Below are 55,579 nucleotides of genomic sequence, written 5' to 3'. Positions count from 1 at the left end.
TCGCGCGTGGACTGTTGTCCCTGCCGTCCCATTTGGCCCTGTTGTCGCATCTGCGACTGTCCCATCTGGGTTGGGGATTGCTGTCCGCCGGTCTGAGTCGGTTGGAACTGCGCATACAGTTCTCCGGACTCGATGACGTCTGTTTTGACTTCTTGTTCTTCTTCTTCGTCCTCGACTTGGACGGTAACCGTACTCGGAACGAGGTCGTCGTCGGAGAGTTCTTCTTTCGGTAGTTTCTCCTTGACGAAGACGATAATCGCCTCCTCGCCGGTCTTCCCATCGTCTGTGCGCTTCGGGCCGATGCCGAGCGCGACGACGTTTTGTTTCGATTCGAGTTCTTCTCGAAGGTCTTCTGGAATTTCGTTCTGCATGGAATCCCCCGAATGGACGTGGCAACTTCTCCTTCAATAGTTATTGGCCATCCAACTCTTTTCGTGGCGGTTGGAAATCTCTGTTACACCATTCGCGAGTCTCTCTAACACGACAATGAAGAGCCGAATCGTGGGTAATTAACACCCGATTACATTTCGTTAGCCTTCCACGGCAATGAGGTCGCTTTGTCGAACACACATCTCAACGAGAGGTGTACTGACGCTCGACACGACCAACCACGTTTCTCCTTCTTCTTCGTATCGGTTCGTTATCACGAATCCATCAGTTCTGGTGTGCCTACCGCTCGCGTTTCTAAAACCGACATCGTTTCTATCGTCGCTGTACCCGTTCACAGTAGGGCGAATGGACGGTTTCGGTTTAACCTTTCTCTGGGGTTGCCCGACAGGATGGGGATTGATAGCATACTATCCTCGAAATCGTTTCCAGAAACCTTCACTTTCAGCCGGGAAATTGCGGTATCGGTGCGTTAAACCCTCAAAACCGAACGTTACAAGGCAAACAGCCCGTGCTTAGCGCGGTATCGACTCGGTGAGAACTGACTGGTATCGTTCGCCCGTCTCGCCGCCGGAGTCGATAGCTCGTCGAATCCGGTCGGACAGCCATGTTTCATCATCGGAATCGTCGTCGAGGAATCGCCGGTACACCGGTAGACGCTCACGAAGCGGGACTCCCGCCTCCTCCGCGATGTCTTCCAGTTCCCGTAGCGCGGGCCACGCGTAGTCCGGATTGATGTAATCGTCCGTAACCGGTGAGACACCGCCCAAATCGTCCACCCCGCAGTCGAGCAGTTCGCGCGTCGGCGAGAGGTTCGGCGGCACCTGCACGGAAATTTCCTCCGGGAGCGCCGCCCGGGCCATCGAAACCACCCGTCGCATCGTTTCGACTGAGGGTTGCTCGAACTGCGACCGTTCGTTCGGCACGACATTCTGGACGATGATTTCTTGGATGTGCCCGTATCGCTCGTGCAACTTGCGAATCGCCAGCAGACTCTCGGCTCTGTCGCGCCAGTCCTCGCCGATGCCGACGAGCAGACCCGTCGTGAACGGAACGCCCAACTCGCCCGCGGTTCGAATCGTGGCGAGTCGCTGGCCGGGATTTTTCTGCCGCGGGCCAGCGTGCGCCGCTACGTCCGCCGTCGTCTCCAGCATCACGCCCATGCTGGCGTTTACGTCCGCGACGAGTTCCATCTGTTCCGGCGTCTGGTCGCCCGGATTCGAGTGTGGGAGTAAGCCCTCTTCCAGCGCGAGTTCGCACACCTCGCGGAGGTACGAATGGATGGAATCGTGGCCCCACTCCGCAAGTTGGTCGTGGACCTGCGTGTAGCGGCCGTCCGGGTCGTCGCCGAAGGTGAACAGGGCTTCCGTACAGCCCGCGTCAAAGCCCATTCGGACTATTTCGCGGACTTCCTCGGGCGACAGCAGGGAGGCCTCCCCCGGCGGGTCGAAGTAGGTGCAGTAGGTGCAGGTGTACCGACAAGCCGTGGTGAGGGGAATGAAGACGTTCTTCGCGTAGGTGAGCGAGTTTGCAGATTCCACGTCCCCGGGGGTGACGGCAAGCAGTCGGTCGATTTCCGCCTCGTCGAACGTGATGTCGATGTCGTACTCGTCGGCCCCCGAAATCATTGGGTGGGTGTTGGTGGTGTGGGTAAAAGTTCGTTTGGAAGTCGGATGTCAAGACTCATAGTGTAGCTTTATTCGTATTTTCTTGTGACGTTCTCTCGGCTATTGGTTTACTTCTGTATCGGTAGCAGTTGCCGACTCCACTGAAACCGCACCCCGTCCTCCCCAACCTCCTCGCTCCTTCGTCGCTCGTCCCTCGCGCGGGCGAACCGGAGGTTCGCCTTCGCGCGCCGTGTGGTTCGTTTGGTTTTCACGAGTTTTCACGAATGTGGCGCGTGCGTTGGCAGACCTGAGGACGTTCCGAAGGTCTGCCAACTATCACGCGAAGGACGACTGAACGAACGCAGTGAGTAAGGGAGTCGGTTGGGGAGGATGTAGGTGCGGTCATGTATTGTCGTGACTCCCTAGCGGCACCGACACCGAAATAATTCGCCCGTCGTTCGTCTCGTCGCGGTGGCGATTTCAGTGGAGTTGGCAGTACTCAACGACACGATTGAAAACGAATCGGTCGCTCGGTAGCGATTTTGTCGAACCCAAATCTTCAAGCCGCCTAGATTTCAACACAAAACAACGAATGTCTCCTCCCGACGACGCCTCTCCCCCGCGAACTACTCCACTGGCTCAGAACCACCGAGGACGAACCGGTCGCTATCGTCCGCGACGTCCTCACGACGGCGATGTGGGCGGTCGGAATCGGTCTACTCCTGTTCGCTATCAGCGGCGTCTGGCCGCCGATGGTCGCCGTGGAAAGCGGCAGTATGGAACCGCAGATGGAGCGCGGCGACCTCATCTTCGTGATGGAAGAAGGCCGACTCGCGGGTGACGGCTCCCACGGCGACACGGGCGTCGTGACCTACCGCGCCGGGCAGAACTCCGGCTATTCGGAGTTCAACCAACCGGGTGACGTGATAATCTTCGAGCCGAATGGCGACGGGCAGGCGGTGCCGATTATCCACCGCGCGATGTTCTGGGTGGACGAAGGCGAGAACTGGTACGACGAAGCCAACCCCGACTACGTTGGCACCGCGACCAACTGCGAGCAGTTGACCAACTGCCCGGCCCCGCACGCCGGATTCATCACGAAGGGCGACAACAACGGCGGGTACGACCAAGCCAGCTTCGGCGCACACACTGCCCCCGTCAAACCGTCGTGGGTCGTCGGCAAGGCAAAGCTCAAAATTCCGTGGCTCGGCCACGTTCGACTCCAGTTCGGCATCGCCACGCCGCCGGAACTGCTGGAAGCAGAAACCCATCCCGTAACGAATTCGGCTCCGAACTCGACCGATTCGACCATCAATTCGATAGCAGTCTCGGCGTAGCGTTCGGCTTACGGATTTCCTACTATCCTTTTCCGTCTCGACTCGCTTCCACCCTGCCTTCGGTCACCGAAAGCGAAAAGCCAGCCTCTCGAAGCCACTGGCACGCCGACCCGTCGCTATGTATCAGCACCTCCGCGAGGTCGCTCGATTCGTCCACGTCGGTCGCCAGTCGGTGTGAATCCACTTCGGTAACTGAGGCCCTCACATCGCCCGCGATTCGGAGATGGTCGAGGTAGGAGGTTCCGTGATAATCCACCCGAAAGTCGGGGTGGCGAGAGACGAGCGCGTTCGTCCCGCCGCCGCGACCCGGCGCAAGCACCACGTCGTCTGGGGTGGAAAAGAGTCGTTCCAGCGTGTCGGGTGTCGCCAGCGCGAGGTCGGCCATCACGATTGCGGTGTCTTTCTGCTCTGCCAGCACGTCGTTCACGGCGGGCGTCAGCGGTCTGGAATCGACTGTCTGGGGTGCATCAACGTCGATTGAACTGGTGGTGAGTACCCGTGGTTCCCGCCCTGTCGCACGAATCGCAGATAACACATCTTCGAGCATCGCCAGCGAAAACTCCCGGCGTTCGTCGGGCGCGAGGACGTCGGCCAATCGCGTCTTCGGGTCGGTCGCCGAGAACGGCACCACCACCTGCATGGCCGCATCTACTCGGTTGTCGTGTTAAGGGGTTGCGAAAACAGCGTCGCGGAAAATCGAAAAGTCAGTAACGTTACCGCAGTCGGTTCGTGTTCGTCTGCTGGGAACGGTACCAGAACCCAGCGCCGCCGATGACGACAAGGCCGACGACGGCGATGCCGCCGTACAGCAGCAGTTTGTTCGTCTGTGCCGACGCGTTGGCGTCTTCGGACGCCGAGTTGGCGCTTTCTTCCGCTTGCCCGGCGATGTCAACGGCGTTACCGAAGTTGCCCGCTTCGTAGGCGGAGATTGCGTTTTCGACGCGGTTTTCCGCGTCACTCGTGTCTGCACCGCCCGGTGCGCTGTCGATTGCATCCTCCGCGTCAGCGATTGCGGTTCGCGCTTTCGAACTGTCCTCCGTGTGGTGGTTCGCGCTCCACGTCTGGATTTCGTCGCTGTTGCCGCCATCTCGGGTCTGGCTCAGCGTGGCGAACGCGAACTCCTGTTGTGGGTCGTAGGTGAAGTTCTCGATTTCGGGCACGGTGCCGGACACCTTCACTACGGCCTCGCTCGCGTCACTGTCGAGCGCGAGCGAGTGGTTGAACGACTGGCCGTCGTAGGACTCCTTTGCCTTCTGATTTCCGGCTTGGTCGTAGGTCGTCACCGTCCACGTGACGTCCGTGAGTTCGGTTTCACCGTTGAGCGTCCATTCCTCGTAATCGCTGTAGAGGTCGGTCAGCGTCAGTTCCGCGCTCACTTCGTCTCCCACTTTCGCGTCGTCCGGCACACCCTGTGCGTCGGTCGAAATCGCCGCGGCAGGGGCGACTGCCGAAAGTGCCAGCGTGACGACGAGGAGGAGTGCTGTCAGCTTAGAACAGCGGGTCGAGTTCATCCTCATCATCCTCGACGAGACTTTCGAGATTCGTCTCGCTCTCCTGTCGAATGTCGTCTATGTTGTCCTGTGCCTCGATGGCGACCTGTTGGAGTTCCTTGATTCGTGGCACGTTCGTCACTCCCGAGAGGAGGACGACGCTGGCCACGTTGGGTTCCTTGACGGGGTAGTCGCCACCGCGAACTTCCATACTGCCGGTCTGCTCCTCCAGCCATTTCCGCCCGCGCTCTATCCCTTTGCGGTTCAGATGCTCCGAGGGACCGCTCATGACGAGCAGTGCGCGTTCGGTTCCCTGAATCTCACACGGGAGCGTCAGGCGGCCGAGCGCCGCCTTCCGCACGAGGTTGGTGATTCGATTCGTCGTGTGTGCGGTGTCCTCACCCGTCCCACCGCCGCCGTTTCCGGTGAATCGGGACAGCAGACCGCCGGAGTTCTGCATCTCGACTTCCTCGGCGGCGTAGCCGATTGTCGAGACGCCGCCACCGGCGAGCGTGTTGATGATTTCGCTGGAGTCAACGACGCTCTCTGCAACGTCGTCGCCGCCACCGATTTCACCTGCTCCGAAGAGGATGCCGAATCGCGTGACGATTTCCTCGTTGATTTCGGAGTAGCCGCTCTGGACGCTCTCGCCCGACTGGCGCCACGAGTCGTTGTCGAACACCATCAGGTTGTCCACTTCACGGACGAACGTCTGGAACGAGCGCGCCGCGTTGAGGGTGTAGATGCCACCCTCGTCGCCGCCGGGGAGGATGCCGAGTCCGTAGACGGGTTCGGTGTAGATGCGTTTCAGGTGTTTTGCGATGACTGGTGCGCCGCCGCTTCCTGAACCGCCGCCCATTCCGGCGATGATGAGGAAGGCATCGACCTCGTGAACAGGGATGTTGTCGATAGCTCCCTGCACTTCGTCGATGTCCTCTTCGGCGATTTCCGCGCCGAGTTCGTTGTCCGCACCCACGCCGTGACCTTTGACGCGGGACTGTCCGATGAGCACCCGGTTTTCCTCCGGAACGTGCTGTAGGCCCATGAGGTCAGCGCGGGCGGTGTTGACCGCGACGGCGGCGCGCACGATGCCGCTCTGTGTTCGCTGGTCGTATTCCAGGAACTTGTCAACGATTTTTCCGCCTGCCTGACCGAATCCGATCATCGCGAGTTTCATTTTTCGGTACCGTTCTCCGTTGAGAGAACACCAGAACCAAATACCGTATAAACCTTGTGGTGTTTGGTGTCTTACTTATAAGAGAGTCCCAGCAGTAAACGCCTTGAGGCGGTATTTTATCAGATCTTTGGTAATCTAATAGACAGTATGCAGACATCCCCTCTTTAAGTCTGGATATGTCCATCACTCCGGGGTTATTAAGTGTGGATATGTGCAAAAATGATGCCCGTCTATCATGAATGCGCGCGCCTCACCCGCGTTCAAATCAGCGTCGTTTCATTTCGTTTTCACGCCGAGATACTCTGCCAGTGTCGTCAGCGAACTGGACTCCACACCGAACGCCGTCACATCGTTTTCCCGAACCGTGTTGTCGAACTGTAACGACCGGTACTGGTCGCCACCCATCGGCACGCCCGGAATCGTCCCGCCGATTTTCAGTCCGACTCCCGCGAGTGCCATCGGAACTGAAACGACCGTCACGGGTTGGCCTTCCGCCCGACGGACGAGTTTCGCTACCTCCGCCAGCGTCAACACCTCCGGCCCGCCGATTTCGTAGAGTTCGCCGTCGTGCGACTCGTCCAACCCGTCGGCCAGCATCGGGGCAAAGTCGCCTATCCAAATCGGTTGGAAACGCGTCTTTCCGCCACCGGGAAGCGGCGCGAGATACGGCGGCGTGAGTTTTTTCGTAAACGAGAGAAACTCGCTTTCGTCGCCGAACACGATCGACGGCCGGAAAATCGTCCATCGGAGGTCGGAACTTTTCACTAGTTCTTCCGCTTGCCCTTTCGCTCGAATGTACTCCGTCGGCCCGGTCGGGTCTGCACCCAACGCGCTCATCTGCACGATTTTTTCGACGCCGTGTTTCTCGGCGGCCTGCACGATGTTCTGGGTTCCCCCAAGGTGGACGCTCATGTGCGTCACCCCTCGTGGGGGCTTGAACAGAGGCGAGAGCGCGACGAGATTGACGACCGCGTCCTGATTCTCGAACGCGCTCTCGATGGACGCGAGCGCGGTGACGTCGCCCATCGCTCGGTTGACGCCGTCCGGAAAATTCGCCTCGTCCGGACTTCGCGCGAGTGCGGTCACCTCGTGGCCTCGGTCGTGTAGTTCGCGGATGAGATTCCGTCCGATGAATCCGGTACCACCGGTCACGAGAACATTCATACTCCAGATATGTACGCGATTGTAGGTAAGCCTATCTGCCACGAAATCCGTCTGCTACGAAACCTGCAACGTTTTACCCACCAACCCGAACGTCCTCCTATGCTGATAACGCTGGAGGGACTGGACGGAAGCGGCAAAACGACCGTCTGGGAGGTTCTCCACGAGGAATTTTCCGACGCGGTGTTCACCCGCGAACCGACGAACTCGTGGTACGGTGAAGCCGTCAATCGCTCTATCGAGGACGACGACGCGGATTCTATCGCCGAACTGTTCTTGTACACCGCAGACCACGCGGCCCACCTCTCGAACACGATTCGTCCCGCGCTCGCAGAGGACGAACTCGTCATCTCCGACCGATATTCGGACTCCCGCTACGCCTACCAAGCAGTCGCGTTGGAGGGCCACGTCACCCGACCCATGGAGTACATCATCGGCGTCCACAAACCGTGGACGCGCCCGCCGGACTGCACCATCTATCTCGACGTTGACCCCGAAACCGGCGCGGCGCGAAGCGGCGCGACGAACAAGTTCGAACAGGCCGGTTTCCTCGCGCAAGTCCAGTCGAACTACGAACGCCTGATGGACGCGGAACCCGGTCGATTCGTTCGCGTGGACGCCACGCAGTCGCCGGAAGCGGTCATCGACAGCGTCGTCTCCACTATCGAGCGTGTCACGAACAACGCGGACGAATCGGGCCTCCACTCGGACGAGTAGTTTTCAGCCCCGGGGTCGTATAGCGACCATGGCAGACCGGGACGACGATTCGGGATTCAGCTTCACGCTTCCCCCGATGCGCCTTCCACCGGTGACGTTCCCCGACCGGGTTCGACTCATCGTGCCCGTTTTCGAGCGCCCGAAGGAGCCAGACAAATCGACGCGACTCCGCGTCCGCCTCCGGACACTCGTCGCCTTTCTGCTCCTCTTCGATGTCGTCGATGCCCTGCTGGTTCTGCAAGGGTCGCCAGCGCCGTGGTTCCGCGCCGTCGTCGGAACTGTGCTGATGACAATCGTGGCTGGCCCCATCGGTTCGGTTTATCTCTGGGAAGGATTTGCGGTGTTCGCAGGAATAGGGTGGCTGGCAGTCGCGCCGTCAGCGACTCTGTTGTTGTTCGCGCGACTCCTTCGGTAGGTCGATTTCCTCGGGCGGAGGCATCCAGAACAGGTCGATGGACAGGCCGAGCGTGAACGGAAGCACCCAGATGAGGATGAGGGCCGTATTCGTGTCTTGCAGGCCGCTCCCCCCGAGTCCGACTGCGCCGCTCAACAGGAGCGTCGTGGCGACGTAGACGAGGGGAACCAGCAAGAGGGAGTACACCACCGCCCCCCACTTCGTCGAGAGACGAAGGCGGAAAAAGCGGATGACAACCGCTGTGATGACGGTGTTGATGATGATGATGACGAGGAAACCGAGCGCCGTGGCGGCCGAAACCATATCGGCAATAGGATGTCAGTGCTCTTTTGCGTACCGGATATCGTCCAAGGTTGGTTTCTCGATTGTCAAGGTTGTTACTGTACGGAGGACGGTACGCTTTCGTTTCAACAGCATTGTTTGTGGAAACGAAACGGTTGCAAATCACGACCTCAAACCATGCCCTCACCCAGTCAGTCGCTCGTGGCAAAGCCACTCGCTCTTCCTGCGTTCGCCCGTTGCCACAGGAAGAAACGAGTTCTTCCCTGCTGGTTACGAACGCTCCGCGTTCGTCACATCCGAAAAATCTCTGATTTTTCAGGACATCGAAATCGCTCTGCGATTTCGAGACACCAGGAACCGCAAAGGGCCGAGGGCGACTGCCCTCGGCCCTCAAGAGATTTCGCGACTTTCCACCGTAACTCGACAGGACGAGTTTCCGGGAAAAACGGCCGACGAATTTGGGTTGGCCGGGCGCGCGAACGCGCCCGGCCCTCGGCGGCCTTGGAGGCAACGGGCGAGCGAGGAGTGAGCGACTGCAAGGAGCGAATGACGAGCGAGGGCGTGGCGTATCGCCGTGACCTCTGTGGTTGTTTCATCGTTACAAGCGATTGTATTGCAGGAAGGGCGTGACCTACAGACGTGATTTGGAATCAGCGCAATCCAGTTTCTCTCTTCTGACCCTCCGAAATCTCGTTTCTCTCTTCTGACTTTTCTCAAAACGAATCTTTCACGTCGCAACAAGGTTTACGCCGGAATACTCCCTTCCATCCAGTATGGCAATCACTGCCCGCGACCTCATGACGACCGAAGTGGAAACGGTCGCCCCGGACGACGAAATTAGCGAGGTGTTGACCCGTCTCGCCCGCGCGGAGTTCAACGGCTTTCCGGTCGCGGAGGATGGAAAACTGGTCGGAATCGTCACCCAACACGACCTCGTTCACATCTTTCAACCGAGCGACCGAACGTTGTGGATTCCGATTGGCCTGCCGCCGTTTCTCGAAAGCATCGAATACGGATTCGACCTCTCGTGGGACGGTCTCGACACCAGTCTCGGACTCGTGAAGAACGCGCGAAAGCCAATCAGCGAAATCATGACCGAGAACGTGGTGACGGTCACGCCGGACGACGAGTTAGACCACATCCTCGACCTGTTGGCCGATGCCGAGTCGGACATCAATCGACTGCCGGTGCTCGAAAACGACGTTCTCGTCGGAATCATCGCGCGGCAGGACGTGATTCGGGCGATTCGTGACCAGCGTCGTGCCACAAACTGACACCGAAAGACGCCCCCCGATATAGTCTACCGAACCCGGCACTGAACGGGGGTTTTCGAAAGCTACTCCCCGGCAGGAAAGAGATGTCGTACAGTGACCCGGTACAGAAATGCAGTGCTATTCGTTCTTCTCGCCGCAGTTTGGGGCTCTGCGTTCATGGCCATCAAGGTCGGTCTGGAGTACTTCCCGCCTGTCCTGTTCGCGGCTATCCGCTACGACGTGGCGGGCGTGCTGATGCTCGCCTACGCCATCTACGCGACCGACCGATGGCTTCCGCGCACCTCCGGCGAATGGAAACTCGTCTTCGTCGGCGGCGCGCTAATGATTGCGGGCTATCACGCCTTCCTCTTCGTCGGTGAACTGGAGACGACGAGCGCCGTCGCCGCGATTATCGTCAGCCTTTCCCCAGTTCTGACGACCGGTTTCGCGCGCGTGTTCCTTCCCAGCGAGCGACTCGAACCGTCCGGAATCGCTGGGCTCCTCCTCGGACTCGTCGGCGTTGCGATACTGAGCCAACCGAATCCGAACGACCTGCTCGCGGACGATTTCGTCGGTAAAATCCTCGTCCTGTTGGCGGCCCTGTCGTTCGCCCTCGGAAGCGTCCTCTCGCGGCGAATCGACGCCGACCTCCCCATCGAGACGATGGAAGCGTGGTCGATGGTACTCGGCGCGCTCATGATGCACGGAATCAGTATCGCCCGCCCGAGCGAATCATTCACCATGGTTCGGTGGACGCCAGAGGCAATCCTCGCACTGGTCTACCTCTCGATTGCCGCCAGCGCGATTGGATTTCTGGTGTACTTCGACCTGCTGGAGCGACTCGGCCCAATCGAAATCAACCTCGTCTCCTACGTCGCGCCGATTTTCGCGGCAATCTCCGGATTTTTCTTCCTCGACGAGACCATCACACCGATTACCGCGCTCGGCTTTCTCGTCATCTTCGCGGGATTCTGTCTACTGAAGCGCCGCGCGATTTCCCGGGAACTCCCGCGGATTACCGGCGTGTTCTCGTCGGGTCGGTGAGAGCATCAACGAAGAAGTCCGAAAGTCTACAGCGGAAATTCCCCGCGTGCGATGCTCTCCGCAATCATCAGCATATAGTCGATATGCGGTTCCCAGTCGGATTCCTCACCGGCCTCTATCTGCTCTCGGTGAAAATCTTCCCAAACTACTGCGAGTGAAAAAGCGGCGTGCGCTCTGTAGAAGCGTTCGTTCTCGAACTGGATGCCCGTCTCGTCCTCGTAGCGCGCGACTAACTCCCGTCGGCTGGGACTGCCGGATTTCGCCGTAAACGGCGAAATCCCGTTTTCGTTCCGTTCTCGTAGTTGCTCTATCGCGTCTTCGTTCGAATACCGTGCTTCGAGTTCGTCGAGCGACGGCGTCGGGTCGTCTCTATCTCGCCACCGAAGCAGAAGGTATCCGAGGTCGGTTCGTGGCTCGCCGAGCGTTGCGGTCTCCCAGTCGAGGACGCCGACTATCTCCGGATGGTCCGTTTCCGCGAACAGCACGTTTCCGGGCCTGAAATCCCCGTGGACGAGGGTCGTCTCCGCCTTCGATGGGGCGTTTCGTCGGAGCCACTTTGCGACGAACTGAAGTTCAGGTGGTTCATGGCCCGTCACACTCGTTGCCTCATCGAATTGTTTGGTAACGCGAGCGACGAGTTCTCGCGGCGTTTTCCGTTCACAGACTCCTTCGAACGGTTCGACAGCCAGCGAGTGCAGTTCGGCGAGCGTGTCTATCAGGTTGTTCGCCAGCCTCTCGCGTGATTTCGCATTTCGAAATCGCTCGGGGAGGTCGGAACCGAGCGGAACCGCTTCCCCGTCGAGATGCGTCATGACGAAAAACGAATCACCGAGAACCGACTCGTCGTCGCAAAACAAAACCGGCGCTGGCGTTCGCATTGTCGTCTCTCGAAGTTGTTGCATCACCTCGTACTCCTGTTCCAACTCGTTGATGTAGCTCGTGTGCCGCAACATGTTCGGGCGTCGGAGGACGTACGCTTTCGTGTCTCTCTCGGTCGAAATTGCAAGACTGAGGTTGAGTCCATCTCGAAGCACCTCGCTTCCGGTCACGACTTCGACCAGCTCCGCCGAAAGATATGATTCGAGAGTGGCGAAATCGATATTCGCTCCGCATGTAGTCATAAATTGACAAAAACTGTTGCCTTCTATAAAACCTCGGTGAGTAAACAGTAAATCGAACTCGAATTCGGTTCGGTGTAGTCGGAGTTCGAGGAGAAATCAGGGTGTCGCAAACCCGTACAGCACGCCTTCGCCGTCCGTGCCGCCAATATCCGGAAGCGTTGCTCGCTCCGGATGCGGCATCATGACCGCGACGGTTTCGGAGTCGCCGATAATTCCAGCGACGTTTCCTTTCGACCCGTTCGGGTTCGTCTCGTCGCTCACGACGCCGTTTTCGTCGCAGTATCGGAACAGCACTCGGTCGTCAGTATCGAGTTCGTCGTACTGCTCGTCCGTGATTTCGAATCGGCCTTCGCCATGGGCAATCGGCACCTCGATGACCTCACCTTCCTCGTAGGCAGAAGTCCACGGCGTGTCGGCGTTTTCGACGCGTAGGTAGACGTGTTCGCACTGGAAGCGCGCGCTTCGATTGGTCGTGAACGCGCCGGGAGTCAATCCCGACTCACAGCCGATTTGTGCGCCGTTGCAGACGCCGAGGACGGGAACGCCGGACGCTGCGGCTTCGCGCACTTCGGCTACAATCGGGGAGTTCGCGGCGATTGCACCCGCGCGGAGGTAGTCGCCGTAGGAGAACCCGCCGGGGAGCATCACGCCGCTCACGTCAGTAGGGAGGCCGTCCTCGTGCCAGACGAGTTCGGCGTCGATGTCGAGGTGGGAGAGCGCGCGCTTCGCGTCTCGGTCGCAGTTGCTCCCGCCGAACTGGACGATAGCGACCGTCATCGTTCCTCGATTGCCACCGTGTAGTCGTGAATGGTCGGATTGGCGAGCAGGCGTTCGGCCATCTCTTCAGCGCGTTCCTCGGCGGTGGACGCGGATTCCGCGTCGAGGTCGATTTCGAACTGGTCTGCCGAACGGAGCGATTCCAGTTCGAAACCGAGTCGTCCCAGTGCTTGCCGGGTAGTTTCCGCTTCGGGGTCGAGGACGCCCCGTTTCAAGCGAACCGTCACCGTCGCGGTGTAAGCAGTCATCACCTGAAACTGCGCGTCTATGTTCAAAAACTCTTTTGGAACGATTTTGTTGTACACGTTTGTGTATCTTGACCCACAGTGTGTTTCGGATACGTCTGCAAATCGCGGATACGTCGGTTGGCAGTCCCTACCGGATTGTTCACCTCTCCTCGCCCTCGTTCAGGTGCTCTCCAACTTCTGCAACCGATTGTGAAAATGTTGCACGGTCGGCAACGTTTTTGTCCCCTCCAGTGCTTACACGCATTCCATGGCTGTGCCCCGTATTCAGCAGGTGAGACGATGAGTTCCCGCGAACTGACCGAGATTACCGTCGTCGGCAACGACGACACCGGACTCGTCGCCCGCGTGACGACCCTCCTCTTCGAGCGCGACATCAACATCGAGGACGTCGACCAAGCGGTTCGCGACGGCATCTTCCGGATGACGATGCTCGTCGAAACGAGCGAGATGACGGTGGACGAGCATCGACTTCGGCGCGACCTCTCCGCTCTCGGCGACGATTTGAGCGTAGACGTTCGGGTGCGATTTCCCTCGGAGCGAGACACCCGGCAGGTCGCCGTCCTCGTCACGAAGGAATCGCACTGTCTCCAACGACTGCTCTCCGCCCGCAGCGAATTAGACGCCGAAATCGGCGTCGTCATCGGTAATCACGACGACCTCGAATCGGTCGCCGAACGACACGGTATCCCTTTCCACGACGTTGGCGACGAAAACGGGAGCCACGACGAGGAGCAACTGCTCTCCGTACTGGACGACTACGACATCGACCTGCTCGCCCTCGCGCGATTCATGCGAATCCTCAGTCCGGAAGTCGTCTTCCGGTACGAAGGTCGCATCATCAACATCCACCCAAGCCTGCTCCCCGCCTTCCCCGGCGCGAAAGCCTACCGGCAGGCGAAGGAGGCGGGCGTCCGCGTGGCTGGCGTCACGGCTCACTACGTGACGACCGATTTAGACCAAGGCCCAATCGTGACCCAGCGCGTCTTCAACGTTCCCGACGACGCAACCGTCGAGGAGATGCGCGAACGCGGCCAACCCCTCGAAGCGGACGCACTGCTCGAAGCAGTGCGTCTGCACCTCAACGACGACGTGTCGATTCGACGCGGACGCACGGAACTCGGCGATTCCGAGGAATCGTACAGCCTCGGTATGCCGACGGAACTCGATGAAGTAACTCCTGATGGGCCGGTAGATGGTGACACTGTCGGCGATTTGGTCGCGGATTCCGTCGCCGAGTCGGACGATTAGCAAACCGGTGAGTTAGCGAGTCAAAATTCGATTCGCCAACAGAAACGACACAGTCGTCCTAAAACCCACTTCCGTCGTTCGTTTGGTCGCCCGGAACCGGTTCGTATGCCGAACCGACCGGAAGTTCCAACGCGCGTGGCATCACGCCGAGCGTCAGGTCGTCCCACTCGCCCATCTCGCCGTCGAGGCTGAACTGAACGGGTTGGTCGCGGTGGATGTCGATGTCCACCGTCGGCGCGTGGAGGTGTGTTACATTGTCCGATTCTGCGTCGAACAGGCGTTGGAGGAGGGCTTCCCCAACGAGGTTCGGGGCGGGCATCTCCTCGATGATTGTGACGTTGAGCAGGCCGTCTTCCATGTTGGCCTGTGTGCGCCCCTTCGCCGGAAATCGTCGTCCGTTTCCGACGAGGACGAAGACGGCGTCGCCCGACCACGAGACTTCGCCTTCCGAGGAGGCTTTGACCGTCAGCGGAACGCCGTCGAAATCGGCCATCAACTGAAGCGTGTTCACGACGTAGGCGAGGATTCCGAGGCGTTCTTTCTGCTCGGAGTCGGTTTCGACGCTCGCGTCGGCAGTAAGGCCGCCGACGCAGGAGTTTATGAAATCTCGGTCGTTCGCCGTTCCGAGGTCGATTCGTCTCCGTTCGCCGCGTTCGAGCACCTCAAAGGCATGTTCGATGCTCGTCACGCCGATGTTTCCGGCGAAGTTGTTGCCGGTTCCGGCGGGAATCACGCCGAACGTCACCGAATCCAGCGCGTCCGCCGAGACGAGTCCGCGGACGACTTCGTTCAGCGTTCCGTCGCCGCCCGCTGCAGCGACCATCGACGCCCCGTTTTCGGCGGCCTGCTCTGCGAACTCGATGGCATCGCCTTCCTCGCGGGTTTCGAGAATCGTAAAGCTGTGCTCTGCAGCGAGTTCGCGGACTTGCTCGGCGTGGTCGCCGTTGCCACTGACGGGGTTCAACACGACGACACGCTCGTACTCCATGTCGTCCGTCGCCGCGAGGTCACCCGCAGTTCCGGCCTCGTCGGCATCCATGTGATAAAATTTCGGCGGAAAAACCAAAGGTCTATCGGCGGCGTATTTACAGACGTGTTCGCAATCGACCTTCACGCCCATACACGATTCTTCCACGGCCACGAACGGGCCGCGGAACTGTTCGACCCTATCGGCGTCAGACTTCTCACGCTGGCCGCGCGCTATCGCGGCTTGGACGGCGTGGCGCTGACGAACCACGACTACTACCGCCCCTTTGGGGGGCTTGCGGTCGAAACCATTCCGGGCATCGAGATTTCGACGACGAAGGGTCACATCCTCGTCATCGGCCCTGACCCTCCGACGAGAACCGAACCGGGAACGCTGACGCCGCACGAGGTGGTCGAAATGGCCCACGAACGAGGCTGTGCGGCCATCGTCGCCCACCCGTACCGAAACAGCACGGTGCGCGAGGTTGACGCCGACTACGACGCAATCGAAGTGAACGGTAAGCATCCCCGAACCGAGGAGTGGGTGACGACTCTCGCGGAGCGCAACGGTCTTCCACTAGTCGGCGGCAGTGACGCCCACTATCCGGTCGAAGTCGGGCGGGCCTACACGCGCGTGGACGCAGACGTGCTCACGCCCGGAAGCGTCGTGGAGGCGATTCAGGATGGCCGCGTCGAACCCGCGGTTCGACGCGACACGTTCGACAGAGGTGTGCGGCGACTGTACCGGAAAATCCACGAGGGCAAAGAAAATCTCCATCGCCCGAAAGACGAATCGCCGGGCGTGGGCGACCCGCCGCAGGCGGAGAAAGCCGACGACTGAATCGCGGCTTATTCCAGCGAACGCGACTCCGACGTGGTCGTGTCGATTCCGAGCAGTGCGTTCCCGCCGCAGTGTTGGGACTGTGCATTGCGCAGTAATCCGGCCCCCGCGATTGCGGCTATCGCGGCAGTCGTGCGTCGGTCATCGAGCAGCGCGGAGATGGCCACCGCGATGAGCCAGATTCCGGAGACGCCTCTGATGATGCGGTCGATTCCCCCGACGTTGTTTTCGAACTGCATGGTTTGACGTTGTGATTATCTGATGTATATAGTTGGGGGTGCGGGGAGGTGGCTCTTCATCCAAGCCGTTCGTCTAAAATCAACCTTCGACTCATCTCAGTAGCTTTCGGATTCGGACGATTTGTCCTCATCCGAGTCGCTCGTCTAAAATCAACCGAGTCTTCGTACTAACAACTTCTTCCAGCTCACGCGCGCGAGTGATGAGTTGATTCACGCCCTGTGTGTCGGCGGCGTCCACGATGAGGACGATGTCGTCCTCGCCGCTGACCTGCCAGACGAAGTCCACCTGTTCCCACTCCGCGAGGCGGTCGGACATCCGCGTGGTATCGACGGCCACGTCCACGCCGATTTCTATCATTGCCTTGACGTTACCGGTGTGGGTCGTAACGGTGAATCGCTCGATAACGTCGTTTTCGGTCATCCGCTCGACTCGATTTCGAACCGTTCCTTCGGAGGTTCCGACCGCCTCTGCTATCTCTGTGTACGGTGTGCGGGCGTCTCGCCGGAGGAGATTCAGTATCTGTCGGTCGAGTGCGTCCATAGAGATTTGCACCTAGCCGGGCCTGCTACTTGATGATTACGAATATCGTAACAATGCTTCGAAAGCAAGGTTTATTAGCCCTTGTTCCATATGAATCTCGTAATGCCGGGTGCTTATGTCGCGCTGGAAAACGGCCATGTGGTGGAAGCCCGTGGTCGCGTTCCGGGTACGGCTTGCGGAGAACTGGTTTTCACAACTGCATACACGGGATACGAAGAGAGCCTCACAGACCCGTCCTACGAAGAACAGGTCTTGACGTTCTCGTATCCGCTCATCGGAAACTACGGCGTCCGAGAGGAACGCTTCGAGAGTGACCGAGTCCACCCGCGCGCCGTCGTCGCGCGCGAACTGACCGAGGACGTGGTGGAATGGCTCGAAGCCGAGGGCGTTCCGGCGGTCGACCACCTCGACACGCGCGACCTCGTCGGCGGAATCCGAGAGGAGGGCGCGATGAAATGCGGTATCGCGGTCGGCGAGAACGCCACGCCCGAGGACGCGCTCGCGGAACTCGAACGCTGTCCGGGCATGAGCGACCACGAAAACATCGGCGCGCAGGTCAGCGTCCACGAGCGAGAAACCTATCTCGGCGAGGACGTTGGCGACGACAAAACCGTCGCGCTGGTCGACTGCGGCGCGAAAGGAAGCATCATCGACGCGCTGGTCGAACGCGGCGCGGACGTTCACGTCCTGCCCCACGACGCGACCGAAGACGATGTCGAAGCGGTTGACCCCGATGTACTGTTCGTCTCGAACGGTCCGGGCGACCCTGCGAACTTCGAAGCGGCCCAGGAACTGGTCGAAACCTACGTCGGCGAACTCCCGCTCGCGGGCATCTGTCTCGGCCAGCAAATCATCGCCCGCGCGCTCGGTGGAACCACCGAAAAGATGGACTTCGGCCACCGCGGCGTCAACCAACCGGTTCTCGACTTGGAATCGAATCAGGTCGTGATGACGACGCAGAACCACGGCTACACCGTCGCCGACCCCGGCGAACTCGATGTGACGCAAATCAACGTCAACGACGACACGCCGGAAGGATTGGAAAGCGACGACCTGTCCGTCATCACACGCCAGTACCACCCCGAAGCGAACCCCGGCCCGAACGACACCCTCGGCTTCTTCGACGACGTTCTTTCGATGGCACCCCGAAAGCGACTCGTGCTCGCCGACTAATTTCCGATTAGTCGGCGAGCAACCGGCTACCGTCGATTTCCACGACTCGACATTTTGTTCTGAACAACATTCATACCCAAAAGAATTTTTTACCCGGTCTAGAAAAATTCTTTACTTCGAATCGTAATATGAAGGCATGGAGAAATCCAGAAGAAAATTCATGAAACTCGCGTCCGGCGCAATCGGTGCCGGAGCAATCGTCGGTTCCGCATCCACCGCATCCGCATACGAGAGCGTCACCGACGTGTGGCGGCCTGCCCACTACAGCAACTATTCCAGCGCGAATCGAACCGCCTCGGACGTTCGCTGGGTCGTCATTCACACCATCGAGGGGAGTTACGAGGCGGGCTACAGTTGGTTCGAGAACCCCGATTCGAACGTCAGTTCCCACTTCGTCACCGGCAACGAACCCGGTCAAATCATGCAGATGGTCGAAGTCTCGGACGTTGCGTGGACGAACGGCGGCGATGGGTCGTACAACGACACCGGAATCAACTTCGAACTCGAAGGCTCGGCGAACGTCACGAACTTCAACGACAACATCTACGAGCAGACCGCCGAAGCAGTCGCGCACGTCTGTGACAAGTACGGCATTCCAAAACAGCACCCGACCGACGAACTCGCACCGTGCAACACCTACGACGGCGAGGGTGGCGTCATCGGTCATCATCAGATTCCGAACACGACCTGCACCGGCACCACCGACGGCAAAGTAGACCCCGGCGACACGTTCGACTGGGAGCACTTCATGAACTTGGTCGGCGGCGAAGTCATCGGCGACCCCGGCGATGGCGACGACGGTGGCAGTGGTGGCACGTCAGGCTGGCCGATTTACTCAAACGGCGACACGGCGCGCGACGTATACACCGTACAGTACTTGCTCGAAGCGAACGGCTATCCGATTCAGTACCACGACGGCATCTACGGGTCGGAAGTCCAGACGAACATTGAACAGTTCCAGTCCGACCGCGGCCTCACTGTGGACGGCGTCGTCGGCCCGAACACGTGGGACGAACTCGTCGTGACGGTCAGCAACGGGGATGAGAGTCAGGCCGTCCGCGCCGTGCAGGACAACCTCGCCAACAAGCACGGCTACAGCATCGCGGTCGATGGCATCTTCGGGCCGGGAACGCAAGACGCGGTCGAATCCTTCCAGAGCGCGAGCGGGATTTCGGTTGACGGTGTCGTCGGCCCAGTGACGTGGGAGTACATCGTGGGCTAAAATCGCTGGACGACCCACTTATTCTTCGATTTCTATCGCTTCTTCGCCCGGAACTCGCCAGTCCAGTTCGACGAGTCCGCGAGCAGTTCCGCGAAGACCATCCCGACTGACCACTTCGAAGGTTCGGTTTTCGACTTCCGGAGTGAACGGCGCGGCGACCATCAACCGGGCGACGTCGGCGCGCGGGATTCGTCCGGAGACGGTTTCGCCGCCTTCGCCGACCAGCACGTCCTCGGTTGCAGGGGCGTTCGTCAGGCCTCCCGGTCGGATGATAGTGTAGGTCAGCGGAGACGTGCGAAGCACTGCCTCTGCGTGATTTTTCTGGTTCAAATTGTTCCAGAGCAGTGCCCGAAACGGCGCTGGCATCTTTTCTCGGGAGTCGCCGACGCCGATTGCGCTCTCGAACACGAAGTGGTCTACGTCGGCCGCAACGGCCGCGTGGACGAGGTTTTCGACGCCCGCTCCATCAACCAGTTCCCCACCGAAAACGACGCGGGGGCTGGGTTTCGACCCGACCGCACAGAGCACCATGTCGCAGTCGGCGACTGCGCGGGAGGCGTCTGCCGGGTCGAGGAGGTCGCCGACGATGACTTCGTCCGCGCCCTGATTCGATAGTTCGTGTTCCTTGTCGGGCGAGTGCGTCATCGCCCTGACGGTCAAATCGGTGTCTCGAAGCCGTTGCAGTATCTCGCGCCCCGTTCCGCCGCTGGCACCTGCGACGAGAACGCGCTGAATCTCGGAACTCATGTCCCCTGTCCTTCGCGTGGAACGGACAAAGTACTCGTGGCCGTCGCCATCCGACACCGGAAACGAGTAGCGCTACGGTGCGGTCTGTCAGTATAACTGTATCCCAAATAACCGGTTCGTCGGAATGGTGTCGTTTCCCGTTTGTCAGACTGTTCTGACGAGCAGTCGTCATCTGATTCAAATAGAGCGTGGGCATTCCTGCGCCAGCGTCGGCTCCGTCTAAATTCTCATTTACTACAACCTCAATTAATTATTTAAACCTGCAAAAATATTCTGAATATGGGACAATGAAAGAAAGTCCACAAGCGAAACGAAACAGCAAGCGAACCGATAGACGAACGCTCCTCAAATCCGGCGCAGTCGGGTTGGCGAGCCTCATCGCGGGGACAGGTTTCGGCAGTGCGGACGACGCGACTTCGAGCACGAGCGCACCGCGAGGAAGCACCACCTACACGGCGAAAGGAGGGCGCGGCGCGGCGATTTCCGAGGAGCACCGACGACAGGTTAGAGCGCGTGCAGTTCGCGATTTCGAGCGGAAAAACGGCCACTCCCCAGAGGCTGTTCCGGGGAGCGAACATCGCTCAAAATCCGGCGAGGTGGTGGCGTATGCGTACGCCATCGACGCCAACGGAACCGCCCGGTCGTACACCGGGATTGCGGGCGAAGATGCGACCGAACCGGAAACGGAGTCCGGGCGGGCCGAAGCCCTGATTCACGACCGCTTTGGCGGCCGGGTTGCGGAACTCTCCCACGCGGTTGCCGCCTCCGAACAACAGGTCACCACGATGGCCGGCGGGACGGTGTCCGGTACGGAGAACATGGAGCAGGTGTACTCCGACAAACTCGAATACGCGGAAGACCCCTACGGCGTGGTCGGGTCTACGTTTTACTGGTTCCGCGACAACCTCGACAGTACGGAGGGCGACGTTCACTCGTTCCACTCTCCCGCGGGATTCGAACCGGGACATCAGGCGTTTGGAAGCGGCTACACGAACAACTGGGGTCGCGTATTCAACCGGTGGAACAAAAGCCAGATGGGCAACACCGACGTGGACTACGGCCAATGGAATCCCTACGGAACGCAGGGCGGGTCGTCAACGACTGCGTACTCGCTTAGCGTGAGCGCCGGATGGATGACCGCATAGGTCACGGCGGGCATTACGTGGTCGTACTCGCAACCGAACGTCGAAGTCGTGGACGAATCGTCGGCGTACAACGAGTACAACCAATGGCAGTTGAAGATCAACGCCGGAGACGACACCCGCGAGAACTTCGTCGGCTTCCAACCGTCGAGCGCGGCGTCGATGGACTACTGGGACTCCTCGATGGGTCGCCGGAACATCTGTGAAAACGAAGTGAAAGGACAGTTCGCAGACGGCGGTTCAGCCCGAAACCTGTGGTCGAAGGGGATGTTCTGGTTGGAGTAGCTCCTTTGCCGTGATGTGACCGCTTAGCGTCCCCACTGACGCGCGACCTTCGGCCTGTCGCCGACGGACTGCACGCACAACGACTCATCGCGGGTACCAAGCGCCTCAACTGCAGCCTTCGCGCCCGCGACGGTCGTGAAGTACGGAACGTCCTCCTCGACGGCCATTTCGAGGGCCTCGCGGTCGTCGGTCACCAGCAGGTCGATGTTTCCGGCGCGAACCGCCTCGGCGGTGTTCTCGAACTCGCCGAGTTCGTAGTAGTCGCCGAAGCCGTCAACGTCGAGTTCCACGACCGCGGTTCCTTCTTCGGGAAGCGCGTTGTACGCCGCGGATTGTGCCTTCTCGTAGGCTCTGCCGAACGAATCGGCGGTGCCCATCACCTCGCCCGTCGATTTCATCTCCGGGCCGAGGCGCGGGTCGGAACCGGACAGACGGTCGAACGGAAGCACGACCTCTTTCACGCTCGTCTGCTCCGGAATCTGTTCCGTGGCGTCGAGTTCGGACAACGTCTCCCCGGCCATCACCTTCGCGGCGAGTTTGGCGATTGGCACGCCCGTCGCCTTCGAGACGAACGGAACCGTGCGCGAGGAGCGCGGGTTGGCTTCGAGGACGTAGACTTCACCATTCTGAACGGCCAACTGGACGTTCATCAGCCCAACTGTGTCGAGGGCACGGGCGATATCTTCAGTCACTTCGCGCACGCGGGCCAGCGTCTCGTCGTCCAGCGAGCGCGGTGGAATCATGCAGGCGGAGTCGCCCGAGTGAACCCCGGCGCTTTCGACGTGTTCCATGATGCCACCGATGACGATGTCCTCGCCGTCGCTCACGGCGTCCACGTCCAGTTCGACCGCGTTCGCGAGGAACTCGTCCACGAGAATCGGCTTGTCCGGCGAGACGCGAACCGCCTCCTCGATGTACTCTTTCAGTTCCTCGTCATCGTAAACGACATCCATCGCGCGGCCACCGAGGACGTAGGACGGGCGCACGAGGACGGGATAGCCGATTTCGTGCGCGAGTTCGAGGGCTTCCTCCTCGCTGGTCGCGCTCCCGCCGGTTGGCTGTGCAATCCCCAAATCGTCCATCAGGCGATTGAAGCGGTCGCGGTCTTCCGCTAAGTCCATCGCATCGACCGTGGTTCCGAGAACCGTACAATCGAGTCCTCTGCGTTCGATTTCCGTTTCGAGCGGGTGGCCGATGTCAACCGAGGTCTGGCCGCCGAACTGTACCATCACGCCGTCGGCGTTCGTCGCCTCGATGACGTCGGCGACTTCTTCGGCGGTAATCGGTTCGAAGAACAGGCCGTCGGAGGTGTCGTAGTCCGTCGAGACGGTTTCGGGATTGTTGTTCACGACGTGGGCTTCGATGCCCATCTCGCGCAATGCACGTACCGCGTGAACCGAACAGTAGTCGAACTCGACACCCTGTCCGATGCGAATCGGGCCGCCGCCGACCACGACGACGCTTTCTACGTCGGTGTTCACTTGGAGTTCGTCGCGCCCCGAGAAGTTCGTTTCAAGGGCCGAGCGCGCGGAGTAGTAGTATGGCGTCGATGCCGCGAACTCGCCCGCGCAGGTATCCACCTGTTTGAACGAGCGTTCCGGGGCCGATGTTTCGACGGTTCCGACATCCGCGCCCGCCATGCCTGCGACCTCCTGATTCGTGAACCCTTTTTCCGCGGCGGAGTCGAAGTTCCCTTCCTCGGCGGCCTCGGCGGCGTCAGCGATGCGCTCGTAGCGTTCGACGTACCAGTGTTCGATTCCGGTGAGTTCCGCGACCTGTTCGGCGGTGTAGCCGCGCTCGAACGCCTCGAACATCGCGTAGGGGCGGTCGGGCGTCGGCGCTTCGAGGTAGTCAGTTTCGAGTTCGTCGTCGCCGACCTCTTTCCACTCCACGTTCGGTTCGTACTCGGAACTGCGGAGGGCTTTCAGCAGGCTTTCTTCGAACGTTCTGCCGATTGCCATCGCCTCGCCCGTGGATTTCATCGCGGTGCTGAGTTCGAAATCCACGTCATCGAACTTGTCCTTGGGCCAGCGCGGCACCTTCGTCACCACGTAGTCGATTGCGGGTTCGAACGCCGCAGTCGTCTCACCCGTAATCTCGTTCTCGATTTCGTGGAGGCGCTTGCCGAGCGCGACTTTCGCCGTGACACGAGCAATCGGGTATCCCGTCGCTTTCGACGCCAGTGCGGAGGAACGCGACACGCGCGGGTTCACTTCTACGACGCGGTATTCGCCGCCGGGGGTGCCGTCGTCGCGCCACGCGAACTGGATGTTACAGCCGCCCTGAATCCCCAAATCGCGGATGACTTCGAGGGCCGCATCACGCATCTCTTGGTGGCCGTCGTCGGGGATGACCTGCGAGGGCGTGACGACCGTCGATTCCCCGGTGTGGATGCCCATCGGGTCGAGGTTTTCCATGTTGCAGATGATGATACACGAATCGTCGGCGTCACGCATCACCTCGTACTCCAGTTCGACCCATCCCGCGATGGACTCCGTGATGAGCACTTCGCTGTTGCGCGAGAGGCGCAGACCCTTGCGGACGCGCTCTTTCAGCTCGTCCATCTCGTGAACGACGCCCGACCCTGACCCACCGAGGGTGTAGGTCGTACGCGAGATGACCGGAAGACCGCCGACGGTTTCGACGGCGTCCTCGACGCGTTGACCGATGGCCTCCTCGTCCAAATCGCTGACCGACTCGTCCTCGTCGAGCGCGATGGTCGTCGAGTACGGCATCGGTTGGTCGAGTTCCTGCATCCGTTGGCGGAACAGGTCGCGGTCTTCCGTCGCGTAGATGGTGTCGAGCGGCGTGCCCATGATTTCCACGTCGTACTCGTCCAGCACGCCCTCCTCGCTGAGTTCCGCGGTGACGTTCAGTCCCGTCTGTCCGCCGAGTCCGGCGATGACGCCGTCAGGGCGTTCCTTTCTGATGATTTCGGCGATGGCTTCCGTGGTGATGGGTTCGATGTACACCTCGTCGGCCATCTCCGGGTCGGTCATGATGGTCGCCGGATTGGAGTTGACGAGAACGACCCGTGCGCCCTCTTCCTGTAGCGCGCGGCAGGCCTGTGCGCCGGAGTAGTCGAACTCGGCGGCCTGCCCGATTTGAATCGGGCCGCTTCCGATGAGCAAAATCGTCCTGTCCTCGGTGTCCTCACTCATGGCTGTTATCGGGGTAAAGTTCGTACATCGTAATAAACGCCACGAATCATTACGAGTAACGAAACCGAATTTCGAATTTCGGAACTGGGAAACATTCTGTTTGGGTGATGGGTTTCTATGAACAGGGGTGAAATGGTTGTAGCGACTGAAGACGAAACTATGACGGCTGTAAATGCTGGTTCCAAGCTCCGCTTACACGACCGTGATGTTGATTTTGGTGGAGTGACGACCGCGGAAGTCACGACTCCAGGTCACGCCCTCACGCGGTCAGTCGCTCGTGGCTTTGCCACTCGCTCTTCCCGCGTTCGCCCGTTGCCACCAGGTACAGCGGGCGGGCCGAGGGCGATTGCCCTCGGCCCGCCAAGTGACTGATTGGCATGCCGTCGTGTATCGGAATTTCCGGAAAGCGATTGACCGAATTAGACTTGGTCGGGCGCGCAGGCGCGCCCGGCCTCCGGCGACTTGGAGGCAACGGGCGAAGCGAAGAGTGAGCGACTGGAAGGAGCGAGCGACGAGCGAGGGCGTGGCTTAGAGTCGGCATCAGTGGTCACCATTATTTTCACCAACACCCACTTAAGCACCAGAGAAACCACGAACTGCCGCAACTCACCATCCCTCCCCACAATTCCCCTCCCAGCGAACGAGTCAGCAGGTAAAGCGTTTTACAGTCGGAACTACAACGTCCGACCATGTGGAAACGGTTGCTGGCGCTGTTGCTGTTGATTCCGTTAGCCGATTCGTTGTTTCTCGTCTTCGTTGCGACCCAGTTGCTAAGTTGGCAACTCACCGTCGCGCTCGTCGTGCTGACCGCCCTGCTCGGAATGCTTCTCGTGCGCGCGGAAGGAAGACATACGATTCGAAAGATTCAGGCAGACCTCCAGCGCGGGGACATCCCCACCAATCGCATCATCGATGGGGGATTCTTGCTCATCGCGGGTGCCTTCTTGCTCACGCCCGGACTGATTACCGACACCCTCGGATTCCTGCTCGCGTTCCCCGTGACGCGCGCAGTGTTCCGGAAAGTCGCGAAGAAGTGGATAATCACGCCCTACATCGACAAACAGACCGGCGGGTTCGCTTCGGGGAACGTCTACACGTTTGGTTTCCCGAACCCCGGCAACGCGGGTGGGGCAGGAAATTCAGGTGGCGGAGCAAGCAATCCGGGCGGTTCGACCGGCAGTCCCAGCGGCAACAACAGCGACACCTATCGAGTGGATTCCGACGCCTACGACATCGACTTCGAGGACGACTCCGATTCGAAAAGAAACCCTTAAACGTTGCAGGGCGCAACGATGAAATGCGCCAACCGGGGCCAATAGCTCAGTTAGGTTGAGCGCTCGGCTGATAACCGGGAGGTCCGCGGTTCAAATCCGCGTTGGCCCACCTTTCAACGTGGGCCGAGGACATAAACTCCCCAGCCACCTTATCTTGCGGTTTTCAATACTCGAAAGCGGCTGCTATCCGTTTTGCTTCTCCTGCAACCGCCGAATCACCCACACGAACGACAGCACCGCCAGCCCTGTCAAAATGTGCTTCAGCAGTTCGCCCCACTCCGGTGGTTCTTCGTTTTGCTCCATGGAAGCCAGTCAACAGATTCAGGGAAACCGGTTGTGGCGGGTTAGAAAGTGGACGTTGTGGTCGTCACTGTCGTTTCAGTAGTCGAATTAGAGACCTCGTGTTGGTCTGCCATTGACCCCGTATACTCCGCAGTCGGATAGACAACATCACACTCCCAAAACAAGGTATCCAGTTCTCCATCCCGAATGCTGAGGACAAGGGGCTTTTCGCCCTCCGGATTGTACTGGTCATTCACGCACCCGTCGTTCGTAACCGTCTTTTCGAGCGTCGTTCCCTGCTTCAGGACTGCTTTCAGGTAATACTCCTGTCCGTGTTCGAGGAATGGCCAAAAGTAGAGTAGATATTTGCTCGGAACTTCGTAGGTTGCGTCAATGACCGGATTTCGTTCGTCTCCGACTCGGGAGACGGTCAGGTCGATTTCGTAGGACGTTGAATCGTCGTTCAATATTCGGAAGGCTTCCGTTCCGGGTTCTGTGGCGGTTGTCGAGAACGTGGTTGTCGAGTCCGCTGTGATATCAGTTGTCTGTTCAGCCTCATCGTCTGCTGGACGCAACGAACCGAGACAGCCAGCAAATCCAACCGAAAGAACACCAGACCCACACGCCAACAATTCACGTCGCTTCATCAATTCTCAAAAATCGACACGACGGCATAAGCTTTCAGCCCGAAAGCAAATCAGTTCAGTTCACGCTCCCTTTCTGTCCTCCGCTCCTTCCGCGCCTCCACGTCCTCGATGGTTTCGTTTTCCAACAGCAGGTCAACCCGACGCTCGAACTCGGCTTCGTCGATGTCGCCGCGTGCGTATCTATCCCGAAGTGTATCGAGAGCGTCTTGTTGTTCATCCACTTGCCCCGTTTCCATCTCGTCTGCTCGCCATTCGCTTTCGTCCTCGCCCCCGAACACTACCTGCGAGAGAATCGCCACAATCGGAAGCACCACGGCGAAGCCGAGGACGAACACCATCCAGAACCACGAATAGCCGAGAAACAGCGCCGTCAACCCCGCGCCGAGGACGAGAAGCGCGACGATTCCCGGAATCTGTTCGTCCAGCGATTGGTGCGTGTTGGCCATGCTGCACCCTTCTCCACGAAGCATAAAAACACTGTCACCCGTTGGGCGAGGGTTCTTACTGCCTGCGACCTACTGTCATCCATGGCAGACCGCGTGCCATCGGGACCGGAGGGGGTACCGTTTCTGGGGTCGAGTCTCCACTACGCCGACGACCCGTTGGGGTTCATGGAGCGCGTCGCGGACGAGTACGGCGACGTCGCCCGAATCGACGTGTACAGTCAGGAAGTGTATCAGGTCACTGACCCGGATGCGATTCGTCGCGTGCTGGTGACGAACGCCGAGAACTACAAGAAACCGAGTTTGGGTGGTGACGAAGGATTAGGTGGACTGCTCGGCGACGGCCTACTGACCAGCAACGGGGCACACTGGCAACGCCAGCGGAAGGTGATGCAACCGTCGTTTTTCGGCGACAAACTGGACGACTACGCCGACATCATCGTCCGCGATTCGGAGACGCTGGCCGATTCGTGGTACGACGGCAAGCACGTCGATATTCACCGCGAGATGTCCGAACTGACGCTTCGTATCGTGGTCGAAAGCCTACTCGGCGCGCGAATCGACGGGATGGAACGAACCATCCGCGAAGCCCTATTGGAGGTCGGGGAGCGATTCCGCCCCGGCCCGCAGGGGTTCGTTCCGGAGGAAATCCCGACGCCGCGAAACGTTCGCTATCGCCGGTCGGTCGAGATTCTAGACCGGATTTTGCGGGACATTCGCAGACAACACGAGGTTCACGGTGAGGCTGATGATTTGCTCGGCAAACTGCTCGGTGAGGAAGAAAGCGGTATGCTGGGCAAAGAGCAGGTTCGAAACGAGATGATGACGATGTTGCTCGCGGGCCACGACACGACCGCGTTGACGCTCACGTATGCGTGGTATCTGCTTGCGACACATCCGGAAGCGAAGAACAGATTCCACGACGAACTCGATTCGGTGGTCGATGGCTCGCCCACCGTCGCCGACCTCGCGGAGTTGGATTTCCTCGAACAGGTCGTCATGGAGACGATGCGGCTCTATCCGCCCGCCTACGTCATCTATCGACAGGCCGAAAACGAAGATACGCTCGCCGGGTTTCACATTCCCGCCGATACTGTCGTCGCTGCGCCGCAGTGGGTCGTCCACCGCGACGGGCGATTTTTCGACGACCCCGAGGCGTTCCGCCCGGAACGATGGACGACGGAGTTCCGCCGAGAACTCCCCGACTTCGCCTACTTCCCGTTCGGCGGCGGCCCGCGCAAGTGCATCGGCGACGGATTCGCGATGCGGGAAGCGAAACTCGTCCTCGCGACGCTCGGCACACAATTCGACTTCGAACTCGTGTCCGACGCGCCGCTGTCGCTCGTTCCGTTCGTCACGATTCACCCCGAAAATCCGGTCGAAATGACGGTTCGCGCCAGATAGCTATTCGATTTTTCGAACGACGTAGGAGATGCCGATGCCAGTTGCCAGCAGGACGGCGAGGTTGAACGCCGCGTTGAACAGCGGTCGGTACTGGTCGGCGATGAAGGTTCGAATCACTACCAGCGCGCTCATGTAGAACTGGAACAGGGCGACGATGGCGAGGAAACAGAGAAGCACCAGTGCACCTCGATAGATGTATCCCTGTACCTTCTCGCGGTTTGGTTTCTCTCGGTTCGATTTTTCGTGATTCTGTTCCCCGCGATTTGCTTTTTTCGGGTCGGTTCGTGCCGTCTGGTCGCTGGCCGGTTCCGGGATGGCCGTCGATGTGGATTCCGTTTCAGTCATCGTCGTTCGTGTTCCTCCGTGCGATTACACCCGCCACGAGGAGCGCGGTGACACCCGCGAGCGCGGTGAAGCCCGGTTGTCCGCTGTCGTTCGAAGTGGTGGTTGCTTCCTTGGCCGCGTTCGGACTGTTGTCTCCAGAGAAGTCCGACACCGAGAGGTCGATTTCCCGATTCGTTTCGTTGACCGAGAGTTGTTCCGTGGGGTCGAGATTCGCCGCACTACGGGCCGACCCGACGACGACACCGTCCTTCCAGAGAACGGCATCGAGGTAGTAGTTGTAGTCGTCTGCGACCGACAACGAGGCGGACGGATTTGCAGTCCGTCCTGCCTCGATTTCGCCGACCGGAACCGACACGCGGTCGGCGACGATGTTCGAGTCGGCTTGTCGCGCCGTGAACACAACGCGAACGTTTTCGGACGGGTAGTCGCCCTGATTCGTCAGGTACGAGGAAACGTTGAGCGTGGTCTGCCCGTCCCCGGCGTCCGCAATCGAATACTCGATTGGCGGGAACTCGCTCGCGCTGTCCTGCCAGTGGAAATTGACGTTGGTTTCCGCGTAGCCCGGTTTGAGCGTGCCGACGCCGTCTACTTCCTTGGCACCCTCCGCGATTCGCTCACCGTCGCGGAAGACGACGGTTTTGATACGGTAGTCGCCGCGTCGTTCGACCGAAATGTTCTGCGTGACGCTCGCTTCGCGTTCACCTTCGATGGTCGGTACGTCCTGTTGAGTGGTCGTCTCGACCAATCCCGAGTCGGCGTGAACCGCCCTGACGAGGACCGAAACGTTCTCCGCCGGGCCACCTCTGTGTTCGAGGCGGGTTTCGACGGCTAACGTCGCGGTGCCGCCGGAGACGGAACCGGGTTCGATGGCCACGTCCTCGATTTGGAGGGAACTGGCCCGAACGTTCTCGATGTCCGTTTCGGCGATTGCGCCGGGTATGAGGGCAGCGGCGAGCAGGGACGCCATCACGACGATGGCGATGCCGCCCGCCAGTGTTCGTTCACGATTCATGTCAGATTCGTGTCACATCTGGGCAAATACTTTGTGGTTTGATATTTTCCCAGTGCGAACCGAGCGATTCACCCCTATTCAGTGCGTAGCCGATGCCATGAGCACAGAGAACGCCGCGGGAAAGGTTCGCTTCGGACTTGCGCTGGCGCTCGGTGTCGTCGTCCCCGGAATGTCGAAATACGTCCTCACCGAGATGGGATACGGCTTCGTCGGAACCGCCGTCTTCTATACCGGCTATCTGACCGCCGCACTCCTCATCTGGTACATCTGGGTCAGACCGCTGGAACTGACCGGGTCGAGCGGGGCATAGCGGAAGTTTAAAGGAGAACTCACACCGATTCACGGACAGGAATGCTTGAGTTCGTCCCACTCCCACTCGTTGACGATTTCCTCATCGAATACAACGTGGGACAGGCGGTTTTCGTCCTGTTCGCGCTCTCACTGCTGGCCGCGATTCCGCTGAAGTCCCGAAAGGTACTGTCGTTGAACACTATCCTGTTCGGCCTGCTGTTCCTCACCGTGGTTGCGATGGGCGCACCGGCGCACTTCGCCTACCTCGGCCTCGCACTGCTGGTTATCGCCCCAGTGCTGTACACGACCGCGAGCAGATAGGATAGAACGCCTTTTTTCCTTGGAGGTAGACGGTTCGGCTATGGCAGACGACCTGACAGCCACGCTTCACACGAATCACGGCGACATCGAAGTCCGACTGTTCGACGAGCGCGCACCCCGAACCGTCCAGAACTTCGTCGGACTCGCAACGGGCGACCGCGACTGGACAGACCCGAAAAGCGGCGACAAAGTCTCCGACGAACCCCTCTACGACGACGTGCTCTTCCACCGCGTCATCGACGACTTCATGATTCAGGGCGGCGACCCGACCGGAACCGGTCGCGGCGGCCCCGGCTACCAGTTCGACGACGAGTTCCACCCCGACCTTCAGCACGACAGCGAGGGTATCCTGTCGATGGCGAACTCCGGTCCGAACACCAACGGTTCGCAGTTCTTCATCACGCTGGACGCCACGCCGCACCTCAACAACAAACATTCCGTCTTCGGCGAGGTCATAGACGGCATGGATGTCGTCGAGGAAATCGGCTCCGTGGACACGAATCGGCAGGACAAACCAAAATCGGACGTCGTCCTCGAATCGGTCGAAGTTCACGACGAATAACGACGCGACGAAACGGTTGTCGAGCGAATTTTTATTCCTTCACTCACAACAACAGAGCCGGCACAGGAGTTACTGCTGTGACTGCGCGGCGCGAATCACATTTTCGCCACCGTATTTTGATTTTGGTGGAAGAACGCTGTTTGCAAATCACGCCAACAAATCGCCCTCACTCGTCACTCGCTCCTTGCAGTCGCTCGTTTCTCGTTCGCCCGTATCCACCAGGCCGCCGAGGCCGGGCACGCGAGCGCGCCCGGCCAACCCAAATTCGGTTGGCCGTTTTCCTCGGACACTCGTCCTATCGAAGTCTGTTGCAAGCTAATTAATCAGTTGAAGGCCGAGGGCGGTCGCCCTCAGCCCTTTTGCAACCTGAAGGCATCGGGCGAGTGACTACCCGAGCGAGGGCGTGACGTATTGCCTGCATCAGTAGTCACAACAGACTCATCGTTTGCTCAATAGTATAATTTAAACACTACAATTGACACACTTCGCTAGAAAAGTCTTTCTCTCGGCGATTTCCGAAACCACTTCCCCATCCATCCCAAATCCTCGTTTATGGACGAGTCCGCGGAACGAACGAAAATCGAGTGGCGAGAGTGGGGTGCGGACGCATTCGAGGCGGCGAAAGACGAGAACAAACCCATCCTCCTGTCGCTTTCTGCGCGGTGGTGTTCGTGGTGTCACGAGATGGACGAGAAGACGTATTCGATACCGACGCTGGCGGCGAACGTCAACGATTCGTTCATTCCGATTCGGGTGGACATCGACCGCCATCCACGGGTTCGAGAGCGATACAACATGGGCGGATTTCCGACAACCGTGTTCCTCACGCCCGAGGGCGAACATCTCACCGGTGCAACCTTCCTCGACCACGACACTATGCGACAGGTCGTCGGGCAAGTGCGCGACCTTTGGGAGCACAAGGGACGAGAAGCGGCGCAGGTGCCGCGAAACGTCCGCGACCAGAATCCGCCCGCCGGGGAAGTAACCGAGGAAATCGAGCGTCTACTGGTCGGGCAGGTCGAAGACCGATTCGACGCGACCCATGGCGGGTGGGGCGACGACGCCAAATTCCCGGTTCCGCGAACAATCGAGTTCGCGCTGAAACGCGACCGAGAGCGCGCACTCGCCACACTGTCGCCCATCACGGCGAACCTGTTCGACGACTACGACGGCGGCTTTTTCCGCTACGCCGGAACCCGCGACTGGAACGACATTCACCACGAAAAGGTGCTCGACGCGAACGCCGCACTCGTGCGCGCCTACGCGAACGCCTACCTGTACACGGGCGAGGAGCGCTACCGCAATCCCGCCGAGAAAACCATCGAGTATCTCACGACGACGCTCTGGAACGGCGACGCCTTCGGCGGCAGTCAACAACCCGGCGACGGATACTACGGTGGCGACGCGAGCGACCGCGAAAGCGGGGATTCGCCCGACGTCGACTCAACTGCCTTCGCGGACTGGAACGCGCTGGCCGCCGACGCCTTGCTCACTTTCACGGCCTACACGGACGACGACTACGCCCGTCGCTACGCGGAGCGAACGCTTTCCTTCCTCGACTCGCTCGTGGACGACGGCGCGGTCGTCCATTATGAAAATTCCGGCGAAGAACCGGTCGAATCCGGTTTACTCGCCGACCACGCACACGTCACTCGGGCGTTCACGACCGCAGTGCAGGTGCTCGGCGATGAGAACGACGGGGACGGTTCCGATTACCTCGACACTGCACGCGAAGTCGCTGACTACGCCATCGACACGCTCCAACAGGACGACGGCGCGTTCGTGGACGGGCCGATGGAGGGCTTGGGATTGCTCGACCGACCGCTCCGCCCAGTCGATGGAAACGCCGCGTTCGCAGATGCGTTGGTCGACCTCTCGATTCTCACCGGCGAATCGCGCTACGAGGAGGCAGCGCGGGAGGCCCTCGGTGCGTTCGCTGGCGCAGCGGACAGAATCGGCGTGCAGGTCGCGGGCTACGGCACCGCCGCATCCCGCGTCTGCAGAAAACCGCTTCAGGTCGTGGTCGCCGCTCCAGCAGGGTCAGACCTCCACCGCGCGGGACTTCGTATCGCCGACCACGAGAAAGTCGTCGTTCCGAACGCGACTGACGCAAGCGGTGCGGGCGGTAGGGATGCCATCCGCGCCGAACTGGAAGGCGGGCACGCCTACCTCGTGGCCGAGGGGACGGTGTCCGACCCCGCGAGCACGCCCGTCGAACTGAACGAACTCGCAACGAGTTTCTTTTAAAATGAATATAGTGGATAAAAACAAGCATGCGGTTGAAATCTCGGCGAACGCACGGAGCGTTTTTATAGAGTCAGCGTAATGTCAACAGATATGGCAAGTCTCCGCGATTTAGGGCTCTCGGAATACGAAGCGCGGGTGTATCGGGCACTGTTGAACACGGGGCCGACCACGGCCAAGGAACTGTCGCGCGCGAGCGAGGTGCCAATGGGGAGGATATACGACGTTCTCAACAGTTTGGAGACGCACAATCTCGTCCGCAGCCAGAGCGCGAGTCGGCCGAAAAAGTACGTCGCGGTCGAACCGAGCACCGCGCTCGACCGACTGTTGGACGACAAATTGCAAGAACTGGACGCGAAGGCGGAGCAGTACGAAGGCATCGTAGACGAGTTGAGCACCGAACTCGACACCGCCGAACCGCCCATCGAAGAAGGGTTTTGGACGGCGGCGGTCGGTCCGGACGAATCGCTCGAACTACTGGTCGAACGGTTGGACGCCGCCGAAGAGCGAATCGTCATGGTCGCCGGGCGGGTGTCGCCGACGTTCGACATCGGCGACGTCGGCGAAACCGTCACCGAGCACATCGAACGCGCACTCGACCGCGACGTCGAAGTGTCGGTGCTCATGTCGCCGGAACTCGTTCGGACACTCCCGCCGAGCGTCGGCGACCGCTATGCGACGACGCTCTCCGACCACCCGAAGTTTTCGGTGCGAACGACGCCAAAACTCGACGGGACGTTCAACCTCATCGACGACATCGAGGTGTGCATCGAGGTTGCTAATCCGCTGTCGCCGGGCGAGGCGTTCGCCATGATCGACCTCAAAGACCCAGAATTTGCGGCGAACGTCAACAATCAGTTCTCCTCGCGGTGGGAAATGGCGGAACCGCTTCGTCTCTGAGGTTCGACCTTTCTGTTCTTTTTCGTTCTCTACTCTCGCCCGGACAGTCCGACGAGGTGGCCGACTTCCGGAAGCAGAATCTCTTCGGTTCCGAGTCGAACCGCATTTTCACTGCCGGGGAGACAGCAGACGACGACGCCGTCTACGACGCCCGCCGTCGCCCGCGTTCCGACGACTTTCGTTCCGATTTCGTCGTAGGAAAGCGTGCGAAACAGTTCGCCGAATCCGGGCAGTTCCTTTTCGAGCAGTCGGGTCACCGCCTCGATGGTCACGTCGTCGGGCGTGACGCCGGTTCCACCGGTTGTCACGACCACGTCCACGTCCTTTCGCCCGATGAGGTTGTCCACGGTTTTCTGTATCGTGTCGTAGTCGTCCGGAACGAGTTCTCGCGTCACCGTGTCGTGTCCGTCGTTTTCGACCAGTTCGGCGATTGCATCCCCCGCAGAATCTTCGTCCAGTGAACGCGAAGAGGAGACGGTGACGACGCCGAAGCCGAGTTCGCCCCTATCGTGGACGTGGTGGTGTTGGTCGTCGTGCTGCTGCTCGTCATCGTCGTGTTGATGCTCGGCGTCGTGTTGCTGCTCGTCGCCTTGTCGTTCTTCGTTTTCGTTCCGTCCGTCACTGTCTTCGTTTTTTTCGGCAGTTTCGTCCTCTGTCTCGTCCTCCTCGTTGACCGGTGCGCGGCGCGTGTCGCGCGACTGAAAATCGACCATGGCTGTTCGTTTCCGTTGCGACCTCTAAAAATCGTCGGCGAGTCCGTTGAGGTACAGTTTTAGCCCTCCCATCCGACATACCGCACATGAAAGCCGTCCAGTTCGAAGGACACGGCGGGACGGAGGTTATCGACTACGCGGAGTTCCCCGACCCGGAACCGGCACGAAACGAGGTTCTCATCGACGTGAAAGCGGGTGCGCTGAACCACTTGGACGTGTGGACGCGCAGAGGGCTTCCCGGCCTCTCGCTCGATATGCCGCACATCCCCGGCAGTGACGGGGCGGGCGAAGTCGTCGACGTCGGCGAGGACGTGACTCGGTTCGAACCCGGTGACAGAGTCGCCCTCTCGGCGGGCGTCAGTTGCGGGAAATGCGAGTTCTGCCGCCACGGCCAGCACTCGATGTGTGTAAAATACCACGTCATCGGCGAACACGTCCGCGGGATTCACAGCGAACTCGCGACGATGCCCGAGGACAACCTGCTTCCGGTTCCAGACGGCGTTTCGTGGGAAACCGCCGCCGCAGCGCCACTCGTCTTCCAGACTGCGTGGCGCATGCTCCTGACTCGGGGTGACGTTCGCCCCGGCGAGAAAGTGTTGGTTCTCGGCGCGTCCGGGGGCGTGGGGCACGCCGCCGTCCAAGTCGCGGATTACGCCGGAGCGACGGTGTACGCGACCGGCAGCAGCGAGGAGAAATTAGACCACGCGCGCGAACTCGGCGCGGACTACGCCATCAACTACGAGGACGACGATTTCGTCGAGCAAATCCGCGAGTTGACCGGAAAACGCGGCGTGGATGTCGTCGTTGACCACGTCGGCGCGGCGACGTGGCAGGACTCCCTGAAGAGTCTCGCCAAAGGCGGACGGATTCTGACCTGCGGGGCGACCACAGGTGGACGACCGGAAACCGACATCAACCGCATCTTCTGGAACCAGCTGTCCGTCATCGGTTCCACGATGGCCTCCCACGGCGAGGCGGACGACGCGCTGGAACTGGTGTGGGACGGCACGTTCGAACCGAAAATTCGGGACGTGCTCCCGATGAGCGAGACGGCGCGCGCCCACGAAATGCTCGAAAACCGCGACGGGTTCGGAAAGGTCGTCGTCAAACCCGACAGTGAACTATGATGACTGAAAGCAGGGAGTTCGGGCGAAGCGGCTGGATTCTGGTCGCCGTGATGGTGATCGCGTTCATTATCGCGCCCCTCCTCATCTACATCAATCCGCCGTATTTGCCGTTCAAGTTCGCGTACATCGTGGTGCCGCTGGTCCCCGCGATTCTTCTGGGTGCGACTGCGGTGTGGGCCGCCCAGCGCAAAACGTAAATCGGAAAATCCACAAATTTTTTACCGTGTGGCGTAATCACATGCCATGAGTGTCATCCACGTTAAAGACCAACACGATGGGGCGTCCTATCGGCAGGTCGAACTCAAACTCTGGCATCCCGGTTGTTGGACGCTGGAGGTGACCGACGAGTACGACGGAACCCACATTTTAGAAAAATCGCTCTATCCGACCGACGAGACGGTCAAAGGCGATTTCATTCTCGTTTCGGAGGGCGACCACGACATCGAAACGTTCGTGGAAGCTATCGACGCCCACCGGGTCGTCGAGAGCACGGCCATCCTGAAAGACGGCGGCAGTCGCGCCCGCGTCGTCGTCACCTACGAACGCGCGTCCAGCATCGTCCCCGAAATCGTCAACTCGGAGTTCATGCCCATCGAACCGGTTCACATTACTGGCGGGTACGAACAGTGGACTGTCCTCGTCCGCGCAGACCGACTGGAATCCGTGTTCGCTCGCCTCGAAGAGGAATACGACATCACGCTGGAAGCTATCCACGAGGTAGACCCCCACGACAACGTCGAATTTGCCGACACCAGCGACCAAATTTACGACTCGCTTTCTGCGCGCCAGATGGAATGCCTGTTCGAAGCGCACGACGTTGGCTACTACAACTGGCCCCGCGAGGTGTCGGCGAACGCTATCGCGGACGATTTCGGTATCAGCGGCCCGACGTTCCTCGAACACCTTCGAAAAGGCGAACAGAAAGTGCTCGACGCATTTCTGACGAAACTCTCGGGACGAAACTACTAACGTATTAAAAATGTATTCGATTCGAACCCTCGTCGGATTGGGAATCGCTTTGAGGGTGTGCGTAAATTAGGTTGGTATGCCATCGAACCTCACTCTCTCTGACGTGCTCGATGTGGAGTATCCTGCTCCCCCTTCGTGGTCTTGCGACGGTGAGTTTCTCGCCGTCACGCTGTACGAAGACGACGGAAAAGCCCTGTTCGTCTCCGACCGCACCGGAGAACGGACGTGGCGGTTCTCACCTGAGAACGGCTTCGTCACCGAAATTTCGTGGTCGCCGACCGCCGCGGAACTGCTCGTCGCCACGGACGAGGGTGACCTCTTTCTGGCCGACCCGAACGGACAGACGACCAGCAGACTCATCGCCGGGCCGGACGACCGAGAGGCGTACACGTGGTCGAACGACGGGTCGCGGTTCGCGTTCTACCGCGATGGCCGCCCTGTCGTTCGTGACGTTGCGACCGGAAGCGAACGAACCTACGACGCGCCGGAGCGCGGCCCGTTCCTCGCCGAATCCAGAATGTTCGCGTGGTCTGACGGCGATACCCATCTCGCCTACCGATTCGTTGACGACGAAACGACGCAGGTCGGCGTGATAAATGTCGAAGCCGACGAACTGGTGTGGCGCACCCGCGACACGATGGCGAGTCAAAATCCGACGTGGTTAGCCGACGGGCGAGTCGTTTTCGACCAGCGAGGCGAAGGCGGCCGTGTCCGGCGAATCGTCGCAGTTGACCCGGAGGACGGCGAAGAAACCATTCTCGCGCGGGAAATCGACCGCGAACGCGGTGTCGTCTCGCAGGGTGCACCCGAAGTCTCGCCCGACGGAACCCGAATCGCGCTCGCTCTCCCGCTCGATGGCTGGGACCACATTCACGTCGTGGACACCGAAACGGGCGAACGAACACAACTCACGGAGGGAACCTTCGAGGACAAGGGTGTCGCCGACGGAACACCGCAGTGGATTGACGACGAAACGCTCGTATTCTCTTCGAACAGAAACGATTTCGGAGAACGCCACATTTTCTCCGTCACTCTTTCGGGCGAAACCGAACCCCTCGTCGAAGCCGCCGGTACGAACGTCTATCCAAGACCGTCGCCGTCGGGCGACGGTCTTGCATATCTGCACGCCGACGCCCAACGTTCGCCGGAAATCCGCGTCGATACCGTCGATGTCGGCGACGAAACTCACCGACTCACCCAGTCCGCAGTCGAATCGTGGCCGGTTCCGCTGGTCGAACCCGAGCGAATCGAGTTCGAAAGCGCGGGCCGATGCATCGACGGCTATCTGCTCGACCCGCGGAAATCAAATACAGTCGCGGACGACGCGACAGACCTCCCTGCCGTCGTCTGCGTGCACGGCGGCCCAATGCGGCAGATGCGCGACGGCTGGCATCCCTCGCGCTCGTACAGCCTCTTCTACACGTTCCACCAGTATCTCGCGGAAAAGGGCTACGTCGGCCTGTTCGTCAATTACCGCGGCGGAATCGGCTACGGACGGGAGTTCCGCCAAGCCATCGCGGGCGTCCGCGGCGCGGACGAAATAGAGGACGTGGCCCGGGCGGGTGAGTTTCTGAAAGGACTCGACTACGTCGATGCCGATTCGGTCGCCGTCTGGGGACTCTCCTATGGTGGCTACGCCACGCTTCAGGTGCTCGGCACGCACCCGGACGTGTTCGCGCTGGGAATCAACCTCGCCGGACTCGCCGACCTCGAACTGTACCGCGACTGGGCCGAGGAAACCAAATACCCGCGTGCCGCCTCCGCGGAAGTGCTCCGGATGGGCGGCGAACCGTGGGAGGTGCCCGACCGCTGGGCCGAAGCATCGCCCGCGACGCACATGGACAACTACGAAGTTCCGCTGTACAACTTCCACGGAACCGGCGACCGCTACGTCAACTTCGAACAGTTAGACCTCGTCGTCGAAAGCCTGACCGACCTCGGCAAGGAGTTCGACGCGGATTACTATCCCGACGAGAACCACGTCTTCTCGAAGCGAGCGACGTGGGAACGAACCCTGAAAAAGGTCGAGCGAGTGCTGGAGACGGAACTGTGAACGTCTTCATTTCCGCCGACATGGAGGGAATCACGGGCATCGCCGACCCGCGCGACGTGGTGAAAGGCGAAGCCGACTACGACGCTGGACGGGAACTGATGGTCGGCGACGTGAACGTCGCTGTAGCGGGCGCAGTCGCGGGCGGGGCGGAAAACGTTCTCGTCAACGATTCGCACTCTTCGATGACGAATCTTTCTCGGAGTGCGCTTCACGACGCCGCCCGCCTGATTCGCGGCGGCACGAAACCCCGGTCGATGATGCAGGGACTCACCGCAGACCACGACGTTGCCTTTTTCGTCGGCTATCACGGTAAAGCCGGAACGCCGGAGGCCGTCCTCAATCACACCTTCTATCCGCAGATACTCGTCTCGCTTCGCGTGAACGACGCCGAAGTCGGCGAACTCGGCTGGAACGCCGGATTCGCAGGCTCCCTCGGCGTTCCCGTCGGCCTCGTGACTGGCGACGATGCGACCGAAACCGAGGCCCGCGACGAACTGGAAGACGTGGAAACCGCGGTCGTCAAGGACGGAATCGACCGGTTTACCGCCGACTGTCTTCCAATCGAGGACGCCAACGAGCGGATTCGAACCGCCGCGGAGCGGGCGGTTCGACGCGCGAAGGATGACGATCTCGCTCAACCCGCTCCGGACGAATCCGTCGCTATCGAGGCCGACTGGGCCACGACGAATCAGGCCGCGCGTTCGGCAGGGCTTCCGTCGGTCGAACGAATCGGCGGGCGGACGACGCGCGTCGAAGCCGAGGAATACGTCGGAGCATTTGAGGCATCCGTTGCCATGCTCCGCGCTGGCGGTGCGGGACGAAACGAGTGGTACGGGTAACAGCGGTCGTCGTTCACGGGTGGCGGCGGCCCGATGCCGACGATTCGAATTTCCTGTTTACCGTTTCTGGTTCGGCAGACTGCCTTCTCTGCTTCGAAACGAGTTCGGTAGCCGTGATGATAAAGAAATACCAGTAGCAATGCTGAAATCACTGGCCAAACGACCACTCGAATACTACGCATCGCTCCTTGTTGGCCGCTTCCTCAAACAAAAACCTTCGTACCTTCAACCGGCCAGTTCCCGCACAAAATCGTCTATCGTCTCTCGTGCGTTCTCCTCGTCTTCGCCAGTTAACCCTCCCAATAGTACGGAGAACACCACATCATTTCTTCCATCGTTCCGACGAACGATTCCCGAGAGGGTTCTGCTCCCGGTGAGCGTGCCGGTTTTCGCTCGGAGTTCGCAGTCCGTTTCGAGTAGGCGATTTTCCAGTGTTCCCTCGCCGGGTTGTGGAAGCGAAGCGAAAAACGTGTTCGCCCACGGTTGTCTTTCCACCCATTCGAGAACGCGAACCAATCCCCGGGCGGAAACCAGATTGTACCGCGACAGGCCTGAACCGTCCCGGATTCTGGCCCCGCCTGCGTCATGGGCGTCGAGAAACTCGCTCACGACTGTCTCCCATGTTTCCCACGAACCGTCGCCGCGAACCTCGCGGGAGACGGTTCTGGCGAGTTGCTCCGCGAGGAAATTGTCCGACGGGACGTTCATCTCCCGAACGAGTTCGGAAACGGGCGGCGATTTCACGGTCGCAATCGGCTCTCCTGAATTCGGATTTCGGGAAATCAGCAGTCCACCAGTGTGCGTGACTCCCGTCGCTTCCAATGTATCTTGAAACGCGAGCAGACAGTGACGAATCGGGTCGGCGACCGGAACGGTTTCCGTCTGCGGTTCATCAGACGGTTGTCCCTCGATTCGAATTTCGTCCTCGTCTCGAAAGACGCGCAGTTCGTCAGCAGACGGGTCGAAATCCGTGACGATTTCTGTCGTGTTCGGTTTCGGTGAGATTTCGATGTCGGTGCCGGACACCGTCACCGAAACGGTGTTCCCAGAAAGCGCGAGTGCCGTGCTTTCTGCGCCGTAGCCGTACTGTCCATCTTCCCACATCCACCCCGGCCCGCGGAATGCTTCGGAGAAGCATCCTACGTCGGCGACGAGGTTTGTGACCGTGTCGATACTCTCGTTTCGGACGCTTTCCGAGAGCACCGACAACTGCGTCGGTGAGAGCGAGGGATTCCCTCGTCCTCGAAGGACGAGGGAATCGCCATCCCTGAAGACGCGCGTTTCGAATCGGTAGTCTGAACCGAGGTGGTGCAACGCGAGCGCGGCGGTGAGCAGTTTCGTATTCGATGCAGGCGGCAGTGGCACGTCTGGGTCGTGTGCAACGAGTTCGTCGCCGCCGAGTTCCCGCACCAACACGCTCGATGCGAAACTGTTGGATTTCACCACGAAAACGCCTCTCTGTCGTCGCTGTCGATGTGACAGGCCGACAGATGGCCGTCGTCGACGGATTCCAGTTCCGGAACGTGTGCTTCGCAGGGAGAAAGGTACTCCGCGAGCGCGGACTGCGCTTCGTCCCAGTTCCCGTCTGCCGCATGTGAAACGGCCCGTTCCACGGTTTCCTCGACTCGTGCCGGAAGGTTGCCCTCGAAGTAGTGCGCCCGAACCGATGCCGGGTCTGTGTCGGTCTGCAGACTTTCGTCGCGCATGTCACCCCTGAGTTCCATGTACTCGCGGTACTCATCCCGAGTGAATGGGTCGGGCACGATGAGCGACGGACAGCGCGTGTGGAACTTACACCCGGATGGCGGGTCGCTCGGACTCGGCACGTCGCCGACCAGTTTCGATTCGACGCCGCGGGTGTCCGGGTCTGGGTTCGGCACCGAATCCAACAGGGCGCGGGTGTAGGGGTGATGTGGCTCCGTAAACAGCCTGTCAACCGGGCCGGTTTCCACGAAATCGCCGAGATACATCACGGCAACGCGGTCTGCCACGTTCCGAATCACAGAGAGGTCGTGCGTGATGAACAGGTAGGTCAGGCCGTACTCCTCCTGCAAATCCTGCATCAACGAGAGGATTTGAGCCTGCACGCTCATGTCCAACCCACTTACGGGTTCGTCGGCGATGACGAGGTCAGGGTTAATCGACAGCGCCCGCGCGAGGTTGATTCGCTGGCGCTGGCCGCCCGAAAACTCGTGCGGATAGCGTCCGTAATGTTCTTCCTTCAATCCGACCTGTCCGAGCAGTTCGCGGACGCGCTCACGGCGCTTTGCTTCGTCCCATCCCGCCGCTTCCAGCGGGTCGGCGATGATGTTTCCGACCTTTCGACGCGGGTTCAGACTCGATTGGGGGTCTTGGAACACCATCTGGGCGTTCCGCCGAAATTCCCGTTTCGCGCCGCGGTCGAACGTCGTGGTTCGCGTTCCGCGAAATTCGACCGCCCCATCGGTCGGTTCGGTCAGACCGAGCAGGGTTCGTGCGAGCGTCGATTTGCCACAGCCGGATTCGCCGACGACGCCGAGTGTTTCGCCGGGATACAGGTCGAAGTTGACGCCATCGACCGCCCTGACGCTTTTGTCGTCCAGTTCGAGCGGAAATCCGCTATCGGAGTTCCACCGTATCGAACTGATGAAGCCGGAGTTGACCGGGAAATGTTTCTTCAGGTTCTCGACCCTGAGCAGTGGTTCGTCCGATTCTTGCGGTCGTTGCTGAAGGCGTTGACTCATCGTTGACCTCGCTCGTGAAGGGTCGGTTCCTCCATCTTTCCGTACTCGTCTTTGTAGAGAATACACGCCGAATCGTGATTCGGTCCCACGTCGATTCGCGGCGGTTCGATGCGGGCGCAGTCGTCAACCGCGACGGGACAGCGCGTACGGAATCGACAGCCCGATGGCGGGTCGATTGCGCTCGGCATCGTTCCCTCGATTGGATTCAGGGCGTCTGCGCGCTCGTCCGGACGAACGACGGAGCGCAGGAGCGACTGCGTGTAGGGGTGTTTCGGATTCCGGTACAGTTCCTCGTAGGGTGCGTGTTCGACCACCTTGCCGAGGTACATCACGGCTACCCTGTCACAGACTTCACGCACGACCCCGAGGTCGTGCGTGACGTAGACGACGCTGGTGTCGTACTTCTCCTGAATTTCGTCGAACAGGTCGAGAATTTGGGCTTGAATCGTCACGTCCAGCGCCGTCGTCGGTTCATCCGCGATGATGAGTTTCGGACTGCACGACAGCGCCATGGCGATGAGCGCGCGCTGGCGCATCCCGCCCGAAAACTCGTGCGGATACTGGTCGGCCCGCTGTTCGGGGTCTGGAATCCCCACGTCGTCCAACAGTTCGACCGCCCGCTCGTGCGCCTCTTTCTCGCTCCGGTCGGTGTGGTACTCCACGATTTCGGCGATTTGATGGCCCACGGTGAACACGGGATTCAGCGCCGACATCGGGTCTTGGAAGACAAACGAGATTTCGCTCCCGCGAACTTCCTGCCGGAGTTCGCGCTCCGTGCATTCGGTCAGGTCGCGCCCGTCGAACCGAACCGACCCATCGACCACCTTGCCGGGCGGGTTGATGAGGCCGAGAAGACTTTTGACCGTCACACTTTTTCCGGCCCCGCTCTCGCCGACCAAGCCGATGGTTTCGCCGCGGCCTACCTCGAAACTGACGCCATCGACGGCTTGCACGATGCCGCCTTCCGTGTAGAAGTACGTCCGGAGGTCTTCGACTTCGAGGAGGCTCATTGCATTCGCCCCCTCTCAGTCTCGCTTTCTCCTGTCTTCGTCTCCGATTCAGGATTTGCATCCGTCCCGCCGTCCGTCGCAGGTCGGTCGGCGACGGCATCGGGTTCTTCCCTTGGCGCGCTCTCGCTGGGGAGGAAATCGTCGTCCAGCTCGTCCCAGTTCGCCTTGCGGAGCGTGGTTCGCGGATCCATCGCGTCCCGGAGGCCGTCGCCGAGCATGTTGAACCCCATCACGGTGATGAAAATCATCAGGCCCGGAAAGAAGGCGACCCACGGCGCGATTATCATGGCTTCCTGCGCACCGCTCAACATGCGACCCCACGACGCTGTCGGCGGTTGCACTCCGAATCCGAGGAATGACAGTGCCGCCGCGCCGATGATGACGCTCCCCATCGAGAGGGTGGCCTGCACGACGACCGCGGCCAGTCCGTTTGGCACGATTTCGCGGAACAGGATCGTGCGTTTGGGTAGTCCGGCGGCGCGCGCCGCCTCGACGTACTCTTCCTCGCGGAGAGAGAGCACTTCCGACCGCATGACGCGGGCGTAGGCGGGAATGCCGATGACCCCGTAGGCGAGAAAGAGGTTGTAGACGCTCGGTCCCATAATCGCCATCATCGTCATGGCGAGGATGAGGCTCGGAATCGAGTACAGCACTTCAAGCAGGCGCATGATTGTGTCATCGATTCGACCGCCGAAGTAGGCTGCCGCCGCGCCACAGGCGATTCCACCGAGGAAGCTGATTCCGACGGAAATGATGCCAATGGCGAGCGCGATTCGGCTTCCGTAAATGATTCGAGAGAGCACGTCCCGGCCGAAATCGTCGGTTCCCATCGGATGGTCGAGGGAGGGAGCCGAATAGGATTCGTCTGTGTTCTGCGCGTGGGGGTTTTCGTGAATCGCGGTGATGAGGGCTTTGTCGAACACCACGAGGTCGATGGTCGAGAAGATGGCCAGCACGACGAGGATTCCGACGATAGCTGCGCCAGCGATTGCCGTCGGACTGTGTCGGAGTTCTCGGATGGTTCCTTTGAGTCTGCTCTCGGTGTCGATGCTACTCTCGGAGAGTGAATTGGTCGTACTCATGTCAGTCGTATCTGATTCGTGGGTCGATGTACGCGTAGGCGAGGTCTGTCAGCAGGACGCCGATGAGGAACAACAACGCGAACGACAGTGTCATTCCCATGATAACGCCGTAGTCCTGTTTCGTGATGCCATTGAAGAACAGTCGGCCCATGCCGGGAATGGCGAAGATTTTCTCCGCGATGACGCTACCGTCCAGCAGGAACGACAGCTGTAGCCCGATGATGGTCACCAGTGGCAACAGCGCATTTCTGAAGGCGTGCTTGAGCAGAATGCGCCGTTCCGGCAGGCCGTATGCTCGGGCCGTCTGGACGTACTCCTGCGATAGCTCTTCGATCATGCTGGAACGCGTCATGCGCATCAACGTCGCGGTCTGTGCAGTCGCGAGCGTGATGACGGGCATCACGAGGCGTTTCGCCGACTCCACCGGGTTCTGTGCGAAGGGTACGTACCCCGATGTCGGAAGCCAGCCCAGCTCGTAAGAGAACAGGAAGATGAGCATCAGCCCGAGCCAGAAGTTCGGCGTGGAGAGTCCCGCTAGTCCGAAAAATCGCGAGACGTGGTCGCCCAGCTCGTTGTGTCGCGAGGCGGCGTAGACGCCGAGCAACAGCGAAATCGGGAGTGCGATGACGTACGAAAGGCCCATCAGGGTGAGGGTTGGTCCGAGACGCTCCAGCATGAGGTCGGTGACGGGACGTTTTAGCAGGAAAGATTCGCCGAGGTTCCCGGTGAGAACCCGTCCGAGATAGTCGAGATACTGTTGCCAGAGCGGTTGGTCGAACCCGTACTGTCGGATGAGGTCGTCTGCGAGTTCTTGGCTCGGATTCAACCCGAGGTAGATGCGCACCGGGTTGCCCGGAAGCGCGTGCATCATAACGAACGTAAGGGTAAACACGCCCAACAACACCGGAATGATTTGTAGGAGTCGCCGGGCGGTGTATCGGTACATACTCATAATTTCGTGTACGGAAATGGTGGGTTGTTAGTTGTCGAGCGAGGCGTTCGACCACTTGTTACACAGCGGTTGTGCGGCGAATGCGGTCGGGTCGTAGCCGTTGACTTTCTTGCTCCATGCGGTGGCGGACTGTTCCGAGTACACCGGAATGTGGGGATACTCCGACTGGAACGTCTCCGCGAGTTCGATGTACAGCTTTCTGCGCTCCTCGCGGCTCCCAAGCTTACGCGCTTTTCGAATCTTTTCGTCCGCTTTTTTCAGCTTCTCGCTATCGGGGTATGCCTCGTACAGCATTCCCCCGGCGGCGTTGCCGACGTAATTGTCTTCCACGCCACCGTCGTCGTTACGCGGGTTGCGGAACAGATAGTAGTAGAATCCATCGGGGTCTTGGCCGCCGGACCAACCGTAGATAGTCACGTCGAACTCCCCCGTATCGAGTTGATCGAGCCATCGACCGGTGTCCACTTCCTGCACCTCTGCGTTGATACCGACTTGGTTCATCTCGTTCTGTAGCTTGATGACCATGTTTTTGAACTTTCCAGACGCGAGCGTGGACATCGTCACGTCGAACCCGTCACCGTATCCCGCCTCTTCGAGCAACTGCTTCGCCTTTTCGTGGTCTCTCGACGGGTAGTATTTTTGTTTCCACTCTTGCCATGGGAAATTCCACGCCTCGTTCACATCTTTCGGCATGAATCCATAGCTTCGCTTTGCGAGTTCCCCCTTCGTTACCTTCAGCATATCGTCGTAATCGACGAGATACTGCATCGCCTCCCGAACATTCCGATTATCGAACGGCTCCCGTTTCGAGTTGAAAATGAGTCCGTTGTAATCGAACTGTGAGATGCGCTTCATCTGGATGGAATCGATCTTTTTCGCTTCCCCGAGTAAGGTTTCGGAGACGGACGCCTGATGCACGCCACCGGTTTTGAGGTCAACGAATGCGGTCTGTGCCTGAGGAATAATGCGATACTTGATCTGTTTTAGCTTGGGCTTTTTCAGGAAGTAATCGTCGTACCGTTCGAGCGTGAGATGTGACCCGGACTGCCAGTCCTTGAGTTTGAACGGGCCGCTTCCGACTGGTTTCTGCGCAAACTTCTTTTGCCCCTTGTTTTCGGCGACCTTCTTCGGAACGATGGCTGCGTTCATCCCTGCCAGTTCCAGTTCGAACAGTGCATACGCGTATTTGAGATTGAACGTCACCTCGTAATCGCCGGTCTTCTCGACGTTGTCAATGAACCCGAGATTCTCCCGGTTCGTCGATTTGTTCTTCGGGTCGAGAACCCAGTTGAACGAGTACGCCACGTCCTCGGCAGTCATCTCGCTTCCATCGTGGAACGTGACTCCCTGCTTGAGAGGAACGGTGTACGTCGTCTCGTCCTGCTTTTTCGGTCGTTCCTTTGCGAGATGGGGAACGATATCGCTTCCGTCGGGTTTGACAGTCACGAGCGTATCGAACAGGTAGTGCATCATCGAATTCGCCCACGCGAGTTCGTTCATACGTGGGTCAAGTGTCGTCGCGCTCTCTGGAGACGTGTTGATGAACGTACCACCTTCCGAACCGTCGCTCGGTCCATCGCTCGTCGTTTGGCCGCCACATCCGGCGAGCATCGTGGCTCCGCCGAGTGCACTCATGGTCAAAAAGCGTCGTCGGTCGAGTGGAGAGTCATTTTCTTCTATCATGGTAGTCGGTAGTGCAGGCGCGTTGCCCGGTTCGTGATACCTAATAGCAAAGATGGATGTAGCAAATAAGACAGCCCTTTCATACTAGGGTTATCTGGTCAGAACAGTAATCTGTACGCTGTCCTGTAAATTTGATGTATTTTTACTGGTTGCAAGATACCCTGTCAGAGTGTGCGTTCCCGGTTGGGGTCGCCACTCGTCGCCGTCGATTCCAGAACGACGAATCTGTCCGTCCCACGTTCCCTCGAACTGACGGATACCCCGTCGCGGAAAGGCGACTTGCCGCGGTGTCTCCGGCGGTTCGAAGCGTCGTTCGTCGGCGTCCGGAACGCCATCCACGTCCCATCCCCAGAGCCGACTGGTCGGCAGGCGCACGGCGAGCGGAATCGGCGCACGATTTCGAATCCGGAGGACGAACTTCGCTGGTTCTCCGGCGACGATTTCCCGCGGCGCGCGCAGTTCGACCGAAAGGCACCGCAACGCAATCGGGTTCGGAACCAATCCGGCGACCCAACTGCCCCCGCTTTCGGTACCGCCCGCCGGGTCGGGTGACAACACGTCTGCCGGTTTCATGGTCTGGTCACCGAACCGACAACGCAAATGTCTTTCTCACGATGGAATTCGATTTTGCCGTCCATTCGAAATCTACCGTTCACAGGCCATCCGGAATCCGGTCGCGGCCGAGAACGTCTTCACACGTTTCGCGTTTTCGCAGGCAATCGTGCGCGCCGTCGCTTCGCACCAGCACGACTGGGGGTTTCGGTTCCGCGTTGGTGTGACTCGCACTGCCGAGCGAGTACGCGCCGATTCTGTCCACCGCGAGGAGGTCGCCGGGGCCGAGTTCCGGAAGCGCCACGTCCTCGCTAATCACGTCGCTCGTGTAACAGAGCGGACCAGCGACGTGATATTTTTGCGTCGGTTTGCGGTCTTTCAGGGCGTACACCGGGTACGGCCAGTAGGAGGAAACGGCGTTCGTCCCGCCGTCCAGCACCACAAAATCGGCGTATGGCGTCTCCTTTACGACGCCGACCGTGGCGAGGTAGGTTCCGGCGTTGCCGACGAGTCTGCGCCCCGGTTCCACGAATAGTGTCGGTTCCCGAAGACCGAGGTCGGCGCAGGTCGTGCGAACCGTCTCGGCCATGTGCTCCACGATGTCCTCGGTGGCCGGAACGTCCTCGTCGTAGGGAACCGGAAAGCCACCGCCGAGGTCGAGCATGTCGATTTCGACCCCCAACTCGTCACGGATTTGGCCCGCAAAGTCGAGCATTTCGCGGGCGGCGACCCCGTAGGGTTCGACGCCGCGAATCTGACTGCCGACGTGCAACTGCACGCCAGCGAGGGAGACGGCGTCGGATTCCACTGCCGTCTCCGCAACTGCCATCGCTCGCCCGCTTTCGATGTCGAGGCCGAACTTGCTTTCGCGGGTCGCGGTGGCCACCCCGGGATGCGTCGGCACCTCCATCGCCGGATTGCCGCGAATCAGCACGTCTGGCTTCGTTCCGGTCGCATTCGCCGCCACGATGATTTTCTCCAACTCCGCGGCGTTGTCCACGAGCAGGTGCGAGACACCCCACGAAAGCGCGCGTTCGATGTCCTCCGGCGCGCGGTTCATTCCCGTGAGAAGCACGTCTTCCGCGTCGAATCCTGCCTGCTGAGTCGCCGTCAGTTCACATCTCGCGTAGGCTTCTGCCTTGCATCCGGCATCTCGAAGCACCGAGAGAATCCCGAGGTTGTAGTTGGCTTTCACCGCGAAATGAATCTCGGAATCGGGGTAGTGGTCGTCCAACGTTCCCCGGAGCGTTTCGTAGTTCGCCCGCAGGTCGTCCTCGAAAAAGGCGTACAGCGGCGACCCGAACTGTGAAACGAGGTCGTCAGCGTGTCTGCGCAGTCGCTCTCTCCGGGTATCTCCGTCCATGCCACGAAATCCCGCAGAGGGCGAATAACGATTCACCCTCCCATGCTAGGGACAGAAATTTACCACGAGGGCGACACCCTCCGCATAATGTCACGCGCCGGGTCGCTCGCGCCGCTCACCGCCGCCGCGCTCTGGGGTGGTATGTACGTCGTGAGCAAGTGGGGATTCGCGGTGATTCCGCCGGTGACACTGGCGTTTTTGCGTGTCGCTCTCGGTGGACTGACGCTTTTCGTGGTGGTTCGACTGACGATGCCCAGTCGAAAATTTTCGCGGGATGATTGGAAACGATTCGGGATTCTCGGCGGCTGGGTTGCGCTCACTCTCGTGACCCAGTTCGTCGGCACCGACCTGACGACCGCGAGTCAAGGCTCATTGCTGACCGTTCTGACGCCCGTTTTTACGGTTCTGCTCGGTATCAGCGTTCTCGGCGAATCGTTTTCGAGACGAAAAGGCGCGGGAATGGCGTTGGCAGTCGTCGGAACCGTCGTCGTTCTCACCGGGCAGTACGACTTTTCGACTGTCGGGAGCGGCAACCTCCTCGGCGTCCTCGCGCTGTTCGCTGCGAGTTTCGGGTGGGCGGGCTACACTGTGTGGGGGAAACCGCTCGTCAGAACTTACTCCGCGCTCGAAACCGCGACCTACTCGACGCTCGCGTCGATTCCGATGGTTGGGATTTTCGTTCCGCTCGAACTCGCAACTGCCTCTCCCTCCTTCGACGTGACTGTCACCATCCCAATCGTCGCGGCGGTGCTGTACCTCGGCGTGTTCAGCACCGCACTGGCGTGGTTCCTCTGGTATCGCGGATTGGAAGAACTGGATGCAGGCGTCGTCGCCGTCTTCTTTTTCGCGCAACCAGTGGTGGGTGCGGTGCTCGGCGCGCTCCTCCTCTCGGAGTCGCTCGCCCCGTCATTTCTCGCGGGAGGGACGGTCATGGCGCTCGGCGTCTGGGTCGTGAACACCGCAGGAGAGTAGAACCTACTCCCGTAGCGGGTCTTCCGTTCCACGGACGCTGTCCACGATACCGTCGCCTTCCGGACGCTCGACCAACCAGAACAGTTTGTAGGCGTCCACGTCTCGAACGAACTCGATTTTCGGCGCGTCGTTGAGGGAATATCGCCGGAGCGTCCACTGGAGGACGGACTCCCGCGCTTTCGCCCGCGACTGTTCCGGGGAGAGTTCCGTCGGGAGGACCAGCACGTCCTCGATTTCCATCTCTTCCGCGTCCGGCACGCCATCCGCACGAACCACCAACCGTCGGGAACGGTCTACACTGGCGACGAATCGGTCGGTTCGCTCGCTCATGAACGGGCGTTCGATGGTCACTTTCGCCTCGTACACGCGGTAGGGGTAGGCAACCGCACCGACTCGTCCGGTTCCGGCCTCCTCGCGCGAAATCGACGGCGGAATAACCGCGAGTTCCGTGTGCTCACGCCGCTCTCCGACGAGTTTACTCGTCATTACTCACTCTTCCCGTCATTCCAGTAGCCGGATTCCCCGACGTGGGTGCGGATGTTGTCCGCTTCGGTGATTGCTTTCGGCGACACGTCCCGTCCGCCGTCGGTCACGTAACTCGGCGTCCCGCTTCCGGGTTCGCTCGTCACCGCGGACAGCGGCTTGTCGAATATGTCGAAGTGGTCTTCGACGCCGGATGGCGGTTTCGTCACGAGCGAAACCGAGACAAGCGTAATCACTGAGAGGATGAACGCCGGGAACAGGCCGTAAACGCCGACGAGATTGTAGAGGAACGGCGAGGATTCCGTCGGCATCATCCCCAACGCGTCGAGGAGGGTTCCGAGTTGCGTCCACAGTACCATCGTCGTCGTCCCGACGATCATACTGGCGACTGAACCCTTCGCCGTGACGCGCTTCCACCACAGCGCCGCGATGAGCGTCGGCCCGATTGCCGCGCCTAAACCACCCCACGCGTAATCGAGGACGAGGGTGTAAATCGGCGTGTCCTTGGCGAGATACGCGAAGGCGATGCTCGCAGCGCCGAGTCCGAGCGTGACGTAGCGCGAGTAGCGAACGAGTTGTTGCTCGGTCGCCTGCTTGTTCAGGAAGCCGTGGTACACGTCCTCCACGACGGCGCTCGTGGCGACGAGTAGTTGCGAGTCGGCGCTGGACATCATCGCCGCCAGCGCCGCCGCGAGGACGATTCCTGCGATTGCGCCGGGCAGGAGGTTGAGCGTCAACCTCGGCATGGCGTTGTCGGCGTTTGCGAGGTCACCCTGTCCGAAGATGACGATGGCGTACAGGCCGACGAGGGCCGCGCCGATGTACGCGACGAACATGAACAGTTGGGCGACCATCGCCGCGAGGCGGACGTTTTTCACTCGGTCGATACCCATGAACCGCACCATGATGTGCGGGTTGCCGGGGACACCCAGACCGATCGCGGCGTAGCTGATGATGCCGAAAATTGCCGCCCAGCCGGTTGCGCCTGCGGTGATGCTGGTCAGCGACGCGCCGCCATCGACGTTTGCGAGGTCACCAAACGGCAGTCCATAGGTCGTGAACGCGATGATGGGGAGGATGATGAACGCAGCGAGGATAATCGCTCCTTGGAAGTAGTCCGACCACGCGACGGCGAAGTAGCCGCCGAGCATGGTGTAGCCGACGACGATGACGCCACCGACGACGATGCCGACCCACGGTTCGACGCCAGTGAGAATCTGCAACAGCGTTCCGGCGGCGACGATTTGCGCACCGACGTAGCCGCCCTCGAACAGCATCAACACGATTGCCGAGACGCCTTTTACCATGCCAGAGCTGTCACCCAGGCGAGTGGCGAAGAAGGTCGGGAGCGTCACCGACTTCACGATTTCCGTGTATTTCCGGAGTCGTTTCGCCAGTCCTGCCCACGCGAGCAAGTCCGCCGGAATCATTCCGAGTCCGTTCAAAAACGCCATGATTCCCGTGTTGAAGGCGTCCGCGGGAACACCGAGCGTGAGCCAGCCGCTCATTTCTGACGCTCGCTCCGAGAATCCAGTGACGACCGGGCCGATTTGACGCCCGCCGATGACGTAGTCGCCGACGGAATCCATCATCTTCGACGCCCACAGCCCGATTCCAATGAGGACGAGCAGATACGCGCCGAAGGTTCCGAGCACCCAGATGCCCGCCTGTCCTGCGATTCCGTCAGGCATAGCTGTCCTCCTCGTACTCCTCACGCAGGCGCTTTTCGCGCCTGCCTTCGAGAACGTAGTACGCGATTAGCATTACGAAAAAAACCACGTATGGTACGACCAAACCCAACCAGTCGAGTGTGCTCATCCCTGCCATAATGATACAGACTAACAAACGAGAAATAAGCGTTTTGGCATTCACAACCGACCGTAACAAAACTATTTGTAGGAAGACCGGACAAAACTGCCGATATGCAGACGACAGTAGGGTGTCGGTGACGATGCGCCCGACGACACCGACGCTCGAATCCCGCGACGAACTGGGGGAGTACATCGAGCGCTACGCCGACCGAATCGACGGCGAACTCGGCGTCTTCCTCGGGTTTCCCTACGGCCCAGACGAGTTCGACACTGTCTGCGCCCGAAACGCCCGCCGGGCGTTTCGGAGCGCGAGCGTGGTGAAAATCCCCATCTTGTACGCGCTGTACGAACGATACGACGGCCGACTCGACTCTCTCGCGGAATCGTGCCCACTTTCCCCGGAAAACAGGGTCGGCGGAAGCGGTATTTTGCATCTCCTCGACGCCACGCCGACAATCGAGGATTTGGCTCGCGCGATGATTGCCACCAGCGACAACGCCGCGACGAACCAACTCATCGACCTCCTCTCCATGACGACGGTCAACGATTCCGCGGCGAAACTCGGAATGAAGCACACGCGACTGGCTCGGAAGATGATGACGACGCTCGAAGCGACGGATTTCGAGGAATCCGGAGTCCGTGTCCCGGAGAACGAACCCGCCAACGTCACGTCTCCCGTCGATTGCGCCCGATTTTTCGCCGACATCGCGTGCGAGGCGACCCTCTCCGCGAATGCATACGAACGAATGCGCGTTCCGCTTTCCGCCCAGAAAGACACCTCGATGGTTCCGCGGTATCTCCCGTACGAAACCGAAATCATGCACAAAACGGGGTGGCTTCCAACCGCCGCGCTCGACGCCGGTTTGTTGTCGGTTCCGGAGAAAGGACCCCCACCGCTCGTCTTCTCCGTCTTCGTTGATTCCGTTTCGAACGGTGCCGACGCCGCGGACGCAATCGCGGAAATCGGCGACGCAGTATTTTCGTGGCTCAAATGAGTCGCCGCGCGAGTTCGAACTTCTCGTCCAAGTCGGGGAGATAGTCGTCGTGGTCGCTGTCGAAACTGTTGACGACCACCGCGTCGTCGCTGCCGTAGGCATGGATGTACTCGTCGCCGCCGAGGCTGATGGCGACGTGGCCGGGGAAAAACAGGAGGTCGCCCGGCAGGAGTTCGTCGCGGGGAACCGTCTCACCCATGGCGCGCTGTTGGTCGGCATCCCGGGGAAGAACGATGCCGTTGACTCGGTACGAAATCCACGCCAATCCCGAACAGTCGATTCCGTCCGTCGTCATCCCGCCCCAGTCGTACTCCGTTCCGAAGAACTGCTGTGCGATTTCGACGACTGCCTCGCCGGTCGGTGTGTCGGGTGAGTGGCGAACTGCCCGGTCGGGTTCCAGCTCGGATTTGGACTCGAAATCGGAACGTGCGATGGTCGCACCCGTTCGGAAGACGATTTCCGACCCGTCGATTCGACACTCCGTTCCGGCGTATATCGGATGCTCCAGTTCCTCGGGAGCGATTTCGTGCGCGAGAACTGCGTCCGCGGTATCTGCCTGCGGCGAGGCGAGAACCTCCGCTTCGACCCACCCGAGATAGTCGTCCGGCGTTCGAATCCGCACCCAGTCGCCGTCGCGGTCGAACGCGGTCACGGATGCTCCGTAGAGTACCTGCGTGACCTGCTCCGACTCGGCACCCGGATTGCCCCGCACGGGCGTGACCGCAGCCTCGATTGTTCGCTCCGCTCGCTCGTCGGCGAGAACCGATAGCTCGCTCGTTGCCGATTTTTCGGTTGCCTGCTCGACTGCCGCTTTCGCGTGCGCTTCGAGTTCGGGTGTCGAGACGCTTCCTCGAAGCAGAAGTTCGCCGCCTTCGGATTCGGCTTCCGCATCGAACACTGCGACTCGCAAATCGGGGGCGTGTCTCGTCCGACAGCGTTGCAGTGCCAGTCGTGCGCGCTGGTGGTCGTCCATGCGCTTCCCTCCTCGGAGGGCGGTGAAAATCCTATCGCCTATTCGAGGTGGACGATTTCGGGGTCGAACGCCTCCCCCGTCCAGCGCCACGACCCGACGAAGGGGTACGCCCCGTTCAGCGAGACGATGACGTAGGAGTAGCCGTCCCACGTTGCATATTCTGCGTCGGTTTCGCTCGGATGGTCTGGCCCCGCCGGATGGGAGTGATAAAATCCGACGACATCCTGCTCGCGGTCTTCTATCTCTTCCATTATCGCCAACTGCTCTTCGGGATGGATTTCGTAGTTCGTCTCCGGCGTCTCCGCGACGTTTTCGGCCTGAAACGTGTCTTCGACTGTGGTGGGACTTCCCTGCGTTCCGGCGAGAATACCGCAGATTTCGTCAGGGCGACCCCGGCGTGCGCGACTCACGAGCGTGTCGTACACTTCGCGCGAGAGGACGAGCATACACCGTGATTCATCCTCAGAGTGCATAAGCGAGGAGGCCGGCCAACCGAAACCCACTTGGATGGGAAGGGGCAATCGACTGACGGGCGAGGGTTGCCAAGCCAGGCCAACGGCGGTGGGCTTAAGACCCGCTCGCGTAGGCGTCCATGGGTTCGAATCCCATCCCTCGCATGCACTAACGAACGAAGTGAGGAAGTGCGAGAAGGATGGAATTCGGATTAGACCGAGGTTCTGCGTGAAATGCAGGTTCTCGGGCGTAGTTCGAATCCCATCCCTCGCATTCTTCGTGATCTACTCAACTAGAGCTTCCACCACACCTTCTCAACGACAGTTGAATATAGTACAAAATTGAAACCAATATATTTTACATTCACAACTTTTTCTGAAGTCATTATATTTTTGAAACAAATATTTTCATGAATTTCCCAGTGACCGATAGCTTTAATCAGGTATTACGAGTCGAATTACATAATGAGTAAGAACAATCGCGTGAAACATCAAAATCAGTTTTTCGTATGTGATTCGAC

The 55,579-nt window shown here is 59.9% G+C and carries 60 protein-coding genes and 2 tRNA genes (1 of these 62 cut by a window edge); 28 read left to right on the top strand and 34 right to left on the bottom strand.

Features of this window, described 5'->3' with window-relative positions; genetic code table 11:
• The 3 genes from BW974_RS11315 to cofG form a co-directional block, all read right to left on the bottom strand.
• Window positions 1–371: the 5' portion of a chymotrypsin family serine protease gene (locus tag BW974_RS11315; protein WP_076430403.1), read on the bottom strand. Its footprint begins 1,210 nt before the window's first position; 371 of the gene's 1,581 nt are visible here — the first part of the coding sequence; it begins with the start codon at window positions 369–371; its stop codon lies beyond the left edge, outside the window.
• Between the two features lie 159 nt (window positions 372–530).
• Entirely contained in the window at window positions 531–725 is a 195-nt protein-coding gene (locus BW974_RS11310; protein WP_076430402.1) for a hypothetical protein, read from the bottom strand.
• A gap of 177 nt (window positions 726–902) precedes the next feature.
• Window positions 903–2,015: a 7,8-didemethyl-8-hydroxy-5-deazariboflavin synthase subunit CofG gene (cofG, locus tag BW974_RS11305; RefSeq protein WP_076430401.1), complete on the bottom strand. Its 1,113-nt coding sequence runs from the start codon at window positions 2,013–2,015 to the stop codon at window positions 903–905.
• Window positions 2,016–2,689: 674 nt separating this feature from the next.
• On the opposite strand from cofG, the gene BW974_RS11300 reads away from it, so the two are divergent.
• Window positions 2,690–3,331: a S26 family signal peptidase gene (locus BW974_RS11300; RefSeq protein ID WP_139328863.1), complete on the top strand. Its 642-nt coding sequence runs from the start codon at window positions 2,690–2,692 to the stop codon at window positions 3,329–3,331.
• Between the two features lie 22 nt (window positions 3,332–3,353).
• On the opposite strand, the gene cofC is transcribed toward BW974_RS11300, so the two are convergent.
• From cofC to BW974_RS11280, 4 genes are all read right to left on the bottom strand, one after another.
• A complete protein-coding gene (gene cofC / locus BW974_RS11295; RefSeq protein WP_076430399.1) occupies window positions 3,354–3,971 on the bottom strand; it encodes a 2-phospho-L-lactate guanylyltransferase in 618 nt (205 codons plus the stop codon).
• Between the two features lie 73 nt (window positions 3,972–4,044).
• A complete protein-coding gene (locus tag BW974_RS11290; protein WP_084186259.1) occupies window positions 4,045–4,842 on the bottom strand; it encodes a hypothetical protein in 798 nt (265 codons plus the stop codon).
• Window positions 4,820–5,998, bottom strand: a complete 1,179-nt coding sequence (locus tag BW974_RS11285) for a tubulin/FtsZ family protein (RefSeq protein ID WP_076430397.1) — start codon at window positions 5,996–5,998, stop codon at window positions 4,820–4,822. The genes BW974_RS11290 and BW974_RS11285 overlap by 23 nt, the downstream gene beginning before the upstream one ends.
• Window positions 5,999–6,274: 276 nt before the next feature.
• Entirely contained in the window at window positions 6,275–7,162 is an 888-nt protein-coding gene (locus tag BW974_RS11280; RefSeq protein ID WP_076430396.1) for a complex I NDUFA9 subunit family protein, read from the bottom strand.
• A gap of 99 nt (window positions 7,163–7,261) precedes the next feature.
• Here BW974_RS11280 and tmk point away from each other — a divergent pair, with 99 nt between their 5' ends.
• A complete protein-coding gene (gene tmk, locus BW974_RS11275; RefSeq protein WP_076430395.1) occupies window positions 7,262–7,876 on the top strand; it encodes a dTMP kinase in 615 nt (204 codons plus the stop codon).
• A gap of 28 nt (window positions 7,877–7,904) precedes the next feature.
• A complete protein-coding gene (locus tag BW974_RS11270) occupies window positions 7,905–8,291 on the top strand; it encodes a hypothetical protein (protein ID WP_076430394.1) in 387 nt (128 codons plus the stop codon).
• Here the strand turns inward: BW974_RS11270 and BW974_RS11265 are convergent.
• Window positions 8,253–8,594: a DUF7991 family protein gene (locus BW974_RS11265; RefSeq protein ID WP_076430393.1), complete on the bottom strand. Its 342-nt coding sequence runs from the start codon at window positions 8,592–8,594 to the stop codon at window positions 8,253–8,255. The genes BW974_RS11270 and BW974_RS11265 overlap by 39 nt on opposite strands.
• A 752-nt stretch (window positions 8,595–9,346) precedes the next feature.
• On the opposite strand from BW974_RS11265, the gene BW974_RS11260 reads away from it, so the two are divergent.
• Both BW974_RS11260 and BW974_RS11255 read left to right on the top strand, forming a co-directional pair.
• On the top strand, window positions 9,347–9,847 hold the full coding sequence (locus tag BW974_RS11260; RefSeq protein WP_076430392.1) for a CBS domain-containing protein: 501 nt from the start codon (window positions 9,347–9,349) through the stop codon (window positions 9,845–9,847).
• Window positions 9,848–9,940: 93 nt separating this feature from the next.
• Window positions 9,941–10,870: a DMT family transporter gene (locus BW974_RS11255; RefSeq protein WP_076430391.1), complete on the top strand. Its 930-nt coding sequence runs from the start codon at window positions 9,941–9,943 to the stop codon at window positions 10,868–10,870.
• A gap of 26 nt (window positions 10,871–10,896) precedes the next feature.
• Here the strand turns inward: BW974_RS11255 and BW974_RS11250 are convergent, their stop codons facing one another.
• From BW974_RS11250 to purS, 3 genes are all read right to left on the bottom strand, one after another.
• On the bottom strand, window positions 10,897–11,991 hold the full coding sequence (locus BW974_RS11250) for a phosphotransferase family protein (RefSeq protein ID WP_076430390.1): 1,095 nt from the start codon (window positions 11,989–11,991) through the stop codon (window positions 10,897–10,899).
• A gap of 96 nt (window positions 11,992–12,087) precedes the next feature.
• Entirely contained in the window at window positions 12,088–12,768 is a 681-nt protein-coding gene (purQ, locus tag BW974_RS11245) for a phosphoribosylformylglycinamidine synthase I (RefSeq protein WP_076430389.1), read from the bottom strand.
• A complete protein-coding gene (gene purS / locus BW974_RS11240) occupies window positions 12,765–13,016 on the bottom strand; it encodes a phosphoribosylformylglycinamidine synthase subunit PurS (protein WP_076430388.1) in 252 nt (83 codons plus the stop codon). Before purS ends, purQ begins: the two co-directional genes overlap by 4 nt.
• A 279-nt stretch (window positions 13,017–13,295) precedes the next feature.
• On the opposite strand from purS, the gene BW974_RS11235 reads away from it, so the two are divergent.
• Complete coding sequence (locus BW974_RS11235) at window positions 13,296–14,264, top strand: formyltetrahydrofolate deformylase (RefSeq protein WP_076430387.1); 969 nt, start codon at window positions 13,296–13,298, stop codon at window positions 14,262–14,264.
• Between the two features lie 58 nt (window positions 14,265–14,322).
• Here BW974_RS11235 and BW974_RS11230 read toward each other — a convergent pair whose 3' ends face one another.
• Complete coding sequence (locus BW974_RS11230; protein ID WP_076430386.1) at window positions 14,323–15,303, bottom strand: diacylglycerol/lipid kinase family protein; 981 nt, start codon at window positions 15,301–15,303, stop codon at window positions 14,323–14,325.
• Window positions 15,304–15,357: 54 nt separating this feature from the next.
• On the opposite strand from BW974_RS11230, the gene BW974_RS11225 reads away from it, so the two are divergent.
• Window positions 15,358–16,071 carry a PHP-associated domain-containing protein gene (locus BW974_RS11225; RefSeq protein WP_076430385.1) on the top strand — a complete coding sequence of 238 codons (714 nt, stop codon included), beginning with the start codon at window positions 15,358–15,360 and terminating at the stop codon, window positions 16,069–16,071.
• A gap of 8 nt (window positions 16,072–16,079) precedes the next feature.
• On the opposite strand, the gene BW974_RS11220 is transcribed toward BW974_RS11225, so the two are convergent.
• Entirely contained in the window at window positions 16,080–16,310 is a 231-nt protein-coding gene (locus tag BW974_RS11220; protein WP_076430384.1) for a YgaP-like transmembrane domain, read from the bottom strand.
• 127 nt (window positions 16,311–16,437) lie between these two features.
• Entirely contained in the window at window positions 16,438–16,851 is a 414-nt protein-coding gene (locus tag BW974_RS11215; protein WP_076430383.1) for an Lrp/AsnC family transcriptional regulator, read from the bottom strand.
• Window positions 16,852–16,953: 102 nt separating this feature from the next.
• On the opposite strand from BW974_RS11215, the gene carA reads away from it, so the two are divergent.
• On the top strand, window positions 16,954–18,024 hold the full coding sequence (carA, locus tag BW974_RS11210) for a glutamine-hydrolyzing carbamoyl-phosphate synthase small subunit (protein ID WP_076430382.1): 1,071 nt from the start codon (window positions 16,954–16,956) through the stop codon (window positions 18,022–18,024).
• A 136-nt stretch (window positions 18,025–18,160) separates the two neighbouring features.
• A complete protein-coding gene (locus BW974_RS11205; RefSeq protein WP_076430381.1) occupies window positions 18,161–19,246 on the top strand; it encodes a peptidoglycan recognition protein family protein in 1,086 nt (361 codons plus the stop codon).
• An 18-nt stretch (window positions 19,247–19,264) separates the two neighbouring features.
• Here the strand turns inward: BW974_RS11205 and BW974_RS11200 are convergent, their stop codons facing one another.
• Window positions 19,265–19,993, bottom strand: coding sequence for an SDR family oxidoreductase (locus BW974_RS11200; protein WP_076430380.1), 729 nt, complete (start codon window positions 19,991–19,993; stop codon window positions 19,265–19,267).
• 287 nt (window positions 19,994–20,280) lie between these two features.
• Here BW974_RS11200 and BW974_RS11195 point away from each other — a divergent pair, with 287 nt between their 5' ends.
• A complete protein-coding gene (locus BW974_RS11195; RefSeq protein ID WP_245800052.1) occupies window positions 20,281–21,138 on the top strand; it encodes a hypothetical protein in 858 nt (285 codons plus the stop codon).
• A gap of 48 nt (window positions 21,139–21,186) precedes the next feature.
• Window positions 21,187–21,420, top strand: coding sequence for a hypothetical protein (locus BW974_RS26475; protein ID WP_245800050.1), 234 nt, complete (start codon window positions 21,187–21,189; stop codon window positions 21,418–21,420).
• Between the two features lie 23 nt (window positions 21,421–21,443).
• On the opposite strand, the gene carB is transcribed toward BW974_RS26475, so the two are convergent.
• The gene (gene carB, locus BW974_RS11190) at window positions 21,444–24,581 is read right to left on the bottom strand and encodes a carbamoyl-phosphate synthase large subunit (RefSeq protein WP_076430379.1); all 3,138 of its coding nucleotides are present in this window, start codon (window positions 24,579–24,581) and stop codon (window positions 21,444–21,446) included.
• Between the two features lie 689 nt (window positions 24,582–25,270).
• Here carB and BW974_RS11185 point away from each other — a divergent pair.
• Both BW974_RS11185 and BW974_RS11180 read left to right on the top strand, forming a co-directional pair.
• Complete coding sequence (locus BW974_RS11185) at window positions 25,271–25,855, top strand: FxsA family protein (protein ID WP_076430378.1); 585 nt, start codon at window positions 25,271–25,273, stop codon at window positions 25,853–25,855.
• A gap of 35 nt (window positions 25,856–25,890) precedes the next feature.
• Window positions 25,891–25,964, top strand: a tRNA-Ile gene (locus BW974_RS11180).
• A gap of 235 nt (window positions 25,965–26,199) precedes the next feature.
• Here the strand turns inward: BW974_RS11180 and BW974_RS11175 are convergent.
• Complete coding sequence (locus BW974_RS11175; protein ID WP_076430377.1) at window positions 26,200–26,784, bottom strand: hypothetical protein; 585 nt, start codon at window positions 26,782–26,784, stop codon at window positions 26,200–26,202.
• A 50-nt stretch (window positions 26,785–26,834) separates the two neighbouring features.
• Window positions 26,835–27,230 carry an SHOCT domain-containing protein gene (locus BW974_RS11170; protein WP_076430376.1) on the bottom strand — a complete coding sequence of 132 codons (396 nt, stop codon included), beginning with the start codon at window positions 27,228–27,230 and terminating at the stop codon, window positions 26,835–26,837.
• Between the two features lie 81 nt (window positions 27,231–27,311).
• On the opposite strand from BW974_RS11170, the gene BW974_RS11165 reads away from it, so the two are divergent.
• Window positions 27,312–28,631, top strand: a complete 1,320-nt coding sequence (locus BW974_RS11165) for a cytochrome P450 (RefSeq protein WP_076430375.1) — start codon at window positions 27,312–27,314, stop codon at window positions 28,629–28,631.
• On the opposite strand, the gene BW974_RS11160 is transcribed toward BW974_RS11165, so the two are convergent.
• On the bottom strand, window positions 28,632–28,976 hold the full coding sequence (locus BW974_RS11160; protein WP_076430374.1) for a DUF8060 family membrane protein: 345 nt from the start codon (window positions 28,974–28,976) through the stop codon (window positions 28,632–28,634).
• Entirely contained in the window at window positions 28,969–29,988 is a 1,020-nt protein-coding gene (locus BW974_RS11155; protein ID WP_076430373.1) for a DUF7490 domain-containing protein, read from the bottom strand. The genes BW974_RS11160 and BW974_RS11155 overlap by 8 nt, the downstream gene beginning before the upstream one ends.
• A gap of 97 nt (window positions 29,989–30,085) precedes the next feature.
• Between BW974_RS11155 and BW974_RS11150 the strand changes: the two genes are divergently transcribed.
• From BW974_RS11150 to BW974_RS11130, 5 genes are all read left to right on the top strand, one after another.
• Window positions 30,086–30,298, top strand: a complete 213-nt coding sequence (locus BW974_RS11150; RefSeq protein WP_076430372.1) for a DUF7996 family protein — start codon at window positions 30,086–30,088, stop codon at window positions 30,296–30,298.
• 41 nt (window positions 30,299–30,339) lie between these two features.
• On the top strand, window positions 30,340–30,600 hold the full coding sequence (locus tag BW974_RS11145; protein ID WP_076430371.1) for a DUF8006 family protein: 261 nt from the start codon (window positions 30,340–30,342) through the stop codon (window positions 30,598–30,600).
• A gap of 40 nt (window positions 30,601–30,640) precedes the next feature.
• Window positions 30,641–31,162 (top strand): peptidylprolyl isomerase, encoded by a 522-nt coding sequence (locus BW974_RS11140; RefSeq protein ID WP_076430370.1) that lies wholly within the window; start codon window positions 30,641–30,643, stop codon window positions 31,160–31,162.
• A 552-nt stretch (window positions 31,163–31,714) separates the two neighbouring features.
• On the top strand, window positions 31,715–33,409 hold the full coding sequence (locus BW974_RS11135) for a DUF255 domain-containing protein (RefSeq protein WP_076430369.1): 1,695 nt from the start codon (window positions 31,715–31,717) through the stop codon (window positions 33,407–33,409).
• A gap of 90 nt (window positions 33,410–33,499) precedes the next feature.
• Window positions 33,500–34,306 carry a TrmB family transcriptional regulator gene (locus BW974_RS11130; protein ID WP_076430368.1) on the top strand — a complete coding sequence of 269 codons (807 nt, stop codon included), beginning with the start codon at window positions 33,500–33,502 and terminating at the stop codon, window positions 34,304–34,306.
• A 29-nt stretch (window positions 34,307–34,335) separates the two neighbouring features.
• Here the strand turns inward: BW974_RS11130 and BW974_RS11125 are convergent, their stop codons facing one another.
• On the bottom strand, window positions 34,336–35,019 hold the full coding sequence (locus BW974_RS11125) for a MogA/MoaB family molybdenum cofactor biosynthesis protein (RefSeq protein WP_076430367.1): 684 nt from the start codon (window positions 35,017–35,019) through the stop codon (window positions 34,336–34,338).
• Window positions 35,020–35,105: 86 nt separating this feature from the next.
• On the opposite strand from BW974_RS11125, the gene BW974_RS11120 reads away from it, so the two are divergent.
• The 6 genes from BW974_RS11120 to BW974_RS25630 all read left to right on the top strand — a co-directional run bounded on the left by BW974_RS11120 (window position 35,106) and on the right by BW974_RS25630 (window position 40,144).
• Complete coding sequence (locus BW974_RS11120) at window positions 35,106–36,146, top strand: zinc-binding dehydrogenase (protein ID WP_076430366.1); 1,041 nt, start codon at window positions 35,106–35,108, stop codon at window positions 36,144–36,146.
• The gene (locus tag BW974_RS11115) at window positions 36,143–36,343 is read left to right on the top strand and encodes a DUF7977 family protein (protein WP_076430365.1); all 201 of its coding nucleotides are present in this window, start codon (window positions 36,143–36,145) and stop codon (window positions 36,341–36,343) included. Before BW974_RS11120 ends, BW974_RS11115 begins: the two co-directional genes overlap by 4 nt.
• A 46-nt stretch (window positions 36,344–36,389) precedes the next feature.
• Window positions 36,390–37,115: a helix-turn-helix domain-containing protein gene (locus BW974_RS11110; protein WP_076430364.1), complete on the top strand. Its 726-nt coding sequence runs from the start codon at window positions 36,390–36,392 to the stop codon at window positions 37,113–37,115.
• A gap of 76 nt (window positions 37,116–37,191) precedes the next feature.
• Window positions 37,192–39,168 carry a S9 family peptidase gene (locus BW974_RS11105; RefSeq protein ID WP_076430363.1) on the top strand — a complete coding sequence of 659 codons (1,977 nt, stop codon included), beginning with the start codon at window positions 37,192–37,194 and terminating at the stop codon, window positions 39,166–39,168.
• Window positions 39,165–40,007 (top strand): M55 family metallopeptidase, encoded by an 843-nt coding sequence (locus BW974_RS11100; RefSeq protein ID WP_076430928.1) that lies wholly within the window; start codon window positions 39,165–39,167, stop codon window positions 40,005–40,007. The genes BW974_RS11105 and BW974_RS11100 overlap by 4 nt, the downstream gene beginning before the upstream one ends.
• Window positions 39,995–40,144: a hypothetical protein gene (locus BW974_RS25630; protein ID WP_175609681.1), complete on the top strand. Its 150-nt coding sequence runs from the start codon at window positions 39,995–39,997 to the stop codon at window positions 40,142–40,144. The genes BW974_RS11100 and BW974_RS25630 overlap by 13 nt, the downstream gene beginning before the upstream one ends.
• Window positions 40,145–40,232: 88 nt before the next feature.
• On the opposite strand, the gene dacB is transcribed toward BW974_RS25630, so the two are convergent.
• The 8 genes from dacB to lysA form a co-directional block, all read right to left on the bottom strand.
• The gene (gene dacB, locus BW974_RS11095; RefSeq protein WP_245800049.1) at window positions 40,233–41,450 is read right to left on the bottom strand and encodes a D-alanyl-D-alanine carboxypeptidase/D-alanyl-D-alanine endopeptidase; all 1,218 of its coding nucleotides are present in this window, start codon (window positions 41,448–41,450) and stop codon (window positions 40,233–40,235) included.
• Window positions 41,447–42,730, bottom strand: a complete 1,284-nt coding sequence (locus BW974_RS11090; protein ID WP_076430361.1) for an ABC transporter ATP-binding protein — start codon at window positions 42,728–42,730, stop codon at window positions 41,447–41,449. Before BW974_RS11090 ends, dacB begins: the two co-directional genes overlap by 4 nt.
• Complete coding sequence (locus BW974_RS11085) at window positions 42,727–43,740, bottom strand: ABC transporter ATP-binding protein (protein ID WP_076430360.1); 1,014 nt, start codon at window positions 43,738–43,740, stop codon at window positions 42,727–42,729. Before BW974_RS11085 ends, BW974_RS11090 begins: the two co-directional genes overlap by 4 nt.
• Window positions 43,737–44,822: an ABC transporter permease gene (locus BW974_RS11080; protein ID WP_076430359.1), complete on the bottom strand. Its 1,086-nt coding sequence runs from the start codon at window positions 44,820–44,822 to the stop codon at window positions 43,737–43,739. The genes BW974_RS11085 and BW974_RS11080 overlap by 4 nt, the downstream gene beginning before the upstream one ends.
• A 1-nt stretch (window position 44,823) precedes the next feature.
• Window positions 44,824–45,774 (bottom strand): ABC transporter permease, encoded by a 951-nt coding sequence (locus tag BW974_RS11075; protein ID WP_076430358.1) that lies wholly within the window; start codon window positions 45,772–45,774, stop codon window positions 44,824–44,826.
• A gap of 27 nt (window positions 45,775–45,801) precedes the next feature.
• Window positions 45,802–47,409, bottom strand: a complete 1,608-nt coding sequence (locus tag BW974_RS11070) for an ABC transporter substrate-binding protein (RefSeq protein WP_245800047.1) — start codon at window positions 47,407–47,409, stop codon at window positions 45,802–45,804.
• A gap of 138 nt (window positions 47,410–47,547) precedes the next feature.
• Entirely contained in the window at window positions 47,548–48,030 is a 483-nt protein-coding gene (locus tag BW974_RS11065; RefSeq protein ID WP_076430356.1) for a DUF7974 family protein, read from the bottom strand.
• Window positions 48,031–48,109: 79 nt separating this feature from the next.
• Window positions 48,110–49,372, bottom strand: coding sequence for a diaminopimelate decarboxylase (gene lysA, locus BW974_RS11060; protein WP_076430355.1), 1,263 nt, complete (start codon window positions 49,370–49,372; stop codon window positions 48,110–48,112).
• A gap of 87 nt (window positions 49,373–49,459) precedes the next feature.
• Between lysA and BW974_RS11055 the strand changes: the two genes are divergently transcribed.
• Window positions 49,460–50,344, top strand: coding sequence for a DMT family transporter (locus tag BW974_RS11055; protein ID WP_076430354.1), 885 nt, complete (start codon window positions 49,460–49,462; stop codon window positions 50,342–50,344).
• A 3-nt stretch (window positions 50,345–50,347) separates the two neighbouring features.
• Here BW974_RS11055 and BW974_RS11050 read toward each other — a convergent pair whose 3' ends face one another.
• The 3 genes from BW974_RS11050 to BW974_RS25625 are packed head-to-tail and all read right to left on the bottom strand — an operon-like array spanning window position 50,348 to window position 52,654.
• Complete coding sequence (locus BW974_RS11050; protein WP_076430353.1) at window positions 50,348–50,830, bottom strand: hypothetical protein; 483 nt, start codon at window positions 50,828–50,830, stop codon at window positions 50,348–50,350.
• Window positions 50,830–52,518 carry a sodium/proline symporter gene (locus tag BW974_RS11045; RefSeq protein ID WP_076430352.1) on the bottom strand — a complete coding sequence of 563 codons (1,689 nt, stop codon included), beginning with the start codon at window positions 52,516–52,518 and terminating at the stop codon, window positions 50,830–50,832. The genes BW974_RS11050 and BW974_RS11045 overlap by 1 nt, the downstream gene beginning before the upstream one ends.
• Window positions 52,511–52,654, bottom strand: coding sequence for a hypothetical protein (locus BW974_RS25625; protein WP_175609680.1), 144 nt, complete (start codon window positions 52,652–52,654; stop codon window positions 52,511–52,513). The genes BW974_RS11045 and BW974_RS25625 overlap by 8 nt, the downstream gene beginning before the upstream one ends.
• A 124-nt stretch (window positions 52,655–52,778) precedes the next feature.
• Between BW974_RS25625 and BW974_RS11040 the strand changes: the two genes are divergently transcribed.
• A complete protein-coding gene (locus tag BW974_RS11040; RefSeq protein WP_076430351.1) occupies window positions 52,779–53,633 on the top strand; it encodes a serine hydrolase in 855 nt (284 codons plus the stop codon).
• On the opposite strand, the gene BW974_RS11035 is transcribed toward BW974_RS11040, so the two are convergent.
• Both BW974_RS11035 and BW974_RS11030 read right to left on the bottom strand, forming a co-directional pair.
• Window positions 53,626–54,606: a C40 family peptidase gene (locus tag BW974_RS11035; RefSeq protein WP_076430350.1), complete on the bottom strand. Its 981-nt coding sequence runs from the start codon at window positions 54,604–54,606 to the stop codon at window positions 53,626–53,628. The two genes, BW974_RS11040 and BW974_RS11035, sit on opposite strands and share 8 nt — an antisense overlap.
• Before the next feature lie 38 nt (window positions 54,607–54,644).
• The gene (locus BW974_RS11030; RefSeq protein ID WP_076430349.1) at window positions 54,645–55,052 is read right to left on the bottom strand and encodes a desampylase; all 408 of its coding nucleotides are present in this window, start codon (window positions 55,050–55,052) and stop codon (window positions 54,645–54,647) included.
• A gap of 86 nt (window positions 55,053–55,138) precedes the next feature.
• Here BW974_RS11030 and BW974_RS11025 point away from each other — a divergent pair.
• Window positions 55,139–55,223, top strand: a tRNA-Leu gene (locus BW974_RS11025).
• Window positions 55,224–55,579: the final 356 nt, after the last annotated feature.

This window comes from Haladaptatus litoreus (assembly GCF_900156425.1).
Classification (GTDB): domain Archaea; phylum Halobacteriota; class Halobacteria; order Halobacteriales; family Haladaptataceae; genus Haladaptatus; species Haladaptatus litoreus.
This window is presented reverse-complemented; position numbering and strand designations above follow the sequence as displayed.

Coding starts and splice junctions, on each gene's coding strand:
- cofG (WP_076430401.1), bottom strand. CDS start 2,015: ATGATTTCGGGGGCCGACGAGTACGACATCGACATCACGTTCGACGAG.
- BW974_RS11300 (WP_139328863.1), top strand. CDS start 2,690: ATGTGGGCGGTCGGAATCGGTCTACTCCTGTTCGCTATCAGCGGCGTC.
- cofC (WP_076430399.1), bottom strand. CDS start 3,971: ATGCAGGTGGTGGTGCCGTTCTCGGCGACCGACCCGAAGACGCGATTG.
- BW974_RS11290 (WP_084186259.1), bottom strand. CDS start 4,842: ATGAACTCGACCCGCTGTTCTAAGCTGACAGCACTCCTCCTCGTCGTC.
- BW974_RS11285 (WP_076430397.1), bottom strand. CDS start 5,998: ATGAAACTCGCGATGATCGGATTCGGTCAGGCAGGCGGAAAAATCGTT.
- BW974_RS11280 (WP_076430396.1), bottom strand. CDS start 7,162: ATGAATGTTCTCGTGACCGGTGGTACCGGATTCATCGGACGGAATCTC.
- tmk (WP_076430395.1), top strand. CDS start 7,262: ATGCTGATAACGCTGGAGGGACTGGACGGAAGCGGCAAAACGACCGTC.
- BW974_RS11270 (WP_076430394.1), top strand. CDS start 7,905: ATGGCAGACCGGGACGACGATTCGGGATTCAGCTTCACGCTTCCCCCG.
- BW974_RS11265 (WP_076430393.1), bottom strand. CDS start 8,594: ATGGTTTCGGCCGCCACGGCGCTCGGTTTCCTCGTCATCATCATCATC.
- BW974_RS11260 (WP_076430392.1), top strand. CDS start 9,347: ATGGCAATCACTGCCCGCGACCTCATGACGACCGAAGTGGAAACGGTC.
- BW974_RS11250 (WP_076430390.1), bottom strand. CDS start 11,991: ATGACTACATGCGGAGCGAATATCGATTTCGCCACTCTCGAATCATAT.
- purQ (WP_076430389.1), bottom strand. CDS start 12,768: ATGACGGTCGCTATCGTCCAGTTCGGCGGGAGCAACTGCGACCGAGAC.
- purS (WP_076430388.1), bottom strand. CDS start 13,016: ATGACTGCTTACACCGCGACGGTGACGGTTCGCTTGAAACGGGGCGTC.
- BW974_RS11235 (WP_076430387.1), top strand. CDS start 13,296: ATGAGTTCCCGCGAACTGACCGAGATTACCGTCGTCGGCAACGACGAC.
- BW974_RS11230 (WP_076430386.1), bottom strand. CDS start 15,303: ATGGATGCCGACGAGGCCGGAACTGCGGGTGACCTCGCGGCGACGGAC.
- BW974_RS11220 (WP_076430384.1), bottom strand. CDS start 16,310: ATGCAGTTCGAAAACAACGTCGGGGGAATCGACCGCATCATCAGAGGC.
- BW974_RS11215 (WP_076430383.1), bottom strand. CDS start 16,851: ATGGACGCACTCGACCGACAGATACTGAATCTCCTCCGGCGAGACGCC.
- carA (WP_076430382.1), top strand. CDS start 16,954: ATGCCGGGTGCTTATGTCGCGCTGGAAAACGGCCATGTGGTGGAAGCC.
- BW974_RS11205 (WP_076430381.1), top strand. CDS start 18,161: ATGGAGAAATCCAGAAGAAAATTCATGAAACTCGCGTCCGGCGCAATC.
- BW974_RS11200 (WP_076430380.1), bottom strand. CDS start 19,993: ATGAGTTCCGAGATTCAGCGCGTTCTCGTCGCAGGTGCCAGCGGCGGA.
- BW974_RS11195 (WP_245800052.1), top strand. CDS start 20,281: ATGAAAGAAAGTCCACAAGCGAAACGAAACAGCAAGCGAACCGATAGA.
- carB (WP_076430379.1), bottom strand. CDS start 24,581: ATGAGTGAGGACACCGAGGACAGGACGATTTTGCTCATCGGAAGCGGC.
- BW974_RS11185 (WP_076430378.1), top strand. CDS start 25,271: ATGTGGAAACGGTTGCTGGCGCTGTTGCTGTTGATTCCGTTAGCCGAT.
- BW974_RS11175 (WP_076430377.1), bottom strand. CDS start 26,784: ATGAAGCGACGTGAATTGTTGGCGTGTGGGTCTGGTGTTCTTTCGGTT.
- BW974_RS11170 (WP_076430376.1), bottom strand. CDS start 27,230: ATGGCCAACACGCACCAATCGCTGGACGAACAGATTCCGGGAATCGTC.
- BW974_RS11165 (WP_076430375.1), top strand. CDS start 27,312: ATGGCAGACCGCGTGCCATCGGGACCGGAGGGGGTACCGTTTCTGGGG.
- BW974_RS11160 (WP_076430374.1), bottom strand. CDS start 28,976: ATGACTGAAACGGAATCCACATCGACGGCCATCCCGGAACCGGCCAGC.
- BW974_RS11155 (WP_076430373.1), bottom strand. CDS start 29,988: ATGAATCGTGAACGAACACTGGCGGGCGGCATCGCCATCGTCGTGATG.
- BW974_RS11150 (WP_076430372.1), top strand. CDS start 30,086: ATGAGCACAGAGAACGCCGCGGGAAAGGTTCGCTTCGGACTTGCGCTG.
- BW974_RS11145 (WP_076430371.1), top strand. CDS start 30,340: ATGCTTGAGTTCGTCCCACTCCCACTCGTTGACGATTTCCTCATCGAA.
- BW974_RS11140 (WP_076430370.1), top strand. CDS start 30,641: ATGGCAGACGACCTGACAGCCACGCTTCACACGAATCACGGCGACATC.
- BW974_RS11135 (WP_076430369.1), top strand. CDS start 31,715: ATGGACGAGTCCGCGGAACGAACGAAAATCGAGTGGCGAGAGTGGGGT.
- BW974_RS11130 (WP_076430368.1), top strand. CDS start 33,500: ATGGCAAGTCTCCGCGATTTAGGGCTCTCGGAATACGAAGCGCGGGTG.
- BW974_RS11125 (WP_076430367.1), bottom strand. CDS start 35,019: ATGGTCGATTTTCAGTCGCGCGACACGCGCCGCGCACCGGTCAACGAG.
- BW974_RS11120 (WP_076430366.1), top strand. CDS start 35,106: ATGAAAGCCGTCCAGTTCGAAGGACACGGCGGGACGGAGGTTATCGAC.
- BW974_RS11115 (WP_076430365.1), top strand. CDS start 36,143: ATGATGACTGAAAGCAGGGAGTTCGGGCGAAGCGGCTGGATTCTGGTC.
- BW974_RS11110 (WP_076430364.1), top strand. CDS start 36,390: ATGAGTGTCATCCACGTTAAAGACCAACACGATGGGGCGTCCTATCGG.
- BW974_RS11105 (WP_076430363.1), top strand. CDS start 37,192: ATGCCATCGAACCTCACTCTCTCTGACGTGCTCGATGTGGAGTATCCT.
- BW974_RS11090 (WP_076430361.1), bottom strand. CDS start 42,730: ATGAGTCAACGCCTTCAGCAACGACCGCAAGAATCGGACGAACCACTG.
- BW974_RS11085 (WP_076430360.1), bottom strand. CDS start 43,740: ATGAGCCTCCTCGAAGTCGAAGACCTCCGGACGTACTTCTACACGGAA.
- BW974_RS11080 (WP_076430359.1), bottom strand. CDS start 44,822: ATGAGTACGACCAATTCACTCTCCGAGAGTAGCATCGACACCGAGAGC.
- BW974_RS11075 (WP_076430358.1), bottom strand. CDS start 45,774: ATGAGTATGTACCGATACACCGCCCGGCGACTCCTACAAATCATTCCG.
- BW974_RS11070 (WP_245800047.1), bottom strand. CDS start 47,409: ATGAGTGCACTCGGCGGAGCCACGATGCTCGCCGGATGTGGCGGCCAA.
- BW974_RS11065 (WP_076430356.1), bottom strand. CDS start 48,030: ATGAAACCGGCAGACGTGTTGTCACCCGACCCGGCGGGCGGTACCGAA.
- lysA (WP_076430355.1), bottom strand. CDS start 49,372: ATGGACGGAGATACCCGGAGAGAGCGACTGCGCAGACACGCTGACGAC.
- BW974_RS11055 (WP_076430354.1), top strand. CDS start 49,460: ATGTCACGCGCCGGGTCGCTCGCGCCGCTCACCGCCGCCGCGCTCTGG.
- BW974_RS11050 (WP_076430353.1), bottom strand. CDS start 50,830: ATGACGAGTAAACTCGTCGGAGAGCGGCGTGAGCACACGGAACTCGCG.
- BW974_RS11045 (WP_076430352.1), bottom strand. CDS start 52,518: ATGCCTGACGGAATCGCAGGACAGGCGGGCATCTGGGTGCTCGGAACC.
- BW974_RS25625 (WP_175609680.1), bottom strand. CDS start 52,654: ATGGCAGGGATGAGCACACTCGACTGGTTGGGTTTGGTCGTACCATAC.
- BW974_RS11040 (WP_076430351.1), top strand. CDS start 52,779: ATGCGCCCGACGACACCGACGCTCGAATCCCGCGACGAACTGGGGGAG.
- BW974_RS11035 (WP_076430350.1), bottom strand. CDS start 54,606: ATGGACGACCACCAGCGCGCACGACTGGCACTGCAACGCTGTCGGACG.
- BW974_RS11030 (WP_076430349.1), bottom strand. CDS start 55,052: ATGCTCGTCCTCTCGCGCGAAGTGTACGACACGCTCGTGAGTCGCGCA.